Raw genomic sequence first — 57,671 nt, 5'->3', positions numbered from 1 at the left:
CTAATTCTGCCATAATGGTTCAAGGATTTATCAACAATAATTCGTTAGATCAACTAAGAAACAACTTAAGAAGAAATTTCAAGAATTCTGAGCTACAACAAAGTATTGACAGCCGTTATGCCATTCAAACCGCTCATTCTACTGTAATGAGATTTAGAGAAAAAATTATAGACAAAAATGCTTTATTGAAAACTTTGGAAGAATATCGAGACTTTGATTTTAGCCAATTCAAAGTAGAGAAAATAGAGCTTGTACATAATGATTGGTACCAACGAAGTCATTTGACTCAACAATTGCAAACATTTGAATTGAAATAAACCATTATACCAAATAATAGAATAGAATTAGTTTCACAGATTGAATTCTTAAAAGATATTTTTCTTAATCCTATGAAATCAGCTTTAAACCCACAAAAAAAGCATAAAAGCTATATCATTAACAATCAATAAATTAGAATGAAAACAAATAATTTTTAAAACTGCATAATTTTAAAAAAATACCCGAATTATCTTAATAGAATTTATAAAAAAAAAATTATATTTGTCTTAAACCTTTTAAAAATAGAACATTATGAGAAAAATGACTTTGTTATTCGTTTTTGCCTTATCGTTTAGTTTTGCAAGTGTATTTGCACAAGCCAGAAAAGAACTAAACTTTGGTTATTTAGGAATTAATTATGAAATTCCTATTCATAAGGATATTACAATTGCTCCGGGCGCTGCAACCAATAGCAATATAGATTGGTTAAACGTAGGAGTAAAAGCTAATTATTATTTTGATAATCTTTTTGGAATTTCAAATGCTGCTTGGGATGTATATGGTGGAGCAAATGCTGGATACGCTTTTTGGATTGGGGACGACCATGATAACGGTAAAGGTAACGATGATGATTTCGACATTGGAGGTCAAGTTGGCGTACGTTGGTTTTGGAACGATAAATGGGGCGTATATGTAGAGGCAGCTGGCGGAAGTACCTCTGGCTTTTCTCCTGGAATTGGATTGACCGTAAAATTATAATCGCCTTTATGTCAATCTGTCGAAGATATAAAACATTACACCATAGTTCACTTAATTAATTCTCCTACAGATAATACATTTGGAATTATGGTATTAATCAGACCTTCATTAGAAGTCTAAAACCCTAATCATACTTGACTTTTCTTCCATAAAAATGCCCCCAAATAGTGTTTAACTTTTTGGGGGCATTACTCTTACTACCCAAATTTGGATATTCATATTAGAGTTTTATTCTTAATATCCCGTTAAGATGGATTTAATTTGAAGTCAATTTTAATTCCCCAGTCTATGAAATCAGTTTAAATCCGACAAAAAACAGCATAACTGCTATGGCGTTTCTAAGTAATAAATCAGGTAATTTACCGCTTAACATACTTCCAATATAAATTCCAGGAAGCGATCCCATCAATAATTGTCCAAGTAAAGTCAAATCCAAATTCCCCATTGAGGCATGTCCCAATCCGGCAACAAGAGTTAAAGGTACAGCATGAGCAATTTCAGTTCCAACCAATCGAGGTGTTGGCAAAAGCGGGTATAAGAAAAATAAAGTAACTGTCCCCAAAGCTCCAGCTCCAATAGAAGTAAGCGTTACAGTAGCTCCCAACATTACGCCAATAGCAACTGTCAATAAGTTTTGGGTTCTACTCTCACTGTGGAATTTATCCCCAGCATGTTTTTGAGACAATACCATTAATTTCTTTTTGAATAAAATAGCTACTGATGTAAAAACTAGCGCCCAGCCCAAGCTGTATTTTATCATATTATTCAACTCGGTCGTATCCGTATTTAAACTATGAAGAATCCACAAAGTCAGCAAAGCTGCCGGAACACTACCTAAAGAAAGCCAACCTGTTATGGTCCAATTTATATTCTTCTTTTTATTATGTACATAAATACCTCCTGCTTTGGTAACGGCTGCATACAACAAATCAGTACCAACGGCTGTCGTTGGAGGAATACCAAACCACAATAAAATGGGAGTCATCAAAGACCCTCCTCCTACACCTGTCATTCCTACTACAAAACCAACAACTAAACCTGCAACAACTAAACCTATTTGAAAATCCATAAAAGAGACTTTGATTTTTTTTTGGCAAAAATAGAGAAAACAACTTAAACTATAGCAATCTTATAGACTTTGTATTTTTTATTAATATGGTTTTATAATATCAGAATACATTTTTAACTCTCACTCATTTGAGTCAATAAACGAAATCCATTGACAAAATCATTTCAAATTCGACTAAAATCATAGAAATTTACTTTTTTGTCAAAAAAAATAGCATTATTTTACAATTATCCTATAGAGAGAATAGACTATGCGGAATTGATTAAAATTACAAAAATAAATGTAAAAATTAAAAATAAATAAGATTTTTACATCATAACTAAACTAAAAAAGATACTAATTGAAAATATGTTTGAAAGATAAAACCTATTTTTTAAAAACAGAAACGCCATAAACAAAATGTATTTGCCTTTTTAGCAAACTAGTTAATATTATAAAAACTAACTCCTTTTTGTAACTTTGCAAATCTGAAACATTACAAGATGAACATCAAACTTATCGCAATCGGCAAAACCGATAATAAATCTCTACAAACCTTAATTGACGATTATACCAAACGATTGTCTTTTTACATCAAATTTGATTTGGAAATTATTCCAGATATCAAAAACGTAAAAAACTTATCGGAAAGCCAACAAAAAGAAAAGGAAGGGGAACTCATCTTGTCTAAAATCACTCCGACAGACCAGCTCATTTTATTAGATGAAAACGGAAAAACCTTTTCCAGCGTTGCCTTTTCAACAGAATTGCAAAAGAAGATGAACTCGGGTGTAAAAACATTGGTTTTTGTGATTGGTGGTCCATATGGCTTTTCGGATACTGTTTATGCCAAGGCAAATGGAAAAATCTCCCTATCGTTAATGACATTTTCGCATCAAATGGTGCGTTTGTTTTTTATCGAGCAATTATACCGTGGTTTTACAATATTAAGAAACGAACCATATCATCATCAATAAAAGAGTATTCAGTTAGCAGTTGCATTGTTCTGTTCCAGTGATGTAAAAAAATATTCAGTTGTCAGGATTTAATAGATGAATTCTTGATTTGATATGAATTTCCATTCAATACTTCGCAAAAATATTTTCAAATTAATATAATTATCAAATAACATATTTTTGTCAAAACAATAGAAAACATCCTCATTTGCAGAATTTTGCTTTATATAATTTTCCAAATCATTTTTAGCAATTACTTTGTTGTTAACTAATATTTTATTGTTTTTATCAAAATAAACTTCAACTCCAGACTTTGGCTTCTTCATTTTATAATACACTTGTGTAAAAGGAATAAAAGCTAAGTTTTTACCAATACTATCCGCATAGGAATAATAATTAAGTGCCAATTCGTTTCTATGCTCTTTTTCCTCTCTTTTGCGTTGTTGCAGTTTCATTACTTCTGGAATAACCAATCGCAAAGGCAAACGTTTGTCGATATTCAAAATCCAATTGGTTGTGATAATGCTGTTTTTTCTATTTACTTCTGCCAAAGTATCTTTCCCTTTTACTCTAAAAAAAATGTAAATAGGCGACAAATCCACAACTTCTTTTACGATAGTTTGATCTGCCTTTGGCAATAAAACATCTTCTTTATTACCACAAGAAAAACACAACAACACTACAATACCAAATAAATATTTTATCATTATTAATTCAATTTACTAAATAAACGAACACATTCAACAGCTTCTTTCACATCATGCACCCGAAGTATTTTTGCCCCTTTGGATAACGCAATCGTATTCAAAACCGTTGTACCATTAAGTGCCATTTCGGCGTTTGTTTCCAAGGTTTTATAAATCATTGATTTCCTCGAAATTCCAACTAACAAAGGTAATTCAAGCATTTGAAACAACTCCATTTTTTGCATAACTGTAAAATTTTGCTCCAATGTCTTTGCAAAACCAAAACCGGGATCCACTATCAAATCGTTTATTCCAAGTGCTCTTACAACAGCAATCCGTTCCGAAAAATAGAATATCATTTCCTTAATTATATCCTCATATTGTACAAATTCATGCATAGTTTGCGGCGTTCCTTTCATGTGCATCATGATATACGGAACTTGATATTTCGCAATTGTTTCCAGCATTTTATCATCCAATTTTCCCGCCGAAATATCATTGATAATTGCAGCTCCACTTTCAATACAACTCTTTGCCACCTCTGCCCGAAAAGTATCTATTGATAATATAGTCTCGGGAAAGTGTTTTTGCAACAAATTCACAACAGGAATTATTCTAGATATCTCCTCATCTTCAGAAACAAACTCGGCATTGGGTCTGCTAGAATATGCCCCAACATCAATAAAATCGGCTCCTTCATTGAGCATTTTTTCAACTCTTCTCAGAAGTTCATTTTCATCTTTATACTTTCCACCGTCAAAAAAAGAGTTGGGAGTTATATTCAAGATCCCCATTACTTTTGGAGTGGACAAGTCAATAAGTTGCCCTTTACAATTTATAGTCATTCCAATTTGGTTTTAGAAACTTAAAGTTCTGCATTCAAAAAAATTATTCTTATTTTTGGTGCAATTTTATACAAATATACACCAATAATGAAGAATACTTCACAAGAATATGACAAGGTAATTGCCATTTGTCGCACACTTTTTATCAATAAAATGAAAGATTACGGTAGTGCTTGGCGCATTTTGAGGCTTCCTTCCCTAACCGATCAAATTTTCATAAAAGCACAAAGAATAAGAAGCTTACAAGAAAATGAAATTCGAAAAGTCGATGAAGACGAAACAGGAGAATTCATCGGTATCATCAATTATTCTATTATGGCTTTGATTCAATTGGAATTGGGCGTGGTCGATCAACCCGACTTGGAAACCGAAAGAGCAACCCAATTATACGATGCAAAAGTAGCTTTGACCAAAGAATTGATGGAAAACAAAAACCATGATTATGGAGAAGCTTGGCGTGACATGCGTGTAAGTTCACTTACCGATTTGATTTTGCAAAAACTGCTACGTGTCAAACAAATTGAAGACAATAAAGGAAAAACTATCGTATCTGAAGGTATTGATGCCAATTATCAGGATATGATTAATTATTCGATTTTTGCCTTGATTTTGATGAACAAAAAATAAAGTTCCCAAAAGAATACTATTAAAAAAACAAACCCCAAAATGAAAAACATCATTACACAATTCTCCCGAATTTTCGTTGGAATCTTATTCATAATCTCAGGATTAATCAAACTGAACGATCCTGTTGGATTCTCTTATAAATTAGCAGAATATTTCAGCGAACCGGTTTTCAACATGCCATTTTTCGTTCCTTTTTCCTTGACTATAGCCCTATTTATAGTAATCTTGGAAGTAGTTTTAGGTGTTATGTTGCTCATTGGTTACAAATCAAAATTGACCATTTGGCTTTTGTTGCTTTTAATCATAAAATTCACTTTCCTGACATTCTATTCCGCTTATTTTGATGTTGTAAAAGACTGCGGATGCTTTGGAGATGCTTTGCACCTTACACCTTGGCAATCATTTACAAAAGACGTTGTTTTATTGTTTTTTATATTGATTCTGTTCGTTAATATGAAATTGGTTAAACCATTATTCAGCGATAAAATTCAAAATAGCCTGGCAATATTATCTCTTGTTTTATGTGCATTTATGGGATATTGGGTAATCAATCACTTGCCTCTAAAAGATTTCCGTGCATTCAAAGTAGGAAACAATATTCAAAAAGGAATGGAAATTCCAGAAGGCGCACCAAAATCGGTGGTAGAAATGATTTTTATCTACAAAGTAAATGGTGTTGACAAAGAATTTTCGGAAAAAGACTTGGCTAATATTCCTGCTGGTGCCACTTTTGTTGACAGAAAGGATAAAATAATCACAGAAGGTTACGTTCCTCCTATTCATGATTTTGTAATGGAAAAAGACGGATCGGATTATAAGGAAGAATTATTGCAAGAGCCTAAATTATTAATGATTGTTGCCTATGATTTGGCACTTGCCAATGCAGATGGCCTTGCGAAGATGGAGCAAATCAGTAAAACCGCTTCCGCAAAAGGATATAAAACAATTGGAATGACCGCTTCTACTCCAGAAGAAATTGCAAAAATCAAAAAACAATATGGTATCACTTTTGATTTTTATTTCTGCGATGCTATTCCATTAAAAACTATTGAAAGAGCTAATCCAAGTTTTGTCATTCTTGAAAAAGGAACTGTTAAACAAAAAGCACATTACAACGATACAGATGATTTAGCTTTTTAATTTCAATTAAAACTATAAAAAGTAATAACCTTGTGGGAATATCATTTTCTTGCAAGGTTTTTTTTATTGGTAATAAATCAAAATTAAATCATAAAAAATATCAACTATAACGATATTGTAACCAATTTTAGAGATTTTCACATTAAAATTCCAAAATCAGTTTACCTAATTTAGATTTCTTTGGTTAACTTTGTGAAAATTAATTTTTAGATGAAATCACAATGATTCCAAAGCAAAAGGAATAAAGAATAGTGATTCCATGTTCCAATAAAAAACAAGCATTATCTTTATATGAAAAAAATCGCCTTATTACTTATTGCTTTTGCTACATTTTCCTGTACCCAAGCTCAGAAAACTGAGTTCTCAAAAAAAGCACTTTCCGAAACTTTATTAGCTACAGACGGTAATCAAATTAAATTTAAAGATATCCTAAAAAACCAAAAAGGTAAAACTACCATTATAGAATTTTGGGCATCTTGGTGTGGTGATTGCGTAAAAGCAATGCCAAAACTAAAAGAACTTCAAGCCAACAATCCAGACGTATCTTATGTGTTTATGTCAATGGATAAAACTGCTGATAAATGGAAAGAAGGTATCGAAAAACACCAACTAAACGGATTACACTTCATGGCAAATGACGGCATGAAAGGTGTTTTTGGAAGTGCAATTGACTTGGATTGGATTCCGAGATACATTATCATTGATAAAACCGGAAAAATTGTCGTTTATCGTGCCATAGAAACTGACTTTGACAAAATCAACGCAACACTAAAACAATTGCAATAGTCGTTTCAAGGTCTATTTTTCAATGAAAATTGCACTGACAAGTTGAAACAATGAATTAATCAGAAAATAAAACTATAAATACTACAAAAATGAGAAAGAAGATTGTTGCAGGAAACTGGAAAATGCATAAAAATGCAGCACAAACTAAAGAATTATTGAATGAACTATTGACTCAAATTCCAGCTGAAACTGCTGCACAAGTAATTGTTGCTCCAACATTTGTGAACTTGGCTTCAGCAGTAGAAAACTTAACACACTCCAATATATCAGTTGCTGCACAAAATTTACACCAAGCAGAAAGCGGTGCTTTTACAGGCGAAATATCAGCAGATATGCTTAAAGGTGTAGGTGTAAATACAGTAATTTTAGGTCACTCAGAGCGTAGAGCTATTTTTCATGAAACTGACGCTTTAATTGCAAGCAAAGTAAATACAGCCTTGAAACACGACATGACTGTAATCTTCTGTTTTGGTGAAGAATTAAAAGATCGTCAATCTGGAAATCACTTTAATATTGTTGAAAATCAATTGAAAGATGGTTTATTCCACATAGAAGCTAAAGATTGGGAAAAAATTGTATTGGCTTATGAACCAGTTTGGGCTATTGGAACAGGTGAAACTGCTTCTCCAGAACAAGCGCAAGATATGCACGAATTCATCAGAGAAACAGTTCGTAAAGCATTTGGAAGTGACATTGCTGAAGATGTTACTATTCTTTACGGAGGAAGCGTAAAACCAGACAATGCAAAAGAAATCTTTTCTAAACCTGATGTTGATGGTGGACTTATTGGTGGTGCTGCCTTAAATGCAAAAGATTTCATTACTATTGTAACGTCTATCTAAAAATTAAAAATGTATTTCAACTTTTCATAAAGTTGAAACGCTTTTTAAATATCACGAAAACCTGTTCAAATAAACGAACAGGTTTTTTTTATTTATTCATTATCCTTTAAGATAAATTTGAAATTCTTGAATAAATCCTCGAAATTTGCCACCCTTAAATACTTACAATAACCTAGAAAATTAAATGGAAATCCAGAAAAAAATTAAAACAAAATCAGATAAAATATGGCAAAAATGGTCCATTGCCTTCCGAATTATTCCAGTGCTTCTTTTTGTAGCATTACTTAAATTTTTATCCTATCATTTTGAATTAGAAGTTCTCGAATTAAACGCCCTTTTTACCAGTTTAATAGCTGGAACAATTTTCCTGATTGGTTTTCTTATTAGCGGAGTTCTTTCGGATTATAAGGAAAGTGAAAAACTGCCTAGTGAACTTTCGGCTTCCATAAAATCCTTATATGATGATGCCTATACCATTTACAAAGGCAAAAATTCTCAAAACGCTTTTCAATTTATAGAGTTCCAAAAAACATTTACCAATTTCTTGATGGACTGGTTCTACAAGAAAGAAACCACTGCATCCATACTGGACAAAATAAGTCAAATGAATGATTTCATTATCGAATTAGATGACGAAGGCATTCAACCAGGGTATCTCATCAAAATAAAAAATGAACAAAACAACATACGTAAAATGATATTGCGAATTGACACCATCAGAGAAACCAACTTTATTGGTTCGGCTTATGCAATTCTGGAAGCAATGGGATTTTTGATTGCGTTATCACTAATCATCATTAAAATAGAGCCTTTCTATGTTGCCTTATTTTTCACATTACTCGTAACCTTTTTGATCTCCTATATGTTTTTATTAATCAAAGATCTTGACAATCCTTTTGATTATGTCGAAAATGGGGAAAGCGGAACTGAAATTTCATTAAAACCCATTCACGACCTCATAAAGGCATTCAAAAAATTATAATATTAATTCCGAAAACAAATATCAAAAAGCGGTTCGAAATCATTTGAACCGCTTTTTTTTTCACCCAAAAAAAAGTTTGGCATCATTATTGAAAAGTACTCAACACAAAAAAGGTTAGAAATTTCAGATCGAGTAATATTCAATGTCAACGGAAATATTACAAAAGGAAGTTTATTACTCGATCTTGTTTCAAAACTTATAATTATTAGGAATGTTTTTGTTTACTCAATAGTTTCATAAAGAAAATCTTTATGTCAAAAAGAGATCAAGAAACATTCAGTCGAATTTATTAAGCCCGATTTGCCCAAAAATCAAAATAAAAAAAGGAAACATTGTTTCCTTTTTTTTCTTTTAGGAATTAATTAAAATCCATAAAAAAAACCAACGGATTCATCCCGTTGGTTTCTCCACAATCAAATATATAAATAGACTTTATTTCAATGATTTTAACTGATCAATAGCATATTGGTTAGCAGGATCTATACCCAATGTTTTACTAAAAACATCTTTTGCTTTGTCCTTATCGGTAACAGCATAGATAATACCCAAATTATTATAAGCTTCCACTAATTTTGACTTCATCCCTTTGCTGGCTAACTCAGTAGAATCTTTTTTGTTAGCAGTAGTTATGAAATCCTCATAGTTTTTAGCTACCTGAGAATCATTTTTTAGTAAGACTTGAATTCTGGCTTTAAAAAGATAAGCATCCTGTGTTGATGGAGAAGCTTTGATAATTGTATCTAATGAAAGATCAGCTTTTTTCAATTGCTCCATTTGCTGTGGATTTAAATTTTCAATACCGTTACAAGACCAATACACTGATGAAGCAAAAAAGAAATTATCCATTAGAAATGATTTTGTTTCTGTATTTGCAATAGCAATTTCATAAACGTTAGCAGCTTGAGCATATAATTTTTTCTCATATAATTTCTTAGCCAAGTCTGGAAGTTCTCCAGCAATAGCAGGGCTCATATCAAATGATTTTTTGAAATCTAAAATTCCATTATCAATAAGCGTGTTATCAACAGGAGTCAAGGTTAATGCTTTGCCCAATTTTGAAGCACCAATATAAAAATAATCTCTCCCAATCACTCTATTCGAAGGATTCGAAACATAGGATGTTAGCGAACTTATAGCTGTATCAAAATTATTATTGTAATAAGCTGAATACCCCAAATAACGGTAAATTCTTGGATTTACTTTATCCAATTTACTCATTTCATTAGCTTCTGTTTCAAGAGCTTTATAATCTTTGGCTAGAATAAGAAAATCAGCATGACGCATACGTGACTCTAATGAATAATCTGTTAAGGACATGTATTTTTCATAAAAAGCCAATCCTTTTGATATATGCGCATCGTAATTCCCCGCATCATTTAAAGCCCAAAGATATTGGGTTTCGGCTAGTTCGCGATACACAGGTCCATAATTGGAATTTAAAGCTATTACTTCGTCAAATGCAGTTAATGCAATAGGAAAGTTGTGAGCATTTTTGATTAAAGTACCCAATCCCATTTTGGCCCTTAATAGCGTATTATCTAATCTAAAAGCTTCTCGGTAGCACTCATAAGCCTCATTTTGCTTTTTATTGAACTTATAAGCATCCCCCAAAGCCAATAAAACATCTGTATTTGCTGGATCAATCAGCCTGGACTTACTTAAAATCTCAATTGCTTTTTTGTAATTCGGATGTTCTGAATAAGTATAGGCTTTGCCAATATATACAGTTTCTTCTAAATCCCTTTTGCTGCTATTTTGTGTAGCTAATGCAAAATATTTTTCGGCTTCGACAAAATCGCCTTTATCCAACGCAATATAACCTAATCCTATATAACTAAAATTTCCTTTGCTGGAACACGTAATTCCAACATCAAAATGCTTCTTGGCCGCTTCATAATCTCCTTTCAATAGACAAACATTACCCAAAAGAAATTTAGCATAGCCATCAGTAGGTTTTAAGGCTGTAATGGTTTCTAAAGTATTTTTGGCTATTTCATATTGTTCGGCATCAATAGCGTTTTTTGCTTGTTTTATATCCTGCGCTTGCCCCAAAAAACCCAAAAACAGTATTGCGATGGTATAAATAAAAACTTTTTTCATGATAGATATAATTAATTTTAATAATAAAATAGTGCTGAGTTAAATTAGAATAAAACAACACTACAAATATAAAATAATATTAAACAAAAACAGTATATTTTAGCAATTAAATAACTGCAAATCAATTAGTTATATTTTTAAAAACATGATAAAAATCATTTTTTTATATTTCGAAAAAAAGTATAACTATGGTGAAAAAAGAAGAATGAAAATTAAGAAACGACATTTTTTAAAACTAAAAAAAACACTAATAGTTCATTTTTAGATTATTAGCAGAACCGTTATCATTAAATCGTACTGATAAAGAATTAAAAGCAATCTTTAATTTAAAGTAAAACTCTTTTTCGAGAATTCATAAAAATAAAATACTTCAGAAAAACTAAGTCAAAAAACATTCTGTCAAAATAGTTGCCAAAATTCAAAAAAGGATTGCATCCTATTGTTACCTTTGCAAAAAAAATCAAACATGTCAAATATTTATATAGGGTATCATTTTTCAATTGAACCAAAGGAGTTAGGATCAGAAATACTAATTGCCGAATTGGGTGAAAAAGCTTTTGAAAGCTTCACTGAAACCGAAACTGGAATTTCTGCTTTTGTGCAAAAAGACCTTTGGGACGAAACGATATTGGAAGACATTCAAATATTACAATCGGAAGAATTCAAAATCGACTATACTTTTGAAGAAATCGAACAAGTAAACTGGAATGAGGAGTGGGAAAAGAATTTTGAACCTATAGATGTAGAAGGAAATTGTCATGTACGTGCACCATTTCATCCTAAAACGGATGCCGAATATGATATTGTAATTGAACCCAAAATGAGTTTTGGAACAGGACATCATGAAACTACACACATGATGATTCAGCATTTACTGGAAATGGATGTTGCCGGTATGAAAACACTTGACATGGGTTGCGGTACAGCAATTCTTGCCATTCTTGCCGAAATGAAGGGAGCTCAACCTATAGATGCGATTGATATTGACAATTGGTGTTACCTAAACTCCATTGAAAATGCTGAACGCAACAATTGTAAACACATTACGGTTTACGAAGGAGATGCTTCTTTATTAAAAGACAAAAAATACGATTTGATTATAGCCAACATCAACAGAAACATTTTGTTAAATGATATGCAAAGTTATGTTGACTGTTTAAACGCAGGCGGAACCATATTATTTAGCGGTTTCTACGAAGAGGACATTCCTTATATTGACGCATCTTGTACAGAAAAAGGATTAACCTACGTAAAAAAATTCCAAAGAAACAATTGGGTATCAATAAAATACGTAAATTAGTATCTACTTTTTTATAAATCAACAAAGTACAAAAACCTAAAAGCATGAGTACAATAGAGAAAGTAAAAGAAAGAACCCGAGAAGAGGAAGTAACGACTAAAAACAATGAAATAATAGTTTACAATGACGATGTTAATACTTTTGACCACGTCATTGACACTTTAGTTCGCGTTTGCGGACACACTCCTATTCAAGCAGAACAATGTTCGTTGATTGTTCATTTCAACGGTAAATGCACCGTAAAGACGGGAGAATATGATAAATTAAGAGTACAATGCTCTAGATTACTTGAAGCTGGCTTAACTGCCGAAATAATCTAAACTATACAATACTATTTCCAAAAATTTGTTATTTATTAAACCTACTTGAGCAAGTACAATCTCAAGTAGGTTTTTTTATGTCTTCTCATTACCAGAACTAATTTTGAAACCCAAAATTCCCTCCATCAACTTTATTCTTCTTAAAAACTCACATTATTGAATACATAAAACAACCCATAAAAAAATAACAAAAATCACAATATTTTAAACAATTATTCTATATTTGAACAAAAATACCCCTCAAATGGAAGAATACGGTAAAATATTAGTTTTTGTAATGCCTGTTTTTTTGATATTAATTATAATCGAAAAAATTTACGGCCACTATAAAGGAGAAGACACCTCTCCAAATATGGATTCGGTTTCGAGTATTAGCTCGGGAATGGTCAATTCGGTCAAAGATGTTCTTGGACTTAGCGTTACGTTGGTCTCTTATGAATGGTTTGAAACCAAGTTTGCCATAATTCATTTGGAAGCCAATATTTGGGCTTATATCATTGGATTTATCGTTATTGATTTTTATGGCTATTGGAGTCATCGTCTGTCTCACCAAATTAATTTTTTATGGAACAAACATGCAATTCATCACAGTAGCGAAGAGTTTAATCTGGCTTGCGCCTTGCGTCAAACAGTTTCGAGTTTTGTTAATCTATTTACATTCCTATTGATTCCAGCGGCATTATTGGGAGTACCTCCAAGAGTAATTGCGATAATACTGCCTATTCATTTATTTTTACAATTTTGGTACCATACCAAACACATCAAAAAAATGGGTTTTCTGGAACAAATACTTGTTACACCATCGCATCATCGCGTTCATCATGCGATAAATCCAATTTATATGGACAAAAATCATTCGCAAATATTCATTATTTGGGATAAACTTTTTGGCACTTTTCAAGAAGAATTAGATTCGGTACCGCCTGTTTTTGGAATTACGAGACCAGCACAGACCTGGAACCCCTTCCGCATTAATTTCCAGCACTTGTGGTTATTGATTACCGATGCTTGGCGTTCCGAAAAATGGAAAGACAAACTCACAATTTGGTTCAAACCTACAGGTTGGCGCCCAGAACACTTCGAAGAGAAATACCCAGTAAACAAAATCACTGATGTCTATACCTATGAAAAATACGGTACACTACATTCCAATAAATTAATGTATTGGTCATTATTTCAAGCCATGTTTACTTTATTACTGATTACCTACATGTACAATTCGATTGCAATTATTGGTTTGCCAAACGTATTCGTCTACGGCGCTTTTATATTTCTTACCGTTTACAGCTACACCGAATTGATGGATACCCGGAAAATTTCATTACTATGGGAAGGAATTCGATTTTTTATAGGAATAGCAATCATTGCTTATCTTGGTGATTGGTTTGGCATGAATACACTTTTTCCTTTTGCCTCATACATCATAATTGGGTATCTCGTTTTATCACTATTGGTCACGTTTTATTTTGTAAACACCAATTTTGATGCAGAAAAATCAATTGTGGCAACTTCTTAAAAAAAATCTATGCAATCATCTTTACTTCTCAAAACCTATATTGGTTTTACTATTATTTATCTTGGTATTCTATTCCTCAATATTGAAGGATTCGACTTTTATATGAAACCTATTTTACTTCCTATTTTAATGGCAGCAGTTATAGTTTCTGAAAATTTTCCAACCAAAAAAATCCTTCTAACTGCATTGACATTTTCTTGGATAGGCGACATTATTTTACTTTTTGCAGATAAAGGAGAACTCTATTTCATCTTCGGTCTAGTGGCTTTTCTTATATCGCATTTGGTATATATTGCCCTTTTCTGCAAACAACAAAACACTAGAATCAACGATAACAAAACCCTGTTTTGGATTGGTGTTCTAGCCATACTAGCCTATTTCATTTTCATGATTAATACATTATTCCCAAAACTAGGCCCATTAAAAATTCCAGTTTTGGTATATGCGATCGTGATTACCACAATGCTTTTCTTTGCTTTCAAAGGCAGTTTAAAATGGTTAATTCCTGCTAACAATTACATCCTTATTGGTGCTGTTGTATTTGTAAGCTCGGATAGTATTTTGGCTTTCAACAAATTTTATGCACCGATTACGCACGCTTCATTTTACATTATGGCGACGTATTGCCTAGCACAATATTTAATAGTTGCTGGGATTTTAAAGCTGAATTTCAAAATATAAAATAACATTTAGGGCGTGCCACCATTAAGAAAAAAGGCCAAATTTAGACTATGCTTATTCGGCCTCTTTCCTTAATGCTGTCGGGCTATCCATGCTACTTCGGTAGCTTATTTCTATCCCTCACGCTTACTTAACACAAGATATTTATTCCAAAAAAAAGCATTTTCCAATTTAGAAAATGCTTTTTTTTAGAATAAGTTTTAATGATTAATGAGGCAACTTGTTTTTTAAAGCACCATAAATAATCGTTCCTATCAGAGCTCCAATAAGAACAATAATTACAGGCATAAATCCCGCCCCTATCAATATAAAAATTGGCCCTGGGCAAGAACCTACCAAAGCCCAACCCAATCCAAAGGAAATACCTCCCACCAAATATCTGACAGTACCATTTTCTTTATCCAAGATTTCAATAGGTGATCCTTTGATATCTTTAATATTTTTTCTTTTAATTATTTGAATACCTATAACTCCTGTCGCAACAGCAACACCAATAATTCCATACATATGAAATGATTGAAATTGAAACATTTCATAAATACGGTACCAAGAAACCGCTTCCGACTTGGTAAGAACAATTCCAAAAAGGAATCCAACGAGAAAATATTTTAATAATTTCATAGCTTAAAAAAGTAAGGGTAATATAAAATGAGCCATAATCAATCCGCCAATAAAGAATCCAATAACAGCTTTAAGCGAAGGCAATTGTAAATTACTCAATCCCGAAATTGCATGTCCAGATGTACATCCACCCGCATAACGCGTTCCAAAACCTATTAAAATACCACCACCAAGAAGTATCAAAATACTTTTGGGTGATTGCCAAATCTGTTCTCCAAATAAAGCTTGAGGCATTAACTGACCATTGGGTGCATCAATCCCCATTTGGGAGAGTTGAGCTATCGTTTTTTGATTAATCGCAACATTACTAGGGTCACTCATAAAATGCACTGCTACAAAACCTCCTAACATTGCACCCAAAACCACTACATAATTCCAACGATTCGCTTTCCAGTCAAAATTAAAATATTCTATACGCTTTCCTAATCCAGTCATAGAACATAAAGACTGAAGATTGGTTGACATACCGAAATTCTTCCCGAAATAAATCAGTGAAAGCATTACCATACCGATTAAAAAGCCCGAAACATACCAAGGCCATGTTTGAAAAATAATATTCATAGTGTTTCTTTTTGAGCAAAGATAAAGAGGTAAAAGCAATCCTAATGTGAGAAATGTTACATTTGCAAAAAATAATATTAATCACAAAGTTCTATCTTCAACCAAATGATAATTACATTTTGATTATTTTTGAAATAGCAATTAAACTTTTAAATTAGAATCCTAATTAACCCTAAGAACATGAAAAAAACAATTCTTTTTATTGCTTTACTACTTGTTATAACTTCTTGTGGAAGTATTAAATCATCAATAAAAAATGTAGACAACAACGCTCCTGTCCCTGTTGTAAAAAACAATGCCTTTATAATTACCCAATACAGCAAAGACAAAAAATACGGTTATGATAAAGACTATCCTGTCAATATTTTTTACAAAGGCACCAAAAATGACACCATCAACCAAAAATATTTCATAAATGCTTTGGCAGGACCGAAAGGAGAAAAAATAACTTATAAGAAACTGGAAAACTGCTGCCCATTTCCAACGAAAACTAGTGATATGGGTGCTGGATTTTTGAATGTCTACGAATTGACTTGGGAAGGATTGAAAAAACCAATCATCTTGTATTTGAACATCTATGAAAGAGGTCAATTGATGGTTCCGGTTGGTCTTAGCTTGAAGAAAATATAATTAAAACCACTACTGCCCTAGCCCCGATTACTTCACTTAACTTTTATTTTAATTTGAGTTCAGTGAACTACGTTTGTAGCGGTATCCTTTTTTGTCTCGTTTTTTACGAGACAAAAAAGATACAAGCGGATAGCGGGAATAGCTCCAAATAATAGCTTTAATGCTTCTAAAAATAATTAGGAAAACTAATTCGGAAATCGCAAAATCGAACTACCTTTGCACTTTCAAAAAAAACATACAATATGAACATACAACATATTCCACAAATCAAACATACTGAGAGCGGTAACTTCTTTTTATTGGCAGGTCCATGCGCCATTGAAGGTGAAGAAATGGCAATGAGAATTGCTGAAAGATTGGTAGGTATCACCGACAAATTGCAAATCCCTTACGTTTTCAAAGGATCTTTTAAGAAAGCAAATCGTTCTAGAATAGATAGTTTCTCTGGAATTGGAGACGAAAAGGCACTTAAAATATTGGAAAAAGTATCTAAAACTTTCGGAGTGCCGACTGTGACAGACATACACACTAATGAAGATGCTGCAATGGCTGCAGAATATGTAGATGTATTACAAATTCCAGCTTTCCTTGTTCGTCAAACTGATTTAGTTGTAGCAGCTGCCAATACCGGAAAAGTAGTAAACTTGAAAAAAGGACAATTCATGAGTCCAGAAAGCATGAAACATGCGGTTCAAAAAGTATTGGACTGTAATAATCAAAACGTGATGGTGACAGATCGTGGAACTATGTTTGGTTACCAAGATATGATTGTTGATTACAGAGGTATTCCTACTATGCAACAATATGCTACAACTGTTCTTGACGTTACACATTCATTGCAACAACCAAACCAAACAGCTGGAGTAACTGGAGGAAGACCGGATATGATTGAAACTGTTGCCAAAGCAGGAATTGCTGTTGGTGTAGATGGTATTTTTATTGAAACTCATTTTGACCCAGCTAATGCTAAAAGTGATGGTGCGAATATGTTGCACTTGGATTACTTTGAGCCATTGATGAACAGATTGGTTGCTATTAGAAAAACCATTAATCAATTTTAATTTAACATAGAATACCAATACATTGAAAACATTTTTTTTTTACGCCTCATTTTTAGTTCTTTTTTTATCAATTAATGCTTTTGCCCAAGGAGATATCCCCACTGCCGAAAGATTTACTGCACACAATAAAGGTAAATTCTTCATTTCATGGGGTGGTAACAGAGAGAGCTATACTGAATCTGATGTGAACTTTAGAGGAAAAGATTACAACTTTACAGTTGATAATATGGTTGCTCACGACAAACCAAAAGGTTGGCATATTGACTACATCAATCCTGCTAACATGACAATTCCTCAAACTAACTTTAGAATGGGATATTTCATTAGCGACCATTACAGTGTTGCTATTGGTTGGGATCACATGAAGTATGTAATGACTCAAGCTCAAACGGCTAATGTAACTGGTTATATTAATTTACCTGCTGATCAATCTGGATCTATTTACAACGGAGTTTATAATAATACTCCTGTAGATATGTCTCAAGGTAATGCTCAGGAAGGTGGTTATGAGAAAAATGTTGTTCAGCCAAATGGTACTGCTTTTTTAATGTACGAACATACAGATGGTTTGAACTATGTTAATACTGAGGTTTCCAGACATGACGATATTTCAAAATTATTTAAATTACCAAATACAGATAAAGTTCAGATTAACTTAACTGAAGGTTTAGGAGCCGGACTTTTATATCCAAAAACAAATGCTACTGTGTTAGGAATGCCTCGTCATGATGATTTTCACATTTCTGGATATGGTTTATCTGCAAAAGCGGGAATTAACTTTACGTTTTTCAAATATTTCTATGTACAAGGTGAGCTAAAAACAGGTTACATCAACATGCAAGATATTAGAACAACAACAAGTAGTGATGATAAAGCTTCACAAGATTTCTTCTTTTTCCAAAGAATTATTGCTTTTGGAGGAATTTTTAGATTATAAAATACTCTCACATAAAATCAAAATCTCCTTCGGGAGATTTTTAGTATAAGATAGATTTTAGTTGCTTTAATAAAAAATTATAAATCAAATTTAAAGACATTGAAAACAAAAATTTTACATACTGCTTTTTTAGTTCTTTTTTTTGCAATCAATATGTTTGCACAAAATGACGATATAAAAAAAGAACTATATACCGCCCACAATAAAGGGAAATTCTTTGGACACATGGGAGGAAATAGAACTTATTACACTACTTCTGATTTACATTTTGAAGGAGAAGGATACAATTTTACAGTAGAAAATGCACAATCACATGATTTACCTAAAGGCTGGAATATTGATTACATTACTCCAGGAAAATTAACAACATCTCAGACTAATTGGAAAGTTGGCTATTTTTTCCATGACAAGTTTAATGTTTCTATTGGAGTTGATCACATGAAATATGTGATGACTCAAAATCAAACTGCAATGATTAATGGAACTATTAATTTGCCTTCGACTGAAGTTGGTTCTCAATTTAATGGAACTTATAATAACGAGACCGTAGATTTAACTGACGGTAAATTTTTAAAATTCGAACATACAAATGGATTAAATTATGTCTTTACCGAAGCTGCTCATTATGTTGACATTTCTTCTTTATTTGGCATTAGAAACACGGATATTTTTCAACTAAATTTCACTCAAGGATTAGGAATGGGATTGTTGGTTCCGAGAACCGATGCTACCGTTTTAGGAAAAGAAAGGCATGATGAATTTCATATTTCCGGATACGGTTTTTCTGCTGATGCTGGATTAAATTTTACTTTTTTCAAACATTTTTACATGCTAACCGAGTTAAAAGGTGGTTATATTAACATGACAGATGTTCGGACTACTTATACTGATGATCATGCTCAACATCATTTTTGGTACGGAGGAACAATCGTTTCTTTTGGAGGTATCTTTAGACTTTAATTCATCCTCAAAATAGTTATAAAATCTCCTTCGGGGGATTTTTTTTATTTATATAATGCCGCAGCTTCCTTTATTACATCAACCAAAATAGCATTGTCAATATCCTCTAAATTAAAATACCGAAGCGACTTTACTGTATTCCTCTTTTCGCCAACAAGATAGTCTTGATTTCCTACCAATTGAAATCCTCTGGCAAAACCAGCATCTACAAATCCCTTTTTTTGATTGGGTGCCAAATAGCAGAAAGGCTTTTCCTTATAATAGAAATAAGGTATTCCCCATTTAAAAAGCAAATTCAATTCAGGAATTTCTCTTTCAAATACACTTATTAAATGTAAAAGAATTGATCTAAACTTTTCGGGCTGGCGATAGATATATTCATCCGTAATTTTCATCTAATAAAAATAATAAAAAAGTATTGTTTTTCTTAAATTTTATTATTTACTTTGTAATTCAAAGTACTTTATATATGGACGATAAATATTTACAAGACATCAGTGACATCAAAAACATGATGAATAAATCCTCTCAATTTATATCTTTGAGCGGTTTAGCCGGAATAATGGCTGGAGTATATGCCTTAATAGGCGCTTTTATAGCCCATGAACTAATTCAAAACAATAATAATTATGGAACGGATAATACTATTATCACTTTAGAAAGCAACACTTTCAAGCTAATTGTTTTGACTGCTCTTGCTGTATTATTTTTATCAGTAGCCACTGCCGTATTACTCACCTATAACAAAACAAAAAGAGAAGGAGAAACTGTTTGGAACAGCGCTTCAAAAAGACTGTTGACCAACTTCATGATTCCTTTAGTAACAGGCGGAATTTTTGGAATTTTATTATTGCGAAATGGAAGCTATGGACTGATTGCCCCTGTAACTTTGATATTCTACGGCTTGTCTTGTGTAAATGCAAGTAAATATACACTTCGGGATGTGCGCTATCTAGGCATTACAATTATCATAATTGGTCTATTGGCTACTGAATTCTCAGGGTATGCATTAGAATTTTGGGCATTGGGTTTTGGAATCTGCCATATTGTGTATGGTAGCATGATGTACTTTAAGTATGATAGAAATTAGATATTAAAATTGCTGTTACAAATTAAAGATTGTGGAATTTAAAAAATAAAGAATATCGAAGAATAGTATGGAACCAAAAAGATCAGATATGAAAAAAACGAAATATATTTTTGCCATAATTACCTTTTTGATGAGTTTTGGATGTGCATTATTCATTGCTAATTCCATGTTTGGGAATATCCTTTTTGGTACTCGACCTGCCTCCATTTTAGATAAAATAAAAGAAGGTGACATGATTTTTCAAACTTCCCAATCCAAACAATGTGAAGCGGTAAGAATAGCAACAAATTCCAAATTTTCCCATTGCGGTATTGTATTTATAGAGAAGGGCGAAAAATATGTTTTTGAAGCGGTACAGCCCGTAAAATACACGCCGCTAGAAACTTGGATTACACATGGAAAAGAAAATCATTTTGTGGTAACCAGGGTAAAAAATGCATCGACGCTTTTGAATTTGGAAACTGTACGAAAGATGAAAACCTATGCAAATGGGCTGAAGAACAAAGATTACGACGTCTATTTTGAATGGTCAGATAATAAAATATATTGCTCAGAATTGATTTGGAAAATATACAAAAATGGAGCTGGAATAGAACTGTGCCCACTTCAAAAATTGAAGAATTTTAATTTAAATGATACCCGAGTACAAGCAATACTAGCAGAAAGATACGGAAATAAAATACCGCTTGAGGAGAATGTAATTGCTCCATCAAACCTGGAAAAATCAAAAATAGTTACCACAATAATTGACACTTACTAAGACTTGAAAAACATTATTCAAAATATAAATAAAGCATTTGACCACCGCATACGACTTGGAATCATGTCGGTTTTGATGGTCAATGAATCGGCCGATTTTAGTACTTTGAAAGAATTATTAGGCGTTACCGATGGTAATTTGGCAAGTCATACCAAAGCCTTAGAGCTGGAGAATTACATCGCCATAGAAAAGCAATTCATAGGAAAAAAACCAAATACCAGCTACAGAGCTACCAAAGATGGTCGCAAGGCATTCCAAGATCATATTGATGCACTCGAAAAATTAATTCAGAAACGATAATCTATTTTTTTAACCACATACTTTGAAATTCAAAGTACTTTTAAAATAACAACTATGCAAACCACTCTAACCCAAGAGGAACCTTTTGAAGGCAGAACCTCTACAGAACTCGCCGTTGGCTGTTTTACTATAGGCACACTTTTTTTCATTCTTTTTTTAATGCTACAGGACACTTCGTTTGTTTTAATCATTGGATTTATCTTCATGGTTACGGCAATACTTCTCAATGCAATAATGTTCTGCCATCTCTTGCATCATTTTTACATTTTACCTCAACAGCGGAAATACATCGGACTTAAAATAATAATTCTATTAGGTAACATCCCTATTGCATTCCTGTATTTCATCATCATAACTCATTTAACATCCACTAATTCACCTTTCTAATCAAGTAACTTTTAATCACAAAAAAATGGAAACTCAAGAAAATCAAAATCCTGCCCCTATCTCCTTTTTTCAATCTATTTTTCAATCCACAACAGCCAAAATGTTGATGGTAGGATTCCTAACACTCATTTTACTTATACCGCTGGAATTTGTCAAAAGTTTGATTCAGGAACGCTCCAATCGTCAAGAAGAAGTCATCTCCGAAATCAACGACAAATGGGGCGAAAGTATATTTTTCTATGGTCCTATATTGAAAGTTCCCTACACCACTTTTGAGGAAACACTGTCCATTAATCAAAAAACCAATGAAACGGTAAAACAGCAAAAAGCAATTACCAAATACGCCTATTTCTTTCCGGAAGACTTGAAAGCCAAATCCAATGTTACCACCAAGTTGCTCAATCGAAACAACTACGAATCGGTGGTGTACAGTTCCAAAATGAATTTTGAAGGAAATTATATTCAGCCGGATTTCAGTAGCAAAAATATTCCAACAGAAAATATTCAATGGAACAAAACCACTATATTGATAAAAACAACCAACTTAAAGAGTATCAAAGACGAAGTAAAAATCAATCTTGGCGGCAATAAATGGACATTTGAACCTGTTTACAGCAACAACTTAAACGATTCTACCCAAGCTTTGGAAACTGGTTTTATAGACCTAAAAAGCATCTTAAAAACAAACAAAACCAACTTTAATTTTGATATTACCTACAATGGAAGTAAACAAATAAAAATGGTTCCAATTGGTAAAACCACGCAATTAAGCATGCAATCCAACTGGGCTTCACCAAGTTTCACAGGCAATTTCCTTCCAGATGACAAAACCAAAAAAATCAACAACAACGGTTTTGTGGCCAATTGGAAAATACTTCACATTAATAGAGCTTTTTCACAACAATTCTTTGAAGTATTACCCGATTTAGGAACCTATGCCTTTGGAGTTGACTTTGTGATTCCCGTAAACCAATACCAACAGAATGAAAGAGCAGCAAAATATGGTTTTCTAGTGATTGGACTAACTTTTTTGGTCTTCTTCCTAATCCAATCCATCAGCAAAATCAAGATTCATATTTTTCAATATACCATGATTGGATTAGCTTTGATCTTATTTTACACCCTGCTGATTTCAATCACCGAACATAGTAGCTTCATAAGAGCCTACCTCATCGCAGCAACAGCAGTTATCACATTGATATCGCTCTACTCCGTTTCAATTCTAAAAGGAAACAAATTCCCCATGTTCATAGCAGCATCACTCACCGGGTTGTACACTTTCATCTATGTCATCATTCAATTGGAAAACTATGCTTTATTAGTAGGAAGTATTGGTTTGTTCGCTATACTTGCAGCTGTAATGTACTTTTCAAGAAAAATCGATTGGAATAAATAAAGTAAAATAATTAGGAGCTATTTCCTGCTATCCGCTTGTATCTTTTTGTCTCGTAAAAAACAAGACAAAAAGGATGCCGCTTCTATCAGGGCTAGGGCAATCCGTTTTAATAAGTACTTTTTACTGTACAAGAAATTTCTATTTTGCTTATTTTCAACAAAAAAACCACAAAGTAATAGTTTCATTACTTCGTGGTTTTTTTGTTTTTTAATTATTCCTCTTCCGTGTGGCTCAGTTCAAGGAATTCAATGAATTGTACTTTGCAAAGTGACCACAGATTGAATCTATTACAGTTTCAATTTAAGCCACTTAATTTCATGATTTTTTATCTCTCAGAGTTTTGATTCATTTTGTTTGCAAAGGAGATTAGCAGTACTAAAAGTAAAATTCCTGCAACGATACCTAATTGTAAAATTAAATGCATACTAATTTTCTTTTTTTTGTTAGACTTTTGAATTTTATTAGCATTTGTGAAAGTGAAAAGAACTACAATTTATACTCGAAAATCCTCTATCCTTATCACAAATTAACCAATAGTCCAAAGTTAAAAAAAAATAGATTATATCAAAATATTGTCGATAAAATACATGTTTTACTTATAAAAAAAGGAGTTAATCTTACATAAAACTCATAATGCCTTATAAATTTATTTAATTTAATTCCCTTTTCTTACATTATAAAAAAACAAATATTAAGAAATAACATATGTTATTTTTGATCAAAAAAACCTTTTGGCTGTCTAGATGATAATATTGATTATCAAATCATTACTTTTTTATTTATCGGAAGATTTTTAAACCTAAACAACCTTGAAAATTTTTCAGAATATGACCTACAAATCCATTTGTTTTTAATTAAATCACATCTTATAATATTTATTATCAAACAAATATCCTCCAAAGCAATTTTGCGTAAGGGATTGCGGCGATATCCTTTATTTTTTTTTTCAAAAAATAAAGATAAAGCCAAAAGCCCGACCCTGTTGCAAAAAAAAAGGAGGTACGACTGAATTTTTTACAACAGGGATACGCCCAGAGTAAGATTGCGGATTTTAGATTTTTCACACTTGATTTTGATCCTTTTCTACCATAACACTATTTATTTTCGTCACAATAACTCAAAAAGTTTAGTATTTTTGAAAACTGAAAATGTAGTTATGAAAAAATTCACGATTTTACTGATGGTTTTGGCTATTGGTGTCGCTTTGTATGAGCAAACGAGTGCTGAAAAAAATGTGTATGTAATGGTTATTGCCATTGTCATTTTTATGATGGGAATGATGAAATTGAGCAGTAAGACTCCGAGTAAAAATCAAGATAAAGAAGACGATAATGTTTAATAAAGGGGATAAAGTTTCGGTGCTGGATGAAGCCGTTGATGGTGTTGTTTTGTCAGTCAAAGACAAGGTGGTCACTATTGAAACAGTAGATGGTTTTGTGATGAATTTTGAAACCAATGAACTCATCAAAATAGGAGAATCTGCTAACTTGATGGAAAACATAAAAGGTATCAACATCAATGAAATAAAAAAAGAAAAGGAGATTCCAAAACCCCGAAGCTTTGTAAAAGAGAAAAAAGACAAGCATGAATTGCCCGTACCAGAATTTGATTTACATATCGAAAAACTGGTACCCAATAAGCGTGGGATGTCAAATTATGATATTTTGACTTTACAGTCGGAAACTGCCAAACGTCATATTGAATTTGCGATTCGCAATAGGATTCCAAAGATTGTTTTCATTCATGGTGTGGGTGAAGGTATCTTGAAAGCCGAATTGGATTTTCTATTTGGACGTTATGACAATATTGTTTTCCAGGATGCCAATTATCAAAAATACGGAGCCGGTGCAACGGAAGTCTATTTTAAACAGAACAATAAATAAGTTCCTTAACTCCATAAAAAAAAACGTCAATGCTTAATAAAAGTATTGACGTTTTTTTATGTGTTTCAAGATTCCTTTATGGCTTGGTGGTTTGCAACTCGCCATAGTTATAGCTGTCCCCTAATTGAAAATTATTATTATCCTTTTCGAGCGTTACATTTTTAAGAATAATGGTATGTTTGAATGTGTTTGGCCCACTTGTAGTAGTTGTAACTTCGATGGTACCCCCTGCTTTTCCTAACCATGTTTGATTAACAGTAGGTAATAATGGATCTGTTGTTTGACAAAAATAAGATGGTGGTACAACACCGTTAAATAAACGGTAAACTAATTTGTTTTTGACAAGTCCTATTACTCCAGTTCTTGGAGAACCAGTAGGAGTAACTTCATTTGCAATCAATGTTGGATCGATGTTTAGTGTAAAAGCCTCACTTTCGGTAAAATCATAAACTTGACCACTAACAGTACAGATATTCAAAAGCTTTTGAAAACCAAATGGCAATGGGTCTACAGGTTTCAAGTAATCACCAAAAGGAAAAGTTTCATAAAACTGGGTTGTGCCATCCGGTTTTGTGAAAGTGATATTTTGAAAAATAATATTATTATTATATCCTGTTATTCTAGTACTGTTATCTGTTTCGTTCAGTTGCTTGACAGCAGTAGTCGTAATTTGAATAATACCGGAAGATGCTTCCCATTGATTTTTTATATTGGGAGTCGCTGGAGGAATTAAATCACATATATTTCCGGTAGCTACTTTACCGTCATAAAAATTATACACCACCTGATTTGTCGCATTAACATCTAATTCTATTGGGTCATTCGTAGGTGTGGGATTCTCTGTGAAAGTTTCTTCTGGAATATTTAAAATTAAAGATTCACTTTCTTTGAGTTTAAAAATAAGATTATTATCAGAACAACTGCTTGTAGTTACATCCGAAAAATCAATTGTATCCACTATTAAATCACCATCATCACAGCCCGAAAAAGCAAATACACAAATCAAAATCCCTAAAAATCGTTTCATTATTTTTTATTTTGAACAAAAATAGAATTTTTAATTTGTTTCTTAAACTTTAGTAACCAAAAACATATATTTTAACAAAAGAAGTTACTGAGATTCAAAGATTCTAAGCTCTAAAAAAAGTAATCATCTGTTATTTGGATTATTAGAAACATACAGCCATAATCGTTCAGTATCTTAGAGACTCAGCATCTTAATAAAGCTAAAAATTCACTACAGAAATCCTTATCTTTGTGCTGAATTTTACTTTTCGATGAAAAAATACAAATACTATTTCGCCGCTTTTTCAGCATTTTTTATCTGGGGCTTTTTTAGCCTAGCTCTAAAACCCATATCCAGTTATTCTTCTTTGGATATTTTATTCTACCGCGTGTTTTTCAGCGTACTTACTATGACGGTGATAAACCTTGTTTTTAGGTATAAGAATATCCGTAAAAACTGGAATGATTTCTCCGAAATGTCTTCAAAAAAGAAAAAAAACATTGTTGTTTTGACCTTGGTCGGAGCTATGATTTTGGCTTCCAATTGGTTTATTTTCATTTATGTTGTCAATCATGTGAGCGTAAAAGCAGGTTCTCTTGCTTATTTGATTTGCCCAATTTTGACAACCGTTTTTGCATTCTTTTTGCTTCACGAAAAATTGAGTAAATGGCAATGGCTAGCGGTTTGCATAAGTGTTGTAAGTTGTATTTTATTGTCCCTAAATCATTTTCAAGACATTTTTTACAGTTTGGTAGTGGCTGCAACTTATGCATTGTATTTAGTCAGTCAACGTAAGAATAGTGAGCTTGACAAGTTTCTGGTTCTTAATATACAGTTACTTTTTATTGCTTTGTTAATTTTGCCTTTTTACCCAAAATACAGTGGTGAAATCCCAACAGAACCATTGTTTTATACTTGCTTATTTTGCATTGTTGTATTTTTCACTATCGTTCCTCTTTTCTTAAATTTGTATGCTCTGAAAGGTATCAACTCTTCGACTGTGGGTATCCTAATGTACATCAACCCGATAATCAATTTCACCTTGGCCATTTTTTACTTTAAAGAGCAGGTTACTTTACTTCAAATGTTTTCTTATTCTCTAATTTTGATATCCATCATTGTTTTCAATAAGAATATAATTTTTGGCAAAAAAAATAAGTCCCACGCAATTGCTGAGGGTTCAAAATCTATATAAAATGAAAAAAGTATATCTTGATAACGCTTCCACTACTCAACTTCATCCAGAGGTGATATTGGAAATGACCAAAATATTAACCGAAGATTATGGCAATCCCTCTTCTACACATAGTTTGGGTCGCAATGCCAAAAGTATCCTTGAACTTTCCAGAAAATCAATTGCAAAGCAAATAAACACTACCGCAGCTGAAATCATTTTTACTTCCTGTGGCACCGAAGCCAATAACTGGATTATGCGTTCCGCTGTAAAAGATTTGAAGGTAACCCGTATTATTACGAGTAAAATAGAACATCATGCTGTATTGCATACTGCCATTGCACTACAAAATGAATATGCCATTCAAGTAGATTATGTAAAAGTAAAAGCCAATGGTGAAGTGGATTTAACCCATTTAGTTGAATTACTATCAGAAGAAAAAAAGACTTTGGTTTCTTTAATGCATGTCAATAATGAAACGGGGACTATTTTGGATCTTGATAGAGTAAGCCAAATCTGTAAAGAGCATCATGCCTTGTTCCATTCGGATACAGTACAATCAATTGGGAAAACTAAAATTGATTTACAGCATACCCCTATCGATTTTGTGGTGGCAAGCGCCCATAAATTTCACGGACCAAAAGGAGTTGGTTTTGCTTTTGTTCGAAAAAATGCAGGATTACAGCCTTTGTTTTTTGGTGGAGAACAAGAAAAAGGACAGCGTCCGGGAACCGAAGCCATACATCAAATTGCAGGAATGGCGAAAGCCTTGGAACTTTCCTATCAAAATCTTGAAAGTGAAAGTCAATATATCGCATCATTGAAAGACTATGCCATCGAAAGATTAAAAACAGATTTCTCAGGATTTAAAATCAATGGAGAAAAGACACTTTATAATCTGCTCAATGTTGTTTTACCTTTTGACGAAAGTAAAATTTCTATGCTTTTATTTCATTTAGATATGAAAGGAATTGCTGTTTCCAGAGGAAGCGCTTGTCAATCGGGAAGCATTAGACCTTCTCACGTACTGGCCGAAATGTTATCTGATGAGGACTTAAAAAAACCGAGCATCCGAATTTCTTTCAGTCATTTTAACACCAAAGAAGATATTGATTTATTGATGGAAGGATTAAAAACTATTTAAATTAATTGGCTTTCTGTTTCGCCTTTTCTTGTTTTTTAAAATAACCACGCAATAAAAAACTGTGTTTCATCGCTTCAAGATCCTCGTTAAGGAGGATAGTCGCTTTATTCAAATTAGTCATTGTAGAATCAATCTTTTTGACCAAATTGGGGTCATTAGACAGATAATTGATAGCACCGTTTCCATTTTTTATATTTGAAACTGTGGCATTTAAATTGGTCACCACTTTGTTTATCTCTTGGCTTGATTGATCTAGATTGGTTACAATAGTTCTTATTTTTTGTGCTGTGGCTGGATCATTTAATACTCCTATTACACTATTTTTGTCTCCCAAGGCCATAACTGTTTTATTAAGGTTTTCAACAATTTCTGTTGTTCCTTTGCTTGTCATTTTTAAATAGTTCATGGTTTGCTTCAAATCGGATGCCATAATTGTATCGTTTAACAAGGTTCCCAACGAACCTTTTCCTTGAGTGATTTCTTTGGTAATTCTCAGCAGATCGGCTGTGAGTAAAGCTGCATTTTTATTCGTAACACTAAGCGTACTCAATAGGTCATCTGTCCGGATACGATTTGCAGACCGTATTACATCACCTGGCTGAATTGCCGATTGGTTTCCTTTTCCTGGAGCAATATTAATTACCATACTTCCCACCAAACCATCTGAACCAATACTTGCCAAAGCGTTTTTTTTGATATGCGGAAACATTGATTTATCGATAATCATATCTACATTAATCGTTGTATCATTAACCATCTCAATCCCTCGAACGGTCCCAATATTGATACCTGAATACCGAACATTATTTCCCAACTGCAATCCATTTACATTGCTGAAAACAGCTGTTAAATGATCTGTACTCCCAAACATTTTTTGTTTGTTACCAATAAAATAAACGACAAGAATAAAAAGTATCAGCCCTGAAATGACAAAAAGTCCCAATTTGATTTTCTCTGAAGCAGTTTTTTCCATTTTTATACTTATTTAAAGAACGCTTGTACTTTGGGATCTTTGGAGCTTAATAAAGTCTCGAAAGTTCCTTCGGCATAATTTATTCCTTCAATTAATAAAATCATACGGTTTGAAATCATTCTGGCACAATCAACATCGTGCGTTATTATTATGGATGAAGTATTGTATTTTTTTTGAACAGATACCATCAGCATTAAAATTTCTTTAGAAGTAATAGGATCCAATCCCGTTGTGGGCTCATCGTACAGAATAATTTTTGGTTTTAAAATTAAAGTTCTCGCCAAGGCAATTCTACGCTTCATACCGCCCGAAAGCTCATTAGGCATCAAATCAATCGTATTTGCCAAACCAACACTTTCCAAAGCTTCCATAACCAACGGAGTGGTATCTTGAATAATTCCAAATTTTTTGGTGTGTCGTCTCAAAGGAAATTCAAGATTCTCGCGAACCGACATTGAATCGTACAAAGCACTTCCTTGAAAAAGAAAACCAACTTCAGTTCTGAGTTCATCCAGCGCTTCTCGAGAAAGTAGTTTAATGTCTTTTTCCATCACCTCTATACTGCCTTCATCAGGTTCTTCCAATCCAATAAGGCATTTGATCATCACAGACTTACCTGAACCAGATTTTCCCATGACCACCAGATTTTCTCCTGGAAATAATTCTAAATTAAATCCATCCAAAACAATGTTGTCTCCAAAACTCTTTTTCAAATCTTTGATGACTACAATTGCTTTTTTATTTTTTTCATTCGACTCCATAGCATTAGACATCATAAAAAACATTAGAAACAAAAACAGCTATAAAATCGATAATAAAAAGTAGCATAGAGGAAAAAACTACCGCCGAATTTGCCGCCAGTCCTACTCCTGCCGTTCCTTTTTTACAATAATACCCTTTAAAACAGCCTACCAGTCCGATGGCAAAGCCGAAGAAAAAAGACTTAATTGTAGAAGGTATAACATCAAAAAATTCAAGATGATTAAAAACCTGAGTGAAATACAATAATAGCGAAACATCCCCTTTTAAATTTTCGACTAAAAAAGATCCTAAAAGCGCTACTCCATCTCCAATAAAAACCAATATCGGTAACATCAAAGTAGTAGCCAATATTCGAGTAACCACTAAATATTTGAAAGGATTTGTTCCTGAAACTTCCATAGCGTCAATCTGCTCAGTCACTCTCATAGAACCTAATTCAGCACCAATCCCAGAACCAATGCGTCCTGCACAAATCAAAGCAGTTATGATAGGGCCTATTTCTCTAATAATGGAAACACTTACCATGGCAGGAATCCAAGAAACAGCCCCAAATTGTTGTAAAGTAGGTCTGGATTGCAGCGTAAATACCAGCCCGATAATAAATCCGGTAACCCCAACAAGAAGTAGGGAACGATTGCCCATATTGTAACATTGTCTAAGAAATTCTTTGAATTCTAATGGCCGTTTAAATACTTCTTTGAAAAACCGACCCGCAAAATCAGACAGTTCGCCAATTTCTGTAAGAAAATCTTTGAATACCTCTAAAATTCTAAAAAGATTATTCATTTGATTTATGAATTAATTTTTAATAAGAGTCGTACTCAAATATACGAATATTCTATTGATTTTCTTTGGATTACAATTTACAAAATGAATCGTGTTTGGAGATTAATTCTCATATAGACGTAATCTATTTTGGATAGTTGTCAAATCTTTTTGCAAAAATTCTATTTTTTGTAAAAGATTAAAAACAACATCGATTCCTTCTGGATTCACTTCCAATTCTTGATGTAATCGAATCATTCGTTCCAAATTATGCATCTGATTTTCGTGAATATAAGGAGATTGTTCCTTGATTTCAATTTCAATCAAGCCTAAATCACGGAGAGTGGTAAAAAAAGAAAGTTCAACTTGAAAATGAGAACTAAGGGTTTGCAAAAGTATCCAGCTATCGGTTTTCATATTGTTCTGAGTTTAGCGAGTTCTCCAAATAATTCTTTTTCTCTATCGGTAAGGTTTGTGGGTAAAATAATTTGGTAAGAAATATATAAATCACCAAACTCTCCTTCTTTTTTATATACAGGAAAGCCTTTGCCTTTTAGTTTTACTTTGGTGCCATTTTGAGTTCCTGGTTTAACGGTTAATTTTACTTTTCCATCAAATGTATCGGCTGTAATTTCACCTCCAAGAAGAGCTGTATACAAATCCAATTCCACCGTAGCATACAAATTATGCTTATCCAATTTAAAATTGGTGTGATTTTCGATGTTGAAAGTAAGATACAAATCGCCTTTCGGACCTCCATTGGTTCCTTCTCCTCCTTGCCCGCTTATTTTTATAACCTGACCATTTTCAACTCCTGCAGGAATGGTTAACCGTATGTTTTTTCCATTAATTGTAAGGGTACGTTTGTGTGTGGTATAAACATCTTTTAAGTCCAAATGTAATTCGGCATTAAAATCCTGTCCTTTAAACGCTGCAGTTCTATGACTTCCTCTTTGTCCAGCTCCTCCAAACATAGATTCAAAAAAATCCGAATAGTCACCACCGCCGGAAAATCCACCAAAACCACCTTGTCGACCACCGTCGTTTTGATAGTGTTGTTGCTGTTGTCTGGCTTTTTCATATTCCTCGCCTTGTTCCCAATGTTCACCGTACTGATCGTATTTTTTTCGATTCTCTGGATTGCTTAAAACCTCATTGGCTTCATTGAGTTCTTTGAATTTTCTCTCGGCTTCTTTATCGTTAGGATTTAAATCAGGATGATATTTACGTGCCAATTTTCGGTACGCTTTTTTAATATCGGCCTCCGTTGCGCTTTTATCAATCTCCAATACTTTGTAATAATCTATAAATGCCATTTTATGATAATTTTAGATGTAATCTTATTTTAAAAAAAAATGAATATTTTACTCTCAAATTTAAGCATTTTATAGAACTAAAACTATGATAACCAACTTTAAACAGTAAATTATACAAATAAAAAAAAAGCCCTAAATTAAGGCTTTTAAAATAGTATTTTAATATGCAAGTTAACTCAAGGCAAATGCAACTGCAGCATTAGAATGAATTAAAGCAGTGTCAAAAACAGGAACCGTTACCATTTCTTGCTTTATCAATAATGGAATTTCTGTACAGCCCAGAATAATTCCTTCTGCTCCATTATTTATTAATTTTTCAATAATCGCAAGATAACGCGATTGAGTACTTTCCAGAATTAATCCTTTTCCCAATTCATTAAAAATAGTATCATGAATAAAATCTCTGTCATCGGCTTCCGGAATTATCGCTTCAATATCAAGAGCAGATAATTTGTCTTTAAAAAAATCCAATTCCATCGTAAACTTTGTCCCAAGAAGACCTACTTTTTTGATGTCCTTTTTTTGAACTACTTTGGCGGTTTCGGCGGCAATGTGTATTAAAGGTAAATCAACGCTTTCTTGAATTCTATCGGCTATAAGATGCATTGTATTGGCACAAAGAACTATCGCTTCTGCTCCACAATTCTTCAAATTTTGACAGGCTTTTGACAGCATATTGAATGTCGCTTCCCAGTCATTGTTTTCATTATTTCTTTTGATATCATTATAGTTGAAAGAATAAATCATGCACTCCGCAAAATTAACTCCGCCTAACTCTTTATTTATTCCCTCATTAATAAACTTATAATAATCAGCCGTTGACACCCAACTGATACCACCTATGAGTCCTAATTTTTTCATTTGTTTTATTCTTTGTTCTTATTTTACTCTACCTAATTTATTGTACCATGGATTAAAAATACGGATATAAACTTGAGAAAATATCCAACCTACGGTTATCAGCAAAAATAGTGCTACTTTTTTCTTAACTACACTTTCAATATTAATTATTTTGGCCAAAAACTTGGACAAGAAACCAACTAAAAAAACAATCAATGTTAATCCAATAAAATTATAAGAAATATCGATTTGATATAATGGACTGACATTGTTCCAGTTAAAAATTAAAAAAACAAGCAATACAATTAACAATGAGCCACCAATACTCAATACTGCATAACTAAGGACTTTTGACATCCTAACAATCTTAAATGGAACGTAACCACTTACTTTCAGTTGGTCTACCAGTTGTTTTTCTTTAGCGGGAAGTGTACAACTTTCGGCTACTTTCAAAAAATTCCAATTTTCTCTTTTCAGATTTACAGAATTACCTTCATGCATCATTTGCTGATAACCACTATACATTAAAGCATAAGCTTCAAGATCATTGAAAGAATCCAAATCGGTTCGCACTTCACTCAACCCTTTTTGAATTTTCTTCATCAAACCATATTTTAAAAGTGCGTTTTCGTCTTCAACTTCTTTATCGTAAAGAATACTCCTATTCACATCAGTGCAATTAATCCAGCTCACCGGAAGTTGTGCCAATCCATTTTTTAGATGAACAATTGATAATTTATTGACTATTGAAGTATATTTACGTGATTTTAAATCCAACAATTGAATCTCTCGTAAACGTTCCTGAAGAATAGTGTCCACTCTAAAAAACAACGACATTGCATTTTCTGTATTCACAGCATTATTGGGCATTTGGGCACTGGCATCGCTTACAATAATCTCATTACATTCCTGTTCCAATATTGATGCGATACCTTGATTGTCATGCACGCCACCATCTATTAACTCTAAATTAAAATTTTTATATAATCCTTTCAACACTAATGGTTGAAACAAAATGGGTACGCAGGAAGACGCCGCTACAGCATAACCCAATCTAAAATTTTGATACTGCTCGGGTGCATTTTCATAATACATCCTTCTCAAACGAGGTTTTACATCAAAATCATCCGAAATATAAGTTGGCGGTTCTCCCATCCATGAAGCCGTAAATTGCCAGTTATGTCCCGTATTTACAGCAGTGGAATTTAGAATTAATTGTGGTACTTTATTGGTTCTTTTCCAATTATCATTGTTCAATTTGAATTTTGTATTGCCAAAAGGAATGATGAATAAATCATTCATATAAATGGGTTTGTTGTCTTTTGAACCTGTTTTTTTGGTCAAGAGCGGTTTATAAAAATACTCTTCATACAACTCCCCTAACCGATTGGAACGCGAATACGATTCACCTTTCCACATCTTTACGTTTTTGGAAAAATTGGTCAATAAACGCATTCGTATATTCTTTTGGACAGCGTCCAAAAATTCGTTTTCTATTTCCTTTACAATTAGGATATAATCCTCTTGGACTATGTCTTCATCGACTTTACTTTCAAATAATTCTTTGATTTTCAAATAATAAAAAGCACCAATAATTGAACCTCCAGAAACACAGGAAATCACCTCTATCTCTTTTAATTTGTCTTTTTCGGCCAAAGCTGCCAAAACTCCAATATGAAATAATGCAGCTCTAAAACCACCTCCAGAAAGCCCTATTCCTAACTTATTTTGTTGCTTTGGTTTTACATTGTTAACTACTTCTTTTCCATCTAACTGAAGGTTCAAAGCAATTAGACACTGATTTTGTTCCTGTTCTTCAATTTGATTTTTCTGAAAAGGGTCTTTATTTGTTGATTTTTGATCTCTCTCTATTTTTTGGTAAAAGGCCAAATTATAAATTTGTTTACTGAACGATTTAATTTGCCAATTCTCTGTTTTACCTTCAACATGCAACAAGATAAAATGAAGCGCTTTTTTATACATTCGCAAGCCAAAAAATGCTTCTGCCAAAGCCACATATAATTTTTCTTTAGCGTCAATTTCGTCCTTAAAAATAATTTCCTCGGAATCGATCAAATAAGCATCAACGATTTCTCTCCTCGTTTCTTGAGCCGTTTGAAACCTTTCGATGGTTTCATTGGTAATTTCACAAGTTTCTGAGAGTCGTTCCAAATTTTCAATGACTATAAGTTCATTGATATCGGCATAATTTACGGCCGTATTTATACATTCGGTCTCGGTCTGAATGGATTTATGCATTTTATTTTTCCAAATCAAGTACCCTTTTTTATAATAGGCACGTGACTGCAACAAATTGTGAAACTGATGGTCAAATTTCCATTTATTTTTATAGATTTCACCAGCAATGCCTAATGTCCTTGAATTTCTTGTATGTTCTAAATCACAAAAAGATTTGAGTACATTAATGGCTTTATCAAATTTAAAATAGGAAGACAGCGTACTGTCTTTATAAATGTTTTCGGCTAAATCTTGGTATTTTGAGAGTTTAATTTCGGCCCCATGGTCTTCATTATCGTCAATCTTTTTCAACAAAATCTCGGTAGCATAACCGTATTGCTCATACTGAATTAGATTTTTATATAAATTATCAAAAGGAATCTCATTGGATATATCTTCTCCTCTCAAATAATTTTTGGCCCATGCAATCGCCAATTTTTTATCTTCCATAATCAAAATTAAAAATTGATTCCCAAATAATTACAGCACTTCTTGCACTTTTAATGAGAAACAATTTATAAAATTAAAAAAATAACACCTAAATACTATAAATAGTATAAAAGCTTTCTTAAAATTATCAAAACAAATGATTATTCTTTCATAAAAAAATATATTTTTACAATATAAACTTACAACAAACATAAAAATGAAAAAAATTATTCTTGCTATGTTATTTGTCACCTGTTGGGTTACAAATTCCTTTTCCCAAGAAGCTACTTTTGTCACTTCGGTAGAAGGCATAAAAGAATATAGCTTGCCTAATGGATTGAAAATTTTACTAATACCAGATGCTGCACAATCAAACGTGATTGTAAATATTGTTTATGGTGTTGGTTCTCGTCATGAAGGATATGGAGAATCTGGTATGGCACATTTACTGGAACATATGTTATTTAAACGCTCTTCAAAATTTACTGATATCAAAAAAACGATTGCAGATAAAGGTGCCCAAGCCAATGGTACAACCTATTATGATCGTACCAACTATTATGAAATTTTGCCTGCTTCTGATGAAAATCTAAAATGGGCGTTAGACATGGAATCAGATAGAATGATAACTTCGGCTATCCTCCAATCCGATTTGGACACTGAATTCAGTGTAGTTCGTAATGAGTTTGAAATAGGTGAAAATGACCCTTCAGGAGTATTAAACGAACGAATTCTTTCTACTGCTTATTTGTGGCATAACTATGGAAAATCAACAATTGGAAGCAAAGAAGATATCGAACGTGTTCCTGCCAGTCGCCTTAAAGTATTTTATCAAAAATATTACCAACCAAATAATGCTACCCTAATTATAGGTGGGAAATTTGACGAAAAGAAAACTCTTTCCTGGATTAAAGAATACTTTGCTCCAATTCCAAAATCAAAAAACGAAATTGAAAAAACATATACTGTAGAACCAGCTCAAGATGGGGAACGATTTGTTGAATTAAAAAGAAATGGAGATCTACAATACGTTGCTATGGCATATCATACTCCTAGTTATTCTGACAAAGAGTATGCTGCCAATAATGCGTTAATTTCAATATTAACCAATAATCCTTCTGGTATTTTGTATAAAACATTGGTGGAAACTAAATTATCAACTAATGTATATGGCTATACCTTGACATTAAAAGACCCAGCATTCAGCTATTTTGCCTGTGAAATTGCAAAAGATAAAGACATCAACACCGTTCAAAAAGCCTTTTTGGAAACCATGAATAATGTTCCTAAAATGACTTTTACGGAGGAGGATCTTAAACGTGCCAAAAATGAATTGCTAAAACAATTTGAAAATACTTACAACAAAACACTTAACTTATCAGTTGCCATGACAGAATTCATCGGAGCTGGTGATTGGCGTTTGTTTTTTATAGACAGAGACAATATAGAAGCTTTAACAGTAGCCGACATTCAAAACGCAGCAAAAAAATATTATTTGCAAAGCAACAGAACCTGGGGACGTTTTATCCCGGAAGCAACTAGCGAAAGAACCAAAGTAAGCGACACTAAAGATATTGCGGCTCTTGTAAATGGATACAAGGGAAAAGCAATGGAGGCCAATACCAATACCTTTGAAGCTTCTGTTCCCAATATTATAAAATCTACTGAAGAAGGAAAATTAGCATCAGGAGGGAAATATGCCTTATTGGAAAAACCTGCCAAAGGAAATAAAATTGAAGCCCGAATATTATTGAGAATGGGAGATGAAAAATCATTGAGCCAAAAATCAATGATTGCCAGTTTAACAGCAAGCATGCTGAAATTGGGAACTAAAACCAGAAGTAAAAAAGACATCAACGATCAACTTGACCAATACAAAATAAACTTAAGCGTAGCAGGATCTGTCGATGGTTTATATGTTAGAATCAGTACAGACAAAGCCAATTTAAGCAATGCCTTAAACATGGTACAGGACATTTTAAAAAATCCTTCTTTTGATGTTACTGAATTTGAAAAATTGAAACTGGAAACCAAAAGCGGATTAGAATCCAATAGAAATGAACCTCAAGCAGTTGCTAGTCAAGAATTGACAAAACTAACTGCTTTATATCCAAAAATACATCCTTATTACTCGGAATCAATTGATGAAAGCTTGGCTAGCTTAGACAAGATTACCATTGAGGATCTTAAGAGCTTTTATGCTACCTTCTATGGTGGATCCAACAGTATATCGTCATTTGTAGGAGGAATTGATAAAGATCTTATTAAAAAATTCTTAAGCGGTACTTTTGACAATTGGAACCCAAAAATTGCATACAAAAGAATTCCAACACAATATTTTGATGTAAAATCAAATAATAAAACCATTCAAATAAATGACAAAACGAATGCTACCTTATTTGGAAAAATAAATTTGAATATTGGTGAAAAAAATCCAGACTATCCAGCTTTAGAAATGGCAAATGAATTATTGGGTGGAGGTGCTTTCTTATCTTCCAGAATTCCACAACGTTTGCGTGAAACTGAAGGTTTGAGTTATGGTGCCGGTTCTTATTTACAGGCAAATGTTATTGATCCTACATCCGAATGGGGAGTTTATGCCTTTTATAATCCAACAATGAAGGATAAATTGACAACAGCCCTTAATGAAGAAATCCAAAAAGCAATCAGTAAAGGTTTCACCAAAGAAGAATTTGACAGCTCTTTAAAATCCTGGTTACAAAACAGACAAACGATGCTTGGAACTGATGAGTTCTTGGTTCGTGAACTAAGAGAAAATATGGATTCAGGTCAAACTTTCAAAGACTACGAAGATTTTGAAACTAAAGTTAAAAACTTAGATGTTCAAAAAATAAATACTGCTTTAGTTAAATATTTTGATCCAAAAAAACTAGTGATTGTTCAAGCTGGAGATTTTGTGAAAAAATAATTTTAGAAAGTTCCTAAGATAAATATTGAACCCAAGTTATCACAAAAAGGTATTGAGTAATCAATACCTTTTTTTATGGACAGAACTGATCTTATAAACCTAAGTTCTATTATTAATTTTGGAGCAGAAACATTTTTCTTTTCGGTTATTATTGTCCCGCTATCCGTTACAATCTCCCGAAAAAAATCGGGAGGATTTTCACTTCTATCGGGGCTAAGGGGAAGCATTTTGCCTTTTTACCATCATCAAAAAAGGGAAAATAGTAATAATCCAACTCTGGTTATAAATAAAAAAGAAGTAACTTTAGTATACAAAAAAGCATAAATAATTATTTTTCAAATACTTAAAACACAAAAAATGAGCTTTAGAATCGAAAAAGATACAATGGGAGAAGTCGAAGTTCCCTCAGACAGATACTGGGGCGCACAAACCGAACGTTCCCGAAACAACTTCAAGATTGGACCTACAGCATCAATGCCAAAATCTATTATTGAAGGTTTTGCCTATCTAAAAAAAGCGGCTGCCTATACCAATTGTGAATTGGGTGTTTTACATGTAGAGAAGCGGGATTACATTGCTTTGGTATGTGATGAAATTCTCGCTGGACGACTTTCCGAGGAATTTCCGCTTGTGATTTGGCAAACGGGTTCTGGCACACAAAGCAATATGAATGTCAATGAAGTGATTGCCAATCGTGCACAGGTTCTAAAAAGACTGAGTATTACCGAAGATGAGCCTTTTATCAAAGCCAATGACGATGTCAATAAATCACAATCGTCCAATGATACTTTTCCAACCGCAATGCATATTGCTGCCTATAAAACGGTAGTAGAAAATACTATTCCGAATATCGAAAAGTTAAGAGATACGCTTGAAAAAAAGGCTACTAAATTTCAATCGGTGATCAAAATTGGCCGTACCCATTTGATGGATGCTACTCCCCTAACTTTGGGACAGGAAATTTCGGGTTATGTGGCGCAATTGGATAATGGTTTAAAAGCAGTTAAGAACACTTTGGAACACTTATCTCAAATCGCTTTGGGAGGAACTGCAGTAGGTACAGGATTGAATACTCCAAAAGGATATGATATAAAAGTTGCCGAATATATTTCAAAATTTACAGGGCATCCTTTTATCACTGCACCTAATAAATTTGAAGCACTGGCAGCACACGATGCGATTGTTGAAACCCACGGCGCACTCAAACAATTGGCTGTTTCTTTGAATAAAATAGCCAATGATATCCGAATGTTGGCTTCGGGCCCACGTTCCGGAATTGGTGAGATTCTAATTCCCGAAAATGAACCTGGATCTTCTATTATGCCTGGAAAAGTAAACCCAACGCAATGTGAAGCTTTGACCATGGTTTGTGCCCAAGTGATAGGAAATGACATGGCAATTACTGTTGGAGGAATGCAAGGCCAATATGAATTGAATGTTTTCAAACCAATGATGGCGGCTAACTTTTTGCAATCTGCAGAATTGCTTGGAGATGCTTGTCATTCATTCGACATACATTGCGCTCAAGGAATTGAACCCAACTACAAACGTATTCAGGAATTAGTCAACAATTCATTGATGCTGGTTACGGCTCTGAATACCAAAATTGGTTATTATAAATCGGCTGAAATTGCCCAGACAGCTCACAAAAACGGCACGACTCTCAAAGAAGAAGCTGTGAGATTAGGCTATGTAACTCCTGAAGAATTTGATGATTGGGTAAAACCGGAGGATATGATTGGGAATTGAAGTAATTTAAACATATAACATGAAAACCTTATTTGATCCAGCAATCAATACCGAAATTCTTGAACGAATTGAAAAACTCAATTCTTCATCAAGGCCAAAATGGGGCAAAATGAATGTTGCTCAAATGCTTGCCCATCTTAATTTGTCCTTACGTGTGAATTTTGATGAAATTGAATTAAAAAAAGGGCTGCTTGGACTATTTTTTAGTGGAATAACACGTAGAATGCTTTTGGGCGAAAAACAGTATCCTAAGTATTTACCTGCCCATAAAAAAGTATTAGCCAAAGAAGTTTCCGATTTTTTAACTGAAAAAATAAATGTAAAAAATTCAATAGAAAAATATGTATCAAAAGGGCCAAATGGAATTTCAAAAAAACCACATTATATTTTAGGAAAGATTACTCATGAGGAATCAGCTTTGTTAACCTATAAACATATTGATCATCATTTAAGACAATTTGGTGTTTAGAGCACAGATCAATATAATTACAAAATAAAAAAGAATTACACCAAACGGGTTATTTTAAATGAATGTGCAATCTTATCTTCTTTAAAATGATTTAGGAATGATGTGTTTTTGGTGATGGCTCGTTAGTTAAACGAGGGCCTTTCCATAAACGCAAATAGTTTCTTAAAAATGTTATTTTACCATCACCATTTTTTATATAATGAGGTAAATGAAGCCAAGGAACTTTCGGATTTTGGTGATGGGCTAAATGTAGGTTAAAATTCAAATATATTAAATTTAACCAAACTGGTACAGCTAAATTATGAGCACCATTAATAATATCACGTGGGCTGAAAGCATGATTAACATAATTCTGTGAGGACCATATAAAACCATGAATTAAATAAAATATAATCCATGTGGTAAAATCCCAATGTATAAACCATAGACACAAAACTTGAAAAATGATTATACAGATCGATTCTATCTGTGAGACATTCAGTTTTAACACATCATCACTCCCCTCTAAAAACCCTTTTATTTCGGTATGCTTTTTAAAAAGAGAGGAATTTACCAACTGTGGAGCAATAGCAAATAAAACAACTGATAACATCACTGCCAAATAACCAAAACCTATCATCATTAAATATAGATTTCCAAAACGCAACCATTTTTTCTGATGCTCATAATATAAGTCCCACATTTCCTCGTCTGTACGGTTTTTTTTATGATGTTTGAGATGACAATGTCGAAAAAAACTGTATGAAATAATAAACATGCTACAAAGCCAACGTCCTAATAACAGATTATAAACTGGATTCGGATGAAGTGTATTATGAGCAGATTCATGCATTAGAGAATATACCGGTATCATAACAATTCCAAAAAAAAATCCCAATAGAAATTTATAACCCAAAATATTAGTTTGTGAACCGATGTATAGTAGACCCAAATATAAAACAGAGCAAATAACAATAATTGCCATATTTTTTTTAACTGGAATACTAAATAACTCTTTCATTATTTTTTATTTATTAATAGTATAGGCTGCTACTTTTCCATATACAAACGAACGGTCGTTATCAAAAATAAACTTGCTTAGAGTCTCGTCTTTTACAATTTTTTGCTTCAATGTATCTGGAACATCACGAGGTATCATTAAATTGCGAAAGATAACTCTCCCTTCATTCCTAGAAGTTCGGTAAACAGAATCAAACATTCGGTTGGTTTCATTCTCACTCATCAATTCACAAATATTGGATAATGCAAAACAATCAATACTGCTATTAGGCATACTATCAATCCAGTTTTGAGCTTCTGCTGTAACTATTTTTATCTTGTCAATTCTAGATTTTAATACCTCAAAATTTTCTCTTTGCAAATAGGCCGGCACTTCATATTCATTTTTGTACTTTCCTAAAAGGTATAGGAATAAAAAATAATTTCCTTTTACCGGAATATTCCGAAATGCTTTTTTGGAACGATTATAAAAACTTTCGGCAAAGGATTTACTTCCATCATCAAAATAAAAGTAATCGGCCACTAAACCTCGTTTGGCGAGTATTCGTTTATTAAATAATATCTTAAACATAAAATGAAAGCGTTTAGTATCCCATATATTATCATAATAAATCTCTTGTTCGGATTTAGATTTTTCCGTTAGTAAACCCAAAACCCTTTTTTTGCCTTGCAAGAAATTGATAAATTTTCCTGCTAACAGTATAAACCTTTCAAATCTCCCATTCATAATAAATCCATTGGTTATAATTTTGGTGTTTTGGTCCCAAAAAACAAGAGCATCTTTACTTAAAACAGGTTTAATTTTTTCATATAATTCGAGTCTATGTTTACACTCCTTTAATCCCGAAAACATAATAAAACTATCAAAATCAAGACTTTTGATAGCCGCTATTTTTAATTCTAATAAATAGGATTGTGCCGGATTAATATCAATGCTGTAAATAATTTCAGGATCAAACATTAAAAATCCTAAAACATTACAACCCCCAGAAGTAATTGCCAAAACAGTTTCATTTTTTTTAATTTTCAATGCAGCATGGTCACTTTCAGGATCTTCCCAATTATGCGTAAATACTAACTTGAAGAGGGATACTTGATTTTGTACTTTTTCCATTGTAAAAGATTTTATAAAAAAATATTACCATATACCTTTTGAATTATAAAATGGTGCGAGTGTAATTCCATGTTTTAAACTTAGAGTATAAATTTCTTCTATTTTATCAACAGTAATATTCCCTTTCCCAGTGGAATAATTTTCTATCTTATTTTCAAAAGCAAGTACCATGGCTTCTAGGAGACAACCATGTATAATATTGGGCGCCGGGTAACGATAAATGTTATGTGAATAATCCGGTATAAAATTAAATCCTTGACTTACTTGTCCCATTCCGCCATGAAACAAATTTACATCTACACGATCTTCAATTTTGGTTTCTAAATTTTTAGGATAACCGGCATCACATATAAGAACCCCTTTTTTACAATTAATTAGTTTTATCCCTGTTGAACTTGCTGCAGAGATTATAATGTCTGCCTCAGGAATAAGCTGATCAATATCGATTGAATAATTAACCGAAATATTTTCTTCAGTTAATTGTTTTGATAAACTCACCAGTCTTTGATTGTTTCGGGCATTTAAAAGCAATTTCTTACTCTTAGTTTTTAGATAATTTACACAAGCCATTCCAATATCGCCTGTAGCACCAATAATTAAAATAGTAGATTCTTGAATATTAATTTTATGATTCAAGGCCGCTTTTTCTATGCCTTTTACAATAAAAGCAGCTGTTAATGTATTACCCGTTGTAAATTTAGTTTCGTCCTGAGAGAACAAATTTAAATTCCCTTCCAAAACAATAGAAGTAAAACCACCAAGCGATACAATCTTTGCTCCCATTTTTTTGGCTTGCAAAACCGCATCCATCACTTTACTTATATTGGTTCTTATGGATTGTGAATCCAATTTGTCAGGATCAATAAAAGTTTCTATATAAACACCGTTTATTTCGGCATTTGTTTTTGATTTGACCTTCGCCCTGAAAAGATCTCTTGCTGGAATAAACGAAAATATATCTTTAATTTTTTCTAAAGTAAGTTTCTCTTGATCAGCAGTTCGAATACCATTTATAAAAGAGGAAATAGTATCCCAATTTTCCTGATGTCCTATAGCTGCAAAATCTAAGCTGGGAGTTGAGCGATCCATACGATTGATTTTTCTCCGGGTATTCCAATATTATCAAGTGCTTTTGCATAAAGTGCCATTGCATTCCCTCTCATATTATTAATATTTAACCCTATATGATGTAACGAACCTTTCATGCAATCACCATTACATACACCACAATGCCCACGAAGATCTGTTGTTGCTGTAAACTCTGCAAGAATGGTCATGCAATTAAAATGAACCTCTTCAAATTTATTTATAAAGGCATGATAATCCTTTTGCAATTCGGATCTTAATAAATCTGAAGAATGTTCTAAATGCTCTTTTTCTTCATCTGCAATCCTCAAAAAAAGCTTTTTTGCTTCTCCACCTATTGCATTACCAACATCTTTATACATTGAAATTGCAAATGATTCCAATATTACCTCTTGAATAATTAGACAGGCAATAAAATCTTTTTTATGGGCGTAGTTTAAAAATTGTTTTCGAACATTGCCCCAATACTCGCTATCCAGATTTATGTTAATTTTTAATTCCATTTTTTTAGCAAAAGCCATAAATCCTTCAGCATGCATTCGTTCACTATTGGCATGCTCTACAGCTTCCATTTTTTCATTAGGATCATCAATTGTTTCCGCAAGTGATGCGAAATTTGACATTCCTATAAGTTCACCAGTTATCGCTTGCGAGAAAACATCAGAAATAACATTAAATTCTTCAACTGTAAGTACTGTTTTTGTTTCAACTTCCATGATTTTAAAATTTAAGATTCAAAAAGGAATTATACAAGAGAATAGTCTTCGAAAGGTATTCCCTGTTTAACATTTTTCATTTTTTGCTTGTCATTCTGTACACTTAGGAGCATCCCTACAGAATTAAAAGTAAGCTTGAGTAATCCTTTAAAACAATAATTTAAAGGATCTTTTTCATGCAATCCAATAGAAACGAAAGAATAGTCTTTTTGAAAGACTATATTTCTCGCATGATTAATTAACCCTTTAACCATCTCTTTTTCATTGCCATTTACTGCTAAATATTTTACATAAACCATTTTTACAGGTTCGTTTAGTACAGGCATTTTGGATATTCCATAAAAGCTTCTAAATAAATTTATAAACTGAAGTAAATATCTCATTTTCCTAGAAAGATGTATCACAACATTTTGTTTCACATCCATGGTATCTATGAGGCACATAGCAGCAATGATTTGGATACCGTTTCGAATAACAAAACTGGTAGTCCCTTCTATTTTCTCTTTTGTAATGACAGTTCCTAGTTCATAATTAGAGTAATGTTCATTTAGAAATTGCACTAATTCTTCAGTAACTTGAGTCTCTTCAATTTTGAATTCTGAATTGGTTGTTTTTTTTCTTTTCCCTATAAATTGAATGATATTAAAAACTCCTATGTTTTCAAAATCAGGAATATTTGGTCTGCCTTTAAAGAATGAAATCGGTTTTTTATTTCCTTTTGAAAAATTAAGAAAAGCTAAGTCTACACCCGTTGATATAACATAATCAGCCAATTGATTGCATAAATTAAGTCCAACACCACTATTTCTGTACGATTCTAAAACTTTAAAATCACCAATATAATGGATCGGAAAAATTTGTTTATTAATATAAACTTCTTGAAGCGATACACATATACAGCCAATTATGACAGTATCATCAACTGCTACAAATACGGTACTCTTTCCTCGAAAAATCAATAGCTTAAAAAAATTAGGCTGACGATCAATTCGCAAAGAAATATCTCCCATCATGCCTGAGGCTGATGTCAAATCAATTAATTGTTGATTATCTTCAATGTTTGCTATTCGATATTTAATCATTTTCTATAAAATATGAAACTAATCCAAACGTTTAGACACTTTTAGAAAGTTGACCAAAAAATTTCATGCTTTTTGGGCAGAAAAATTACTTTAAAAAATCAATTTGATCCTTAATTTTTTTGATAATAAAATTTAGAATGAATACAAAATAGTATTACTCTAGATTATAACACTTTAAAAAAAATTAGAAAATTTTAAAAGAAAAATTAATCAACGTATTCTATGAAAGGATTAAATACAGATGACATCCTTAATATACATTAATACAAAGTTATGTTAATTTAAAACACATATGATATTTAATTTATTAAAATTAAATATGAAATTTATATTTAAAAGTAATTACTTAATTATTTGACATATATTTGAATTGGTTTTAGATCTACAGATTATGCTCCTAAATTTCTATTAAACTGCCCATAAATTCATAGATAGAGATTCTTCTACATCGAACAATTTTTAAAAATATTATTTTAGAAATGAATTGAAATAAAGTTTAAAAAAAAAGAAAAATCATGTTTGGGAAATGGATCTATAAATATAATGCACTTATCCTCTTAATCACATTTTTCATATGTGTTTGGTCCATTTTTTTATTTCCAAAACTAAAAACCGATGTAGATTTTAAACAATACTTTCCTAAAGGCGAACCTGCATTAGTAAATTATGAGTCATTTGCTAAAAAAATGGGCGCTTCAGATAATTTATTGGTAATCTCAATTACAAGTAAAAAGCCAATATTTGATTCCCTCTTTTTAAAAAAAATACATCAACTACAATTGCATATCGATTCTATTCCAGATATTAGAAATTCAAGTTCTCTACTTACTTTAAAAAAATATAAAAATCATGGGCTAGTCTTCTTGGAGAAAAGACCATATATTCAACTGTTATCCTCTAAAAATTATGCCAGAGACAGCTTAGAAATTTTTAAAGATTTTCAATTAACCCAACATTACATTACCAAAGATTCCAAAACATTAAAAATCATAATTCAGATTTCGGATAATATTCCTCTTGGTCGGATGGATTCAATTATCAAAAAAATAGATGCTAAAACATCTGATTTAATGTTAAAAAATGTTCACATATTAGGCAGAAAATTTATAGAATCTGAATATAAAAAAATAATAAATAAAGAATTAAAAACGTCATTATTTCTTTGTTTCGCTTTTGTTTTTATGATATTGCTAATACTGCATCGTTCATTAATTGGTGCTCTATTACCATTAATCTGCATGATCATTTCTTTAATAATGCTATACGGTTATATGGCCATATTAAATAGACCTTTGACAATAATGTCCAATTTGTTTCCTACCATTATATTAATTGTAGGCATTTCGGACGTAATTCATATCAGCAGCAAATTTGCTTACGAATCTCTTCAAACTAGTGATTCTGTATTTGCGATAAATAAAACAATTAAAGAGATTGGACTAACTACTTTTATCAACTCCTTTACAACCGCTCTAGGTTTTCTTACCTTATTAACAATGAGCATGAAAACCATGCAATCTTTTGGGGTCGATGCCGCAGTTGGCCTAATGATTTGTTGGATAAACTCTATATTACTCTTACCTGCACTTTTATTGCGATTCAATCTTGCTAAATTTTTCAAAAAACCAGTTGTATCGACACAATGGTATACTTTTTTGAATCTTATTTTAAGATTCACTTATGCTTATCCCAAACGTATTCTTATATCTTTTATGTTATTAATAATTATATCTGTGTTTGGTATACTAAAAATAAATACCAATAATCATATTTTACCCAGCCTTCCAAAGAATAACCGACTGTATACTGATTTTCAGTTTTTTGATAAAAATTTAAACGGAGGAAGAAGTTTTGAACTTATCATTACAACAAAGAACAATCATAAATTATATGAAAAAAAAGTACTGAAAAATATAGAAAAATTAGAAAACTATCTTCAAAAAGAATCAAGTGTTTCAGAAATCATTTCACCTGTTTTAATCTACAAATGGATGAATCATGTTTTTAATAAAAATTCAAATTGGCAACTCCCAGAAACTCAAAATGATTGTAACAAATACTTTTTATACTCTACAACAAAAAAAAGTGACTTTCCGATACAAATCATTGATAGCACAAATACTATTGGGCGTTTAAGTGGTCGCATAGAAGACATTGGCCGCAGAAATATGGAGTATCGACAAATAAAAATAATGAAATGGATCAGTCAAAATATTGATACTTCAATTGTAAATTTTGAATTCACAGGCTTTGATTATATGACTGATATTGGGCATCAATTAAAAATTGACAATACTATAAATAGCTTTCTGCTTGAAATACTGGTGGTATCACTAATAATAGGTTTAATCTATAAATCCTTTATAATGGTTTCTATCTCATTTATTTCGAATATTATTCCTATTATATTAATTGGTGGTGTCTTAGGCTATTCGAATATAGAATTTAGAGGTTCAACTACAATAATTTTCGCCATCGGATATGTGATTGCCGTTGATGACACACTTCATTTTATTAATCGTTTTCAACTAGAAAAAAGAAAAGGAAATACAACCGAAAATGCCCTAAGGAATACCTATCTCTATACAGGAAGAGCAATGGTAATGACTTCTTTAATCCTGTTAGGAGGCTTTTTGATTCTGTTATATTCTTCTTTTAATGATATTTTTATTCATGGCTTTTTAATGAGTTTAATCATTATTGTAGCCTTAATAACCGAGTTACTACTTACCCCAATAATGATAGCCTATTTTTATAGAAAGTAAAAAACAAGTTATCAATTTCGTAGATTAAAAAACTATCATAAAAGGAAGTACTATTTTTTTTTAAGAATTGTTTAATAGTTCCCAATTTTGACCAATGAATAAAAACAGAGGATATGGTTTAAAATAATTATGAGTTATGAATTATGTAAAACTCATAATTCATAACTCATAATTCATAATTTAAAAAAAACTACTTCCCATCCACGTAGTCCTGTAAATAACTAAAACGTTCGGTTAGTTTTCCGTTTTCGGTCATTTTGGCTCTTTTAAGAATACCGTCTTTATCTCCGTTAAAAAAAGCAGGAATAACGTGTTCTGAAAACATTTCTCCAAAACCTTCACTGGCGTCTTTTGGTAATTCACAAGGCAAATTATCAACAGCCATTACTACAACTGCTGCTGGATGAAAAACATCTACTTCTTTATTTTCGCTAGGTAAATAACCATACAAAGGTTCTGCAATAGTCGAAGAACGCAAAGTACAGGCAACTGGTCCGTTGACGTCACAGGAAATATCTGCCACAACTTTTATCTTGCAATCATTGGCCTGAAGCATTTCCTGACTTAAAATTACAGGAGCTCCATTGCCATAAAAATGTCCTGCAATGTAAATATCGGAAACTTTGGTAAATCGTTCGAAATCGGAAACATACTCCGATGGGTTATCGTGAAAATCAGTATAATCAAGAACTTGACCGTCTTTTCTTTTATTATAATCCAAAACATCTATTTGGGTATAGACAGCTTGGGTGTAATTTTTAGTCAAATAATTGTCTGGTGTGACTTCTTTTATTTTCATGGCATCCAAAATTTCTTTGGCCCCATTCCCAACTTTTCCTGTTCCTGTTACCACAATTTTTAAAGGAGGTAAAACCAACCTTCTTAAATGGGCAATCAATGCATCTTTACCCGAAAGTGTTTCGGCTTTTGGCATTTTAAACAATTCGAATTTTAAACCGAAAGCACGAAAAGCATTGTAAGTTCCAACAATTCCTGCATATCTTCCAAAACCAATTAATCTACGATTATGGGAATCTATGATAGTTTCGTGGTCATACAAGTCAATATTTTTTTCTAAAATAGCTTGCAATAACTTTCTATTATACGGTTGTTTTTTAATCGTATGCGAAAAAAAGAAATAGGCTTTATTAGAAATCAAGTTGTCAACTGGTACTTCTTTTACCCCAAAAAGAACATCACAATCACTTACATCATTGGCTACTTCAATTCCCATACTTTGGTATTGAACATCGGTAAAAATGCGAATATCGGAGCTTTCTACTTTTACTGTACAATCATGATACAGTTGCTTTATTTTTGCCAATTCATTAGGCGAGAAAACGACTCTTCTATCGGGTGGATTTTTTCTTTCTTTTATGATTCCGAATTTCATTTTGAATATTTTAAAAATATAACTTTATTAACATTATTTGTTACAAACATAACAATTAATTTTGAAATAACTCCATTTTACAGAATTAATTCTAAAAGTCAATAAAACTAGTCTAAACAATCCGTATGCGCAAAGTTGGGAACTAAATATGTAGTTTTTATTATAATTTCTTTAGTAATAGATACTATTTATAGCTACTTTCTATCTATGGTTATCAATTCAAGAATATCATCTTTTTAGGTACAAATAACCCGCACGTTTCATAGGACTCGTTTGTATTTTTTCTGTATTGAATAGTATAAAAATAGGTATCTTCATTCACTCTAGCTCCATTACTATATCTTGTATTTCCAGAACCCTCACCTCTAAACACATTCCCATTCTTCCAAAAACGGTCAATAATCCATATTTGTGAGAGGATAAAGACCAATAATAGTTTTCCCTTCTAAGACTTTTTCTAAAACAAAATTTTCAAAAGCTTGATTTCAGTACATTCATTTGCAACTTCATGAACAATATCAACAAGAATTATATTCAGTTTAAAAATACAGACCAATTAGACCAAGGCCATTAATTTTTAATATACAAATAACCTGTTTTATGGAAACTATCACCAGTTGAATTCGAATATTTTAAAAGATAGAAGTAGGTTCCGTCAGGCAAGTTAGAATCTTTACCAATAGTTCCTTTTCCTTCAGAAACTCCTTTAAAAACATTTGTAACATTATCATATCCTTTTGTTTCGAAAACTAAAGCGCCCCATCGGTTATAAATTTCTACTGAATTATTAGGATAACATTCAATTCCACTAATAATCAAAGCATCATTAACTCCTGAGCTATCATTTGGACTTAGAGCGTTATAAACTTTTATCTCACATCCATTAATTTCAATAACTGTTGGATCATCACCTAAACCATCATCGTTATCAGATAAATCACTAATTATATTACCTTCTGCATCTGTAGCTGAAACAATTGCTTGATTTGTTACACTTCCATTCAATAAATCTTGTAATACAAGTGTATAAGTACCTACAAAAGTAACTGAATCTGATTGTCCAGGTGCGAGATCAATTGGCCCTCCTGTTATTATAACTCCTGGTAATAGGTCCGAAATTGTAATATTTAATAATGTAACACTACCCGTATTTGTAACTGTATATTTATAGATAATTGTTTCCCCTACTTGTGCTATTCCATCTCCATTGCTATCATTAAATTCAGCTTTATTAATTAATAAGATACTTGCAGAATTGCTTAACAGTACTATTGTACAAGAACTACAATTTGGATCAATTGGAGTACATGTTACGCAAGGTGTTGGATCTGTCGAAGTAGCCGTTATTTGAGAACTTACAATAGGTTTACCTTTAACTAAAGCAAGGTTATCTACCTGACCTGCATCGATATCAGCTTGCGTAATATTATGAATCGCAGTAAAAGTTGAGACATTTGAGGATCCAACACCAAGAATATCTATAGGGCCTCCTGTTACTATTGCATTTATATCTGTAACAATAATTTCAAAAAGCGGAACATTTCCAGTATTTGTAACAACAAAATTATAAAAAACCGAATCTCCCACATTTGTTCGTCCATCTCCATTGTTATCCACATAAGTACCATCTTTAGTTATACTCACACTTGGAGAAGGCGTACCAGCAGTAACTAATATACTTGTTGTCGTTGTATCACAAATTGTTGGATTAGCAACTTGACAAATAGTATACGTTAATGGATATCTTCCTGCTGCTGTTCCAGGAGCTACGGTTATAGTTCCGTCAGGATTTAATGTTAATCCTGACGCTAATGGTAACGAAGTTAAAATAACATCTGCAGGTAAAAATGGTAAACCATTTAAAGTATCATTATCAAATACAGATAAAACTGTCCCTCCTGTAGTACCAATCTCTGGTTCTCTCACATAGGCAACAGCATCTATTGAAGTTACTATAACATTTGTTGTTGCCGTATCACAAATTATTGGATTTGCAACTTGACAAATAGTATAAGTTAATGGATATACTCCGGGTGCTGTTAGTGGCGCAACGCTTATAGTTCCATCAGGATTTAATCTTAATCCTGATGCTAATGGCAACGAAGTTAAAATAACATCGGCTGGTGAAAATAATTGACCATTCAAGGTGTCATTAGCAAATACACTTTGGGTTGTGCCTCCAGATGTTCCATTAATTGGTGCTAGTATATCGATTACAGCATCAATTGTATCTGTTGCACCTGTTACTGTTACTGTTACTTTAGCGGTATCACAATTTGACGGGTTTAGTATTTCACAGATCTGGTAATTTATAGTATATATTCCTGCAGCTGTACCTGGAGCCACTGTTACAGAACCATCAGTATTAACCTTTAATTCTTTTGTAGGTACAGAAACGATTGTCACTTGAGAAGGAATTAGTGCAACACAATTTAGAATATCATTGTTTAAAACATTTATACCTGCATCACCTCCACTAAATCCGTTAATTGGACCTGCTGTATCATCAACAGCATCTATTGCACCGAAAACAGAAACTATTTGAGTACAAGTTTGAGTGTTGCCCGCTACATCGGTTGCCGTCCAGGTTACTGTCGTGATTCCAATACTAAATGTTGCTGGCGCATCATTGGTGATTACCAAATTGGCTCCTGTTGAACAATTATCGGTTGCCGTTGCAGTACCTAAATTCACACCAGCTGCAGTACATAATCCTGCATCGGCTGCTACACTTACATCCGAAGGGCAAGTGATGGTTGGTTTTTCTGTATCGCTTACCGTTACGGTTTGCGTACAAGTTTGGGTGTTGCCCGCTGCATCGGTTGCTATCCAAGTTACTGTCGTGGTTCCAATATTGAATGTGGTTGGCGCATCATTGGTGATTACCAAATTGGCTCCTGTTGAACAATTATCGGTTACCGTTGCAGTACCTAAAGACACAGCAGTTGCAGTACATAATCCTGCATCGGCTGCTACACTTACATCCGAAGGGCAAGTGATGGTTGGTTTTTCGGTATCGCTTACCGTTACGGTTTGCGTACAAGTTTGGGTGTTGCCCGCTGCATCGGTTGCTATCCAAGTTACTGTCGTGGTTCCAAGATTGAATGTGGTTGGCGCATCATTGGTGATTACCAAATTGGCTCCTGTTGAACAATTATCGGTTGCCGTTGCAATACCTAAATTCACAGCAGTTGCAGTACATAATCCTGCATCGGCTGCTACTCTTACATCCGAAAGGCAAGTGATGGTTGGTTTTTCGGTATCGCTTACCGTTACGGTTTGCGTACAAGTTTGGGTGTTGCCCGCTGTATCGGTTGCTGTCCAAGTTACTGTCGTGGTTCCAATATTGAATGTGGTTGGCGCATCATTGGTGATTACCAAATTGACTCCTGTTGAACAATTATCGGTTGCCGTTGCAGTACCTAAAGACACACCAGCTGCAGTACATAATCCTGCATCGGCTGCTACACTTACATTCGAAGGGCAAGTGATGGTTGGTTTTTCTGTATCGCTTACCGTTACGGTTTGCATACAAGTTTGGGTGTTGCCCCCTGCATCGGTTGCTGTCCAAGTTACTGTCGTGGTTCCAAGATTGAATGTGGTTGGCCCATCATTGGTGATTACCAAATTGGCTCCTGTTGAACAATTATCGGTTGCCGTTGCAGTACCTAAAGACACAGCAGTTGCAGTACATAATCCTGCATCGGCTGCTACACTTACATTCGAAGGGCAAGTGATGGTTGGTTTTTCTGTATCGCTTACCGTTACGGTTTGCGTACAAGTTTGGGTGTTGCCCCCTGCATCGGTTGCTGTCCAAGTTACTGTCGTGGTTCCAATATTGAATGTGGTTGGCGCATCATTGGTGATTACCAAATTGGCTCCTGTTGAACAATTATCGGTTGCCGTTGCAGTACCTAAAGACACAGCAGTTGCAGTACATAATCCTGCATCGGCTGCTACACTTACATTCGAAGGGCAAGTGATGGTTGGTTTTTCGGTATCGCTTACCGTTACGGTTTGCGTACAAGTTTGGGTGTTGCCCGCTGCATCGGTTGCTGTCCAAGTTACTGTCGTGGTTCCAATATTGAATGTGGTTGGCGCATCATTGGTGATTACCAAATTGGCTCCTGTTGAACAATTATCGGTTGCCGTTGCAGTACCTAAAGACACAGCAGTTGCAGTACATAATCCTGCATCGGCTGCTACACTTACATCCGAAGGGCAAGTGATGGTTGGTTTTTCGGTATCGCTTACCGTTACGGTTTGCGTACAAGTTTGGGTGTTGCCGGCTGCATCGGTTGCTGTCCAAGTTACTGTCGTGGTTCCAATATTGAATGTGGTTGGCGCATCATTGATGATTACCAAATTGGCTCCTGTTGAACAATTATCGGTTGCCGTTGCAGTACCTAAAGACACAGCAGTTGCAGTACAAAGACCTGCGTCATTATTAACGGTAACATTAGTCGGACAAGTAATTGACGGCAGAATTTTGTCATCGCACCAGGCATAGATAACGGTTTTAATATCCTTATTTCCACAACCATCTGTAGCTGTCACAGTGAAGTCCTGAGACTTACTGCAAGTTCCGGTTATGGTTCCTGCAACTGCTGTGATTGCTGGTGTGCCGCAATTATCCGTAGCTGAAGAAGCTGACACAACGCTTGCCTCAGTTGGTAGTGTTACTGGATTGCAACCTAAAGCCAAACTTGTTGTAGGCACTGTTAACACCGGAAGCTCCGTGTCTCTAGTATAAGTTACCGTTTGTGAAGCCAAGCCTGTATTTCCGCAAGCATCGGTTACCGTCCAGTTTTTGGTGGTAGAGAAACTACAACCCGAGCCTGTTTCTGCTGCTTCGGTGCCAATAGCACTTAAGCCTGTTGAACAATTATCGCTTACCGAAGCGGTGCCGAAAGCTGCCGTTATTTCTGCTGCCGTTGGATTACAGCCCAATGTACCTGCAGCAATTAAAGTGATCACCGGAAGTTCCGTGTCTCGGGTATAAGTTAGCGTTTGCGAAGCCAAGCCTATGTTGCCGCAAGTATCCGTTACCGTCCAGTTTTTGGTGGTAGAGAACGTACAACCCGAGCCTGTTTCTGCTGCTTCGGTGCCGGTTGCTGTTAAGCCCGTTGAGCAGTTGTCGCTTACACTCGCTGTTCCGAAGGCTGCTGTGATTTCTGCTGCTGTCGGATTACAAAGTACCGTGCCTGCCGGGGTCAAGGTGATCACCGGAAGCTCCGTGTCTCTAGTATAAGGTACCGTTTGCGAAGCCAAGCCTGTGTTCCCGCAAGTATCGGTTACCGTCCAGTTTTTGGTGGTCGAGAACGTGCAACCCGAACCCGTTTCTGCTGCTTCGGTGCCAGTTGCAGTTAGGCCCGTGGAGCAGTTATCGCTGACTGTGGCTGTGCCGAAGGCTGCTGTGATTTCTGCTGCTGTTGGATTACAAAGTACTGTGCTTGCCGGGGCCAATGTAATCAATGGAAGCTGCGTGTCTCTAGTATAAGTTAGCGTTTGTGAAGCCGTTCCTGTATTTCCGCAGGCATCGGTTACTGTCCAGTTTTTGGTGGTAGAGAAAGTACAGTCACTGCCTGTTTCTAAAGTCTCTGTACCGCTGGCCGCTAAACCTGTTGAACAAGTATCGCTGACTGTCGCCGTGCCGAAGGCTGCCGTGATTTCTGCTGCCGTTGGATTACAACCCAATGTGCCCACTGGGGTTAAAATGATCACCGGAAGCTGCGTGTCTCTAGTATAAGTCACCGTTTGCGAAGCCGTGCCTGTATTGCCGCAAGCATCTGTTACTGTCCAGTTTTTGGTGGTGGAGAACGTGCAACCTGAGCCAGTTTCTGCTGCTTCGGTACCGGTTGCAATTAAACCTGTGGAGCAGTTGTCGCTGACTGTGGCTGTTCCGAAGGCTGCTGTGATTTCTGCTGGCGTTGGATTACATCCCAATGTGCCAGCCGGGGTTAAAGTGATTACCGGAAGCTGTGTGTCCCTGGTATAAGTTAGTGTCTGTGAAGCCGTGCCTGTGTTTCCGCAGGCATCAGTTACCGTCCAGTTTTTGGTGGTCGAAAAAGTACAGTCACTGCCGCTTTCTAAAGTCTCTGTACCGGTGGCCACTAAGCCTGTTGAACAAGTATCGCTGACTGTGGCGGTGCCGAAGGCTGCCGTTATTTCTGCTGCCGTTGGATTACAGCCCAATGTGCCTGCAGCGGTTAAAGTGATCACCGGAAGCTGCGTGTCTCTGGTATAAGTTATGGTTTGCGAAGCCGTGCCTGTGTTTCCGCAGGCATCGGTTACCGTCCAGTTTTTGGTGGTCGAAAAAGTACAGTCACTGCCGCTTTCTAAAGTCTCTGTACCGGTGGCCACTAAGCCTGTTGAACAAGTATCGCTGACTGTGGCGGTGCCGAAGGCTGCCGTTATTTCTGCTGCTGTTGGATTACAGCCCAATGTGCCTGCTGGGGTCAATGTGATTACCGGAAGCTGCGTGTCTCTAGTATAAGTAACCGTTTGCGAAGTCGTGCCAGTGTTGCCGCACGCATCGGTCACCGTCCAGTTTTTGGTGGTCGAGAAAGTACAACCACTGCCAGTTTCTGCCGCTTCGGCACCGGTTGCAGTTAGACCCGTTGAGCAGTTATCGCTTACACTCGCTGTTCCGAAGGCTGCCGTGATTTCTGCTGCCGTTGGATTACAGCCCAATGTACCTGCAGCGGTTAAAGTGATCACCGGAAGTTCCGTGTCTCGGGTATAAGTTACCGTTTGTGAAGCCGTGCCTGTGTTCCCGCAAGTATCGGTTACCGTCCAGTTTTTGGTGGTAGAAAAAGTACAGCCACTTCCGGTTTCTAAGGTCTCTGTACCGCTGGCAACTAAACCTATTGAGCAGTTGTCGCTTACACTGGCTGTGCCGAAGGCTGCCGTTATTTCTGCTGCCGTTGGATTACAACCTAATGTACCTGCAGCAGTTAAAGTGATCACCGGAAGTTCCGTGTCTCGCGTATAAGTTAGCGTTTGTGAAGCCGTGCCTGTATTTCCGCAGGCATCGGTTACCGTCCAGTTTTTGGTGGTAGAGAACGTACAACCCGAGCCGGTTTCTGCTGCTTCGGTACCGATTGCAGTTAGGCCCGTTGAGCAGTTGTCGCTTACACTGGCGGTGCCGAAGGCTGCTGTGATTTCTGCTGCTGTCGGATTACAAAGTACCGTGCCTGACGGGGTCAAGGTGATCACCGGAAGTTCCGTGTCTCGGGTATAAGTTAGCGTTTGTGAAGCCGTGCCTGTATTTCCGCAAGCATCGGATAC

At 33.9% G+C, this 57,671-nt stretch carries 51 protein-coding genes (1 of these 51 running past the window's edge); 29 read left to right on the top strand and 22 right to left on the bottom strand.

The window, feature by feature from the left end:
- Together AC1DY0_RS09745 and AC1DY0_RS09740 are read left to right on the top strand one after the other, a co-directional pair.
- On the top strand, positions 1-317 hold the end of the coding sequence (locus tag AC1DY0_RS09745) for a 2'-5' RNA ligase family protein (RefSeq protein WP_477188412.1). Its footprint begins 367 nt before the window's first position; the window shows 317 of its 684 coding nt (coding positions 368-684); its start codon lies off the left edge, out of view; it ends in the stop codon at positions 315-317.
- Between the two features lie 253 nt (positions 318-570).
- Complete coding sequence (locus AC1DY0_RS09740; RefSeq protein WP_477188411.1) at positions 571-1,017, top strand: hypothetical protein; 447 nt, start codon at positions 571-573, stop codon at positions 1,015-1,017.
- A 286-nt stretch (positions 1,018-1,303) separates the two neighbouring features.
- Here the strand turns inward: AC1DY0_RS09740 and AC1DY0_RS09735 are convergent, their stop codons facing one another.
- Positions 1,304-2,086 carry a sulfite exporter TauE/SafE family protein gene (locus tag AC1DY0_RS09735; RefSeq protein ID WP_477188410.1) on the bottom strand — a complete coding sequence of 261 codons (783 nt, stop codon included), beginning with the start codon at positions 2,084-2,086 and terminating at the stop codon, positions 1,304-1,306.
- Positions 2,087-2,568: 482 nt separating this feature from the next.
- On the opposite strand from AC1DY0_RS09735, the gene rlmH reads away from it, so the two are divergent.
- Positions 2,569-3,042 carry a 23S rRNA (pseudouridine(1915)-N(3))-methyltransferase RlmH gene (rlmH, locus tag AC1DY0_RS09730; protein WP_173504750.1) on the top strand — a complete coding sequence of 158 codons (474 nt, stop codon included), beginning with the start codon at positions 2,569-2,571 and terminating at the stop codon, positions 3,040-3,042.
- A gap of 68 nt (positions 3,043-3,110) precedes the next feature.
- On the opposite strand, the gene AC1DY0_RS09725 is transcribed toward rlmH, so the two are convergent.
- Both AC1DY0_RS09725 and folP read right to left on the bottom strand, forming a co-directional pair.
- Positions 3,111-3,728, bottom strand: coding sequence for a hypothetical protein (locus AC1DY0_RS09725; RefSeq protein WP_477188409.1), 618 nt, complete (start codon positions 3,726-3,728; stop codon positions 3,111-3,113).
- A 2-nt stretch (positions 3,729-3,730) separates the two neighbouring features.
- Positions 3,731-4,552, bottom strand: coding sequence for a dihydropteroate synthase (folP, locus tag AC1DY0_RS09720; protein ID WP_477188408.1), 822 nt, complete (start codon positions 4,550-4,552; stop codon positions 3,731-3,733).
- Between the two features lie 87 nt (positions 4,553-4,639).
- Between folP and AC1DY0_RS09715 the strand changes: the two genes are divergently transcribed.
- From AC1DY0_RS09715 to AC1DY0_RS09695, 5 genes are all read left to right on the top strand, one after another.
- Positions 4,640-5,179, top strand: a complete 540-nt coding sequence (locus AC1DY0_RS09715; protein ID WP_116797824.1) for a DUF1599 domain-containing protein — start codon at positions 4,640-4,642, stop codon at positions 5,177-5,179.
- Positions 5,180-5,218: 39 nt separating this feature from the next.
- A complete protein-coding gene (locus AC1DY0_RS09710) occupies positions 5,219-6,319 on the top strand; it encodes a BT_3928 family protein (RefSeq protein ID WP_477188407.1) in 1,101 nt (366 codons plus the stop codon).
- A gap of 291 nt (positions 6,320-6,610) precedes the next feature.
- On the top strand, positions 6,611-7,105 hold the full coding sequence (locus AC1DY0_RS09705; RefSeq protein WP_477188406.1) for a TlpA family protein disulfide reductase: 495 nt from the start codon (positions 6,611-6,613) through the stop codon (positions 7,103-7,105).
- An 89-nt stretch (positions 7,106-7,194) separates the two neighbouring features.
- Positions 7,195-7,947: a triose-phosphate isomerase gene (gene tpiA, locus AC1DY0_RS09700; RefSeq protein ID WP_477188405.1), complete on the top strand. Its 753-nt coding sequence runs from the start codon at positions 7,195-7,197 to the stop codon at positions 7,945-7,947.
- A 184-nt stretch (positions 7,948-8,131) separates the two neighbouring features.
- On the top strand, positions 8,132-8,929 hold the full coding sequence (locus tag AC1DY0_RS09695; RefSeq protein WP_477188404.1) for a hypothetical protein: 798 nt from the start codon (positions 8,132-8,134) through the stop codon (positions 8,927-8,929).
- A gap of 432 nt (positions 8,930-9,361) precedes the next feature.
- Here AC1DY0_RS09695 and AC1DY0_RS09690 read toward each other — a convergent pair whose 3' ends face one another.
- Positions 9,362-11,029, bottom strand: a complete 1,668-nt coding sequence (locus tag AC1DY0_RS09690; protein WP_477188403.1) for a tetratricopeptide repeat protein — start codon at positions 11,027-11,029, stop codon at positions 9,362-9,364.
- Positions 11,030-11,495: 466 nt separating this feature from the next.
- Here AC1DY0_RS09690 and prmA point away from each other — a divergent pair, with 466 nt between their 5' ends.
- The 4 genes from prmA (at position 11,496) to AC1DY0_RS09670 (ending at position 14,846) form a co-directional block, all read left to right on the top strand.
- Entirely contained in the window at positions 11,496-12,329 is an 834-nt protein-coding gene (prmA, locus tag AC1DY0_RS09685) for a 50S ribosomal protein L11 methyltransferase (RefSeq protein WP_477188402.1), read from the top strand.
- A gap of 44 nt (positions 12,330-12,373) precedes the next feature.
- The gene (locus AC1DY0_RS09680; RefSeq protein WP_477188401.1) at positions 12,374-12,649 is read left to right on the top strand and encodes an ATP-dependent Clp protease adaptor ClpS; all 276 of its coding nucleotides are present in this window, start codon (positions 12,374-12,376) and stop codon (positions 12,647-12,649) included.
- A 244-nt stretch (positions 12,650-12,893) separates the two neighbouring features.
- Positions 12,894-14,165, top strand: coding sequence for a sterol desaturase family protein (locus tag AC1DY0_RS09675; RefSeq protein ID WP_477188400.1), 1,272 nt, complete (start codon positions 12,894-12,896; stop codon positions 14,163-14,165).
- Positions 14,166-14,174: 9 nt separating this feature from the next.
- On the top strand, positions 14,175-14,846 hold the full coding sequence (locus AC1DY0_RS09670) for a lysoplasmalogenase (protein WP_477188399.1): 672 nt from the start codon (positions 14,175-14,177) through the stop codon (positions 14,844-14,846).
- A gap of 207 nt (positions 14,847-15,053) precedes the next feature.
- On the opposite strand, the gene AC1DY0_RS09665 is transcribed toward AC1DY0_RS09670, so the two are convergent.
- Both AC1DY0_RS09665 and AC1DY0_RS09660 read right to left on the bottom strand, forming a co-directional pair.
- Complete coding sequence (locus AC1DY0_RS09665; protein ID WP_477188398.1) at positions 15,054-15,467, bottom strand: DUF6691 family protein; 414 nt, start codon at positions 15,465-15,467, stop codon at positions 15,054-15,056.
- Positions 15,468-15,470: 3 nt separating this feature from the next.
- On the bottom strand, positions 15,471-16,028 hold the full coding sequence (locus tag AC1DY0_RS09660; protein WP_477188397.1) for a YeeE/YedE family protein: 558 nt from the start codon (positions 16,026-16,028) through the stop codon (positions 15,471-15,473).
- A gap of 180 nt (positions 16,029-16,208) precedes the next feature.
- On the opposite strand from AC1DY0_RS09660, the gene AC1DY0_RS09655 reads away from it, so the two are divergent.
- From AC1DY0_RS09655 to AC1DY0_RS09640, 4 genes are all read left to right on the top strand, one after another.
- Positions 16,209-16,658, top strand: coding sequence for a 2-dehydro-3-deoxyphosphooctonate aldolase (locus tag AC1DY0_RS09655; protein WP_477188396.1), 450 nt, complete (start codon positions 16,209-16,211; stop codon positions 16,656-16,658).
- 242 nt (positions 16,659-16,900) lie between these two features.
- Complete coding sequence (kdsA, locus tag AC1DY0_RS09650; RefSeq protein ID WP_477188395.1) at positions 16,901-17,719, top strand: 3-deoxy-8-phosphooctulonate synthase; 819 nt, start codon at positions 16,901-16,903, stop codon at positions 17,717-17,719.
- Positions 17,720-17,741: 22 nt separating this feature from the next.
- Positions 17,742-18,656 (top strand): hypothetical protein, encoded by a 915-nt coding sequence (locus AC1DY0_RS09645; protein ID WP_477188394.1) that lies wholly within the window; start codon positions 17,742-17,744, stop codon positions 18,654-18,656.
- Positions 18,657-18,755: 99 nt separating this feature from the next.
- Positions 18,756-19,616 carry a hypothetical protein gene (locus AC1DY0_RS09640; RefSeq protein WP_477188393.1) on the top strand — a complete coding sequence of 287 codons (861 nt, stop codon included), beginning with the start codon at positions 18,756-18,758 and terminating at the stop codon, positions 19,614-19,616.
- A 44-nt stretch (positions 19,617-19,660) separates the two neighbouring features.
- On the opposite strand, the gene AC1DY0_RS09635 is transcribed toward AC1DY0_RS09640, so the two are convergent.
- Complete coding sequence (locus AC1DY0_RS09635; protein ID WP_477188392.1) at positions 19,661-20,011, bottom strand: DUF1801 domain-containing protein; 351 nt, start codon at positions 20,009-20,011, stop codon at positions 19,661-19,663.
- 74 nt (positions 20,012-20,085) lie between these two features.
- Between AC1DY0_RS09635 and AC1DY0_RS09630 the strand changes: the two genes are divergently transcribed.
- The 7 genes from AC1DY0_RS09630 (at position 20,086) to AC1DY0_RS09600 (ending at position 25,432) form a co-directional block, all read left to right on the top strand.
- The gene (locus AC1DY0_RS09630) at positions 20,086-20,706 is read left to right on the top strand and encodes a hypothetical protein (protein ID WP_477188391.1); all 621 of its coding nucleotides are present in this window, start codon (positions 20,086-20,088) and stop codon (positions 20,704-20,706) included.
- Between the two features lie 88 nt (positions 20,707-20,794).
- The gene (locus AC1DY0_RS09625) at positions 20,795-21,466 is read left to right on the top strand and encodes a YiiX family permuted papain-like enzyme (protein ID WP_477188390.1); all 672 of its coding nucleotides are present in this window, start codon (positions 20,795-20,797) and stop codon (positions 21,464-21,466) included.
- A 3-nt stretch (positions 21,467-21,469) separates the two neighbouring features.
- Positions 21,470-21,766 (top strand): winged helix-turn-helix domain-containing protein, encoded by a 297-nt coding sequence (locus AC1DY0_RS09620; RefSeq protein WP_077370277.1) that lies wholly within the window; start codon positions 21,470-21,472, stop codon positions 21,764-21,766.
- Between the two features lie 54 nt (positions 21,767-21,820).
- Positions 21,821-22,153 carry a hypothetical protein gene (locus tag AC1DY0_RS09615; protein ID WP_477188389.1) on the top strand — a complete coding sequence of 111 codons (333 nt, stop codon included), beginning with the start codon at positions 21,821-21,823 and terminating at the stop codon, positions 22,151-22,153.
- A 25-nt stretch (positions 22,154-22,178) separates the two neighbouring features.
- The gene (gene creD / locus AC1DY0_RS09610) at positions 22,179-23,549 is read left to right on the top strand and encodes a cell envelope integrity protein CreD (RefSeq protein ID WP_477188388.1); all 1,371 of its coding nucleotides are present in this window, start codon (positions 22,179-22,181) and stop codon (positions 23,547-23,549) included.
- A 1,156-nt stretch (positions 23,550-24,705) separates the two neighbouring features.
- Positions 24,706-24,888, top strand: a complete 183-nt coding sequence (locus tag AC1DY0_RS09605; protein WP_477188387.1) for a hypothetical protein — start codon at positions 24,706-24,708, stop codon at positions 24,886-24,888.
- The gene (locus AC1DY0_RS09600; protein WP_477188386.1) at positions 24,881-25,432 is read left to right on the top strand and encodes a Smr/MutS family protein; all 552 of its coding nucleotides are present in this window, start codon (positions 24,881-24,883) and stop codon (positions 25,430-25,432) included. The genes AC1DY0_RS09605 and AC1DY0_RS09600 overlap by 8 nt, the downstream gene beginning before the upstream one ends.
- Positions 25,433-25,508: 76 nt before the next feature.
- Here the strand turns inward: AC1DY0_RS09600 and AC1DY0_RS09595 are convergent, their stop codons facing one another.
- Positions 25,509-26,459, bottom strand: a complete 951-nt coding sequence (locus tag AC1DY0_RS09595) for a hypothetical protein (protein WP_477188385.1) — start codon at positions 26,457-26,459, stop codon at positions 25,509-25,511.
- A gap of 250 nt (positions 26,460-26,709) precedes the next feature.
- Here AC1DY0_RS09595 and AC1DY0_RS09590 point away from each other — a divergent pair, with 250 nt between their 5' ends.
- A complete protein-coding gene (locus AC1DY0_RS09590) occupies positions 26,710-27,633 on the top strand; it encodes an EamA family transporter (protein WP_477188384.1) in 924 nt (307 codons plus the stop codon).
- 1 nt (position 27,634) lies between these two features.
- Entirely contained in the window at positions 27,635-28,756 is a 1,122-nt protein-coding gene (locus tag AC1DY0_RS09585) for a cysteine desulfurase family protein (RefSeq protein ID WP_477188383.1), read from the top strand.
- A gap of 1 nt (position 28,757) precedes the next feature.
- On the opposite strand, the gene AC1DY0_RS09580 is transcribed toward AC1DY0_RS09585, so the two are convergent.
- The 7 genes from AC1DY0_RS09580 to AC1DY0_RS09550 all read right to left on the bottom strand — a co-directional run bounded on the left by AC1DY0_RS09580 (position 28,758) and on the right by AC1DY0_RS09550 (position 36,100).
- On the bottom strand, positions 28,758-29,729 hold the full coding sequence (locus AC1DY0_RS09580) for an MlaD family protein (RefSeq protein ID WP_477188382.1): 972 nt from the start codon (positions 29,727-29,729) through the stop codon (positions 28,758-28,760).
- A gap of 8 nt (positions 29,730-29,737) precedes the next feature.
- Positions 29,738-30,505, bottom strand: a complete 768-nt coding sequence (locus AC1DY0_RS09575) for an ABC transporter ATP-binding protein (protein ID WP_477188381.1) — start codon at positions 30,503-30,505, stop codon at positions 29,738-29,740.
- Positions 30,495-31,277: an MlaE family ABC transporter permease gene (locus AC1DY0_RS09570; protein ID WP_477188380.1), complete on the bottom strand. Its 783-nt coding sequence runs from the start codon at positions 31,275-31,277 to the stop codon at positions 30,495-30,497. Before AC1DY0_RS09570 ends, AC1DY0_RS09575 begins: the two co-directional genes overlap by 11 nt.
- Before the next feature lie 102 nt (positions 31,278-31,379).
- Entirely contained in the window at positions 31,380-31,673 is a 294-nt protein-coding gene (locus AC1DY0_RS09565; protein WP_477188379.1) for a chaperone modulator CbpM, read from the bottom strand.
- Positions 31,670-32,572 carry a DnaJ C-terminal domain-containing protein gene (locus tag AC1DY0_RS09560; protein WP_477188378.1) on the bottom strand — a complete coding sequence of 301 codons (903 nt, stop codon included), beginning with the start codon at positions 32,570-32,572 and terminating at the stop codon, positions 31,670-31,672. The genes AC1DY0_RS09565 and AC1DY0_RS09560 overlap by 4 nt, the downstream gene beginning before the upstream one ends.
- 171 nt (positions 32,573-32,743) lie before the next feature.
- A complete protein-coding gene (locus AC1DY0_RS09555) occupies positions 32,744-33,433 on the bottom strand; it encodes an aspartate/glutamate racemase family protein (RefSeq protein ID WP_477188377.1) in 690 nt (229 codons plus the stop codon).
- Positions 33,434-33,451: 18 nt separating this feature from the next.
- Positions 33,452-36,100 carry a patatin-like phospholipase family protein gene (locus AC1DY0_RS09550; RefSeq protein WP_477188376.1) on the bottom strand — a complete coding sequence of 883 codons (2,649 nt, stop codon included), beginning with the start codon at positions 36,098-36,100 and terminating at the stop codon, positions 33,452-33,454.
- A 196-nt stretch (positions 36,101-36,296) separates the two neighbouring features.
- On the opposite strand from AC1DY0_RS09550, the gene AC1DY0_RS09545 reads away from it, so the two are divergent.
- The 3 genes from AC1DY0_RS09545 (at position 36,297) to AC1DY0_RS09535 (ending at position 41,226) form a co-directional block, all read left to right on the top strand.
- On the top strand, positions 36,297-39,008 hold the full coding sequence (locus AC1DY0_RS09545) for a M16 family metallopeptidase (protein ID WP_477188375.1): 2,712 nt from the start codon (positions 36,297-36,299) through the stop codon (positions 39,006-39,008).
- A gap of 357 nt (positions 39,009-39,365) precedes the next feature.
- Positions 39,366-40,757 carry a class II fumarate hydratase gene (gene fumC / locus AC1DY0_RS09540; RefSeq protein ID WP_477188374.1) on the top strand — a complete coding sequence of 464 codons (1,392 nt, stop codon included), beginning with the start codon at positions 39,366-39,368 and terminating at the stop codon, positions 40,755-40,757.
- A 19-nt stretch (positions 40,758-40,776) separates the two neighbouring features.
- On the top strand, positions 40,777-41,226 hold the full coding sequence (locus AC1DY0_RS09535) for a DUF1569 domain-containing protein (protein ID WP_477188373.1): 450 nt from the start codon (positions 40,777-40,779) through the stop codon (positions 41,224-41,226).
- Positions 41,227-41,317: 91 nt separating this feature from the next.
- On the opposite strand, the gene AC1DY0_RS09530 is transcribed toward AC1DY0_RS09535, so the two are convergent.
- Genes AC1DY0_RS09530 through AC1DY0_RS09510 form a run of 5 tightly spaced genes read right to left on the bottom strand, consistent with a single transcriptional unit; the run spans position 41,318 to position 46,223 of the window.
- On the bottom strand, positions 41,318-42,226 hold the full coding sequence (locus AC1DY0_RS09530) for a fatty acid desaturase family protein (RefSeq protein ID WP_477188372.1): 909 nt from the start codon (positions 42,224-42,226) through the stop codon (positions 41,318-41,320).
- A 6-nt stretch (positions 42,227-42,232) separates the two neighbouring features.
- Positions 42,233-43,339, bottom strand: a complete 1,107-nt coding sequence (locus AC1DY0_RS09525) for a DUF3419 family protein (protein WP_477188371.1) — start codon at positions 43,337-43,339, stop codon at positions 42,233-42,235.
- A gap of 24 nt (positions 43,340-43,363) precedes the next feature.
- Entirely contained in the window at positions 43,364-44,428 is a 1,065-nt protein-coding gene (locus AC1DY0_RS09520) for a hypothetical protein (protein WP_477188370.1), read from the bottom strand.
- On the bottom strand, positions 44,404-45,141 hold the full coding sequence (locus AC1DY0_RS09515; RefSeq protein WP_477188369.1) for a long-chain fatty aldehyde decarbonylase: 738 nt from the start codon (positions 45,139-45,141) through the stop codon (positions 44,404-44,406). Before AC1DY0_RS09515 ends, AC1DY0_RS09520 begins: the two co-directional genes overlap by 25 nt.
- A gap of 29 nt (positions 45,142-45,170) precedes the next feature.
- A complete protein-coding gene (locus AC1DY0_RS09510) occupies positions 45,171-46,223 on the bottom strand; it encodes a GNAT family N-acetyltransferase (RefSeq protein ID WP_477188368.1) in 1,053 nt (350 codons plus the stop codon).
- A gap of 686 nt (positions 46,224-46,909) precedes the next feature.
- On the opposite strand from AC1DY0_RS09510, the gene AC1DY0_RS09505 reads away from it, so the two are divergent.
- The gene (locus AC1DY0_RS09505; protein WP_477188367.1) at positions 46,910-48,988 is read left to right on the top strand and encodes an efflux RND transporter permease subunit; all 2,079 of its coding nucleotides are present in this window, start codon (positions 46,910-46,912) and stop codon (positions 48,986-48,988) included.
- A gap of 190 nt (positions 48,989-49,178) precedes the next feature.
- Here AC1DY0_RS09505 and AC1DY0_RS09500 read toward each other — a convergent pair whose 3' ends face one another.
- Positions 49,179-50,381: an NAD(P)-dependent oxidoreductase gene (locus AC1DY0_RS09500; RefSeq protein WP_477188366.1), complete on the bottom strand. Its 1,203-nt coding sequence runs from the start codon at positions 50,379-50,381 to the stop codon at positions 49,179-49,181.
- 570 nt (positions 50,382-50,951) lie between these two features.
- A partial coding sequence (locus AC1DY0_RS09495) for an HYR domain-containing protein (protein ID WP_477188365.1) occupies positions 50,952-57,671 on the bottom strand: 6,720 nt, incomplete at its 5' end.

The organism is Flavobacterium sp. P1_E4, from assembly GCF_056405915.1.
The sequence above is the reverse complement of the archived record's forward strand: the minus strand, read 5'-3'. Positions and strand labels throughout refer to the sequence as shown.

Excerpts from the sequence above, each read along its gene's own strand:
- fumC (WP_477188374.1), top strand. The coding sequence starts at position 39,366 with ATGAGCTTTAGAATCGAAAAAGATACAATGGGAGAAGTCGAAGTTCCC.
- AC1DY0_RS09675 (WP_477188400.1), top strand. The coding sequence starts at position 12,894 with ATGGAAGAATACGGTAAAATATTAGTTTTTGTAATGCCTGTTTTTTTG.
- AC1DY0_RS09740 (WP_477188411.1), top strand. The coding sequence starts at position 571 with ATGAGAAAAATGACTTTGTTATTCGTTTTTGCCTTATCGTTTAGTTTT.
- AC1DY0_RS09600 (WP_477188386.1), top strand. The coding sequence starts at position 24,881 with ATGTTTAATAAAGGGGATAAAGTTTCGGTGCTGGATGAAGCCGTTGAT.
- kdsA (WP_477188395.1), top strand. The coding sequence starts at position 16,901 with ATGAACATACAACATATTCCACAAATCAAACATACTGAGAGCGGTAAC.
- AC1DY0_RS09555 (WP_477188377.1), bottom strand. The coding sequence starts at position 33,433 with ATGAAAAAATTAGGACTCATAGGTGGTATCAGTTGGGTGTCAACGGCT.
- AC1DY0_RS09660 (WP_477188397.1), bottom strand. The coding sequence starts at position 16,028 with ATGAATATTATTTTTCAAACATGGCCTTGGTATGTTTCGGGCTTTTTA.
- AC1DY0_RS09570 (WP_477188380.1), bottom strand. The coding sequence starts at position 31,277 with ATGAATAATCTTTTTAGAATTTTAGAGGTATTCAAAGATTTTCTTACA.
- AC1DY0_RS09505 (WP_477188367.1), top strand. The coding sequence starts at position 46,910 with ATGGGCGCTTCAGATAATTTATTGGTAATCTCAATTACAAGTAAAAAG.
- creD (WP_477188388.1), top strand. The coding sequence starts at position 22,179 with ATGGAAACTCAAGAAAATCAAAATCCTGCCCCTATCTCCTTTTTTCAA.
- AC1DY0_RS09625 (WP_477188390.1), top strand. The coding sequence starts at position 20,795 with ATGAAAAAAACGAAATATATTTTTGCCATAATTACCTTTTTGATGAGT.
- AC1DY0_RS09500 (WP_477188366.1), bottom strand. The coding sequence starts at position 50,381 with ATGAAATTCGGAATCATAAAAGAAAGAAAAAATCCACCCGATAGAAGA.
- folP (WP_477188408.1), bottom strand. The coding sequence starts at position 4,552 with ATGACTATAAATTGTAAAGGGCAACTTATTGACTTGTCCACTCCAAAA.
- AC1DY0_RS09615 (WP_477188389.1), top strand. The coding sequence starts at position 21,821 with ATGCAAACCACTCTAACCCAAGAGGAACCTTTTGAAGGCAGAACCTCT.
- AC1DY0_RS09520 (WP_477188370.1), bottom strand. The coding sequence starts at position 44,428 with ATGGATCGCTCAACTCCCAGCTTAGATTTTGCAGCTATAGGACATCAG.
- AC1DY0_RS09590 (WP_477188384.1), top strand. The coding sequence starts at position 26,710 with ATGAAAAAATACAAATACTATTTCGCCGCTTTTTCAGCATTTTTTATC.
- AC1DY0_RS09630 (WP_477188391.1), top strand. The coding sequence starts at position 20,086 with ATGGACGATAAATATTTACAAGACATCAGTGACATCAAAAACATGATG.
- AC1DY0_RS09585 (WP_477188383.1), top strand. The coding sequence starts at position 27,635 with ATGAAAAAAGTATATCTTGATAACGCTTCCACTACTCAACTTCATCCA.
- AC1DY0_RS09655 (WP_477188396.1), top strand. The coding sequence starts at position 16,209 with ATGAAAAAAACAATTCTTTTTATTGCTTTACTACTTGTTATAACTTCT.
- AC1DY0_RS09550 (WP_477188376.1), bottom strand. The coding sequence starts at position 36,100 with ATGGAAGATAAAAAATTGGCGATTGCATGGGCCAAAAATTATTTGAGA.
- AC1DY0_RS09705 (WP_477188406.1), top strand. The coding sequence starts at position 6,611 with ATGAAAAAAATCGCCTTATTACTTATTGCTTTTGCTACATTTTCCTGT.
- AC1DY0_RS09575 (WP_477188381.1), bottom strand. The coding sequence starts at position 30,505 with ATGATGTCTAATGCTATGGAGTCGAATGAAAAAAATAAAAAAGCAATT.
- AC1DY0_RS09515 (WP_477188369.1), bottom strand. The coding sequence starts at position 45,141 with ATGGAAGTTGAAACAAAAACAGTACTTACAGTTGAAGAATTTAATGTT.
- AC1DY0_RS09595 (WP_477188385.1), bottom strand. The coding sequence starts at position 26,459 with ATGAAACGATTTTTAGGGATTTTGATTTGTGTATTTGCTTTTTCGGGC.
- AC1DY0_RS09680 (WP_477188401.1), top strand. The coding sequence starts at position 12,374 with ATGAGTACAATAGAGAAAGTAAAAGAAAGAACCCGAGAAGAGGAAGTA.
- AC1DY0_RS09530 (WP_477188372.1), bottom strand. The coding sequence starts at position 42,226 with ATGAAAGAGTTATTTAGTATTCCAGTTAAAAAAAATATGGCAATTATT.
- AC1DY0_RS09735 (WP_477188410.1), bottom strand. The coding sequence starts at position 2,086 with ATGGATTTTCAAATAGGTTTAGTTGTTGCAGGTTTAGTTGTTGGTTTT.
- AC1DY0_RS09715 (WP_116797824.1), top strand. The coding sequence starts at position 4,640 with ATGAAGAATACTTCACAAGAATATGACAAGGTAATTGCCATTTGTCGC.
- AC1DY0_RS09710 (WP_477188407.1), top strand. The coding sequence starts at position 5,219 with ATGAAAAACATCATTACACAATTCTCCCGAATTTTCGTTGGAATCTTA.
- AC1DY0_RS09665 (WP_477188398.1), bottom strand. The coding sequence starts at position 15,467 with ATGAAATTATTAAAATATTTTCTCGTTGGATTCCTTTTTGGAATTGTT.
- AC1DY0_RS09565 (WP_477188379.1), bottom strand. The coding sequence starts at position 31,673 with ATGAAAACCGATAGCTGGATACTTTTGCAAACCCTTAGTTCTCATTTT.
- AC1DY0_RS09690 (WP_477188403.1), bottom strand. The coding sequence starts at position 11,029 with ATGAAAAAAGTTTTTATTTATACCATCGCAATACTGTTTTTGGGTTTT.
- AC1DY0_RS09535 (WP_477188373.1), top strand. The coding sequence starts at position 40,777 with ATGAAAACCTTATTTGATCCAGCAATCAATACCGAAATTCTTGAACGA.
- AC1DY0_RS09605 (WP_477188387.1), top strand. The coding sequence starts at position 24,706 with ATGAAAAAATTCACGATTTTACTGATGGTTTTGGCTATTGGTGTCGCT.
- AC1DY0_RS09725 (WP_477188409.1), bottom strand. The coding sequence starts at position 3,728 with ATGATAAAATATTTATTTGGTATTGTAGTGTTGTTGTGTTTTTCTTGT.
- AC1DY0_RS09670 (WP_477188399.1), top strand. The coding sequence starts at position 14,175 with ATGCAATCATCTTTACTTCTCAAAACCTATATTGGTTTTACTATTATT.
- AC1DY0_RS09510 (WP_477188368.1), bottom strand. The coding sequence starts at position 46,223 with ATGATTAAATATCGAATAGCAAACATTGAAGATAATCAACAATTAATT.
- AC1DY0_RS09525 (WP_477188371.1), bottom strand. The coding sequence starts at position 43,339 with ATGGAAAAAGTACAAAATCAAGTATCCCTCTTCAAGTTAGTATTTACG.
- AC1DY0_RS09560 (WP_477188378.1), bottom strand. The coding sequence starts at position 32,572 with ATGGCATTTATAGATTATTACAAAGTATTGGAGATTGATAAAAGCGCA.
- AC1DY0_RS09695 (WP_477188404.1), top strand. The coding sequence starts at position 8,132 with ATGGAAATCCAGAAAAAAATTAAAACAAAATCAGATAAAATATGGCAA.
- tpiA (WP_477188405.1), top strand. The coding sequence starts at position 7,195 with ATGAGAAAGAAGATTGTTGCAGGAAACTGGAAAATGCATAAAAATGCA.
- prmA (WP_477188402.1), top strand. The coding sequence starts at position 11,496 with ATGTCAAATATTTATATAGGGTATCATTTTTCAATTGAACCAAAGGAG.
- AC1DY0_RS09545 (WP_477188375.1), top strand. The coding sequence starts at position 36,297 with ATGAAAAAAATTATTCTTGCTATGTTATTTGTCACCTGTTGGGTTACA.
- AC1DY0_RS09580 (WP_477188382.1), bottom strand. The coding sequence starts at position 29,729 with ATGGAAAAAACTGCTTCAGAGAAAATCAAATTGGGACTTTTTGTCATT.
- AC1DY0_RS09635 (WP_477188392.1), bottom strand. The coding sequence starts at position 20,011 with ATGAAAATTACGGATGAATATATCTATCGCCAGCCCGAAAAGTTTAGA.
- rlmH (WP_173504750.1), top strand. The coding sequence starts at position 2,569 with ATGAACATCAAACTTATCGCAATCGGCAAAACCGATAATAAATCTCTA.